Source organism: Pseudoflavonifractor sp. An184, assembly GCF_002160305.1.
GTDB classification, from domain to species: Bacteria; Bacillota; Clostridia; order Oscillospirales; family Oscillospiraceae; genus Lawsonibacter; species Lawsonibacter pullicola.
In genome coordinates this window covers 1-53,056 of sequence record NZ_NFKI01000023.1, presented here as the reverse complement: position 1 = coordinate 53,056, position 53,056 = coordinate 1, and the positions used below count along the sequence as shown (strand labels likewise).

The 53,056-nt window shown below is 56.8% G+C and carries 53 protein-coding genes; 39 read left to right on the top strand and 14 right to left on the bottom strand.

Annotated elements, in window-relative coordinates; all coding sequences use genetic code 11:
* The 8 genes from B5F19_RS09290 to B5F19_RS09255 form a co-directional block, all read left to right on the top strand.
* Nucleotides 1-1,549 (top strand): ParB/RepB/Spo0J family partition protein (locus B5F19_RS09290; RefSeq protein ID WP_087289839.1); only part of this gene is annotated, 1,549 nt, incomplete at its 5' end.
* A gap of 5 nt (nt 1,550-1,554) precedes the next feature.
* The gene (locus B5F19_RS09285; protein WP_140394202.1) at nt 1,555-1,845 is read left to right on the top strand and encodes a hypothetical protein; all 291 of its coding nucleotides are present in this window, start codon (nt 1,555-1,557) and stop codon (nt 1,843-1,845) included.
* A gap of 106 nt (nt 1,846-1,951) precedes the next feature.
* Nucleotides 1,952-2,869, top strand: a complete 918-nt coding sequence (locus B5F19_RS09280) for an ArdC-like ssDNA-binding domain-containing protein (RefSeq protein WP_242972768.1) — start codon at nt 1,952-1,954, stop codon at nt 2,867-2,869.
* Nucleotides 2,870-2,951: 82 nt separating this feature from the next.
* The gene (locus B5F19_RS09275; protein WP_087289833.1) at nt 2,952-4,004 is read left to right on the top strand and encodes a hypothetical protein; all 1,053 of its coding nucleotides are present in this window, start codon (nt 2,952-2,954) and stop codon (nt 4,002-4,004) included.
* A gap of 69 nt (nt 4,005-4,073) precedes the next feature.
* Nucleotides 4,074-4,538, top strand: a complete 465-nt coding sequence (locus B5F19_RS09270) for a hypothetical protein (RefSeq protein WP_343219426.1) — start codon at nt 4,074-4,076, stop codon at nt 4,536-4,538.
* A 12-nt stretch (nt 4,539-4,550) separates the two neighbouring features.
* Complete coding sequence (locus B5F19_RS09265) at nt 4,551-4,955, top strand: LPD28 domain-containing protein (protein WP_087289829.1); 405 nt, start codon at nt 4,551-4,553, stop codon at nt 4,953-4,955.
* Nucleotides 4,952-5,548 (top strand): hypothetical protein, encoded by a 597-nt coding sequence (locus B5F19_RS09260; RefSeq protein ID WP_087289826.1) that lies wholly within the window; start codon nt 4,952-4,954, stop codon nt 5,546-5,548. The genes B5F19_RS09265 and B5F19_RS09260 overlap by 4 nt, the downstream gene beginning before the upstream one ends.
* Before the next feature lie 9 nt (nt 5,549-5,557).
* Complete coding sequence (locus tag B5F19_RS09255; RefSeq protein WP_087289824.1) at nt 5,558-6,424, top strand: hypothetical protein; 867 nt, start codon at nt 5,558-5,560, stop codon at nt 6,422-6,424.
* Between the two features lie 96 nt (nt 6,425-6,520).
* Here B5F19_RS09255 and B5F19_RS17150 read toward each other — a convergent pair whose 3' ends face one another.
* The gene (locus B5F19_RS17150) at nt 6,521-7,315 is read right to left on the bottom strand and encodes an SLATT domain-containing protein (RefSeq protein ID WP_140394201.1); all 795 of its coding nucleotides are present in this window, start codon (nt 7,313-7,315) and stop codon (nt 6,521-6,523) included.
* A 174-nt stretch (nt 7,316-7,489) separates the two neighbouring features.
* On the opposite strand from B5F19_RS17150, the gene mobC reads away from it, so the two are divergent.
* The 13 genes from mobC (at nt 7,490) to B5F19_RS09185 (ending at nt 24,374) form a co-directional block, all read left to right on the top strand.
* Nucleotides 7,490-7,708, top strand: coding sequence for a plasmid mobilization relaxosome protein MobC (mobC, locus tag B5F19_RS09250; protein WP_242972767.1), 219 nt, complete (start codon nt 7,490-7,492; stop codon nt 7,706-7,708).
* A complete protein-coding gene (locus tag B5F19_RS09245; protein ID WP_087289820.1) occupies nt 7,708-9,090 on the top strand; it encodes a relaxase/mobilization nuclease domain-containing protein in 1,383 nt (460 codons plus the stop codon). Before mobC ends, B5F19_RS09245 begins: the two co-directional genes overlap by 1 nt.
* A 19-nt stretch (nt 9,091-9,109) precedes the next feature.
* The gene (locus B5F19_RS09240; RefSeq protein ID WP_087289817.1) at nt 9,110-9,703 is read left to right on the top strand and encodes a PcfB family protein; all 594 of its coding nucleotides are present in this window, start codon (nt 9,110-9,112) and stop codon (nt 9,701-9,703) included.
* A gap of 24 nt (nt 9,704-9,727) precedes the next feature.
* Nucleotides 9,728-10,594, top strand: coding sequence for a hypothetical protein (locus B5F19_RS09235; RefSeq protein ID WP_087289814.1), 867 nt, complete (start codon nt 9,728-9,730; stop codon nt 10,592-10,594).
* Nucleotides 10,595-10,986: 392 nt separating this feature from the next.
* Nucleotides 10,987-11,781, top strand: coding sequence for a Fic family protein (locus tag B5F19_RS09230; protein WP_087289813.1), 795 nt, complete (start codon nt 10,987-10,989; stop codon nt 11,779-11,781).
* Nucleotides 11,782-11,882: 101 nt separating this feature from the next.
* Nucleotides 11,883-12,290 carry a DUF3846 domain-containing protein gene (locus tag B5F19_RS09225; RefSeq protein ID WP_087289812.1) on the top strand — a complete coding sequence of 136 codons (408 nt, stop codon included), beginning with the start codon at nt 11,883-11,885 and terminating at the stop codon, nt 12,288-12,290.
* Nucleotides 12,291-12,395: 105 nt separating this feature from the next.
* Nucleotides 12,396-13,298 (top strand): hypothetical protein, encoded by a 903-nt coding sequence (locus tag B5F19_RS09220; protein ID WP_087289811.1) that lies wholly within the window; start codon nt 12,396-12,398, stop codon nt 13,296-13,298.
* Nucleotides 13,295-14,062 carry a class D sortase gene (locus B5F19_RS09215; protein ID WP_087289810.1) on the top strand — a complete coding sequence of 256 codons (768 nt, stop codon included), beginning with the start codon at nt 13,295-13,297 and terminating at the stop codon, nt 14,060-14,062. The genes B5F19_RS09220 and B5F19_RS09215 overlap by 4 nt, the downstream gene beginning before the upstream one ends.
* Before the next feature lie 17 nt (nt 14,063-14,079).
* Nucleotides 14,080-20,205, top strand: coding sequence for a SpaA isopeptide-forming pilin-related protein (locus tag B5F19_RS09210; RefSeq protein ID WP_242972766.1), 6,126 nt, complete (start codon nt 14,080-14,082; stop codon nt 20,203-20,205).
* Nucleotides 20,206-20,280: 75 nt separating this feature from the next.
* On the top strand, nt 20,281-21,198 hold the full coding sequence (locus B5F19_RS09205) for a pentapeptide repeat-containing protein (RefSeq protein WP_087289809.1): 918 nt from the start codon (nt 20,281-20,283) through the stop codon (nt 21,196-21,198).
* A gap of 12 nt (nt 21,199-21,210) precedes the next feature.
* Nucleotides 21,211-22,947 carry a type IV secretory system conjugative DNA transfer family protein gene (locus B5F19_RS09200; RefSeq protein WP_087289808.1) on the top strand — a complete coding sequence of 579 codons (1,737 nt, stop codon included), beginning with the start codon at nt 21,211-21,213 and terminating at the stop codon, nt 22,945-22,947.
* Nucleotides 22,948-22,960: 13 nt separating this feature from the next.
* Nucleotides 22,961-23,311, top strand: coding sequence for a TrbC/VirB2 family protein (locus B5F19_RS09195; protein ID WP_087289807.1), 351 nt, complete (start codon nt 22,961-22,963; stop codon nt 23,309-23,311).
* Nucleotides 23,312-23,534: 223 nt separating this feature from the next.
* Nucleotides 23,535-24,374 (top strand): hypothetical protein, encoded by an 840-nt coding sequence (locus B5F19_RS09185; protein WP_087289805.1) that lies wholly within the window; start codon nt 23,535-23,537, stop codon nt 24,372-24,374.
* An 87-nt stretch (nt 24,375-24,461) separates the two neighbouring features.
* On the opposite strand, the gene B5F19_RS09180 is transcribed toward B5F19_RS09185, so the two are convergent.
* Nucleotides 24,462-24,848: a hypothetical protein gene (locus B5F19_RS09180; protein WP_087289804.1), complete on the bottom strand. Its 387-nt coding sequence runs from the start codon at nt 24,846-24,848 to the stop codon at nt 24,462-24,464.
* 109 nt (nt 24,849-24,957) lie between these two features.
* Between B5F19_RS09180 and B5F19_RS09175 the strand changes: the two genes are divergently transcribed.
* The 3 genes from B5F19_RS09175 (at nt 24,958) to B5F19_RS09165 (ending at nt 30,040) form a co-directional block, all read left to right on the top strand.
* Nucleotides 24,958-25,314: a PrgI family protein gene (locus tag B5F19_RS09175; protein ID WP_087289803.1), complete on the top strand. Its 357-nt coding sequence runs from the start codon at nt 24,958-24,960 to the stop codon at nt 25,312-25,314.
* 320 nt (nt 25,315-25,634) lie between these two features.
* Nucleotides 25,635-27,953, top strand: a complete 2,319-nt coding sequence (locus B5F19_RS09170; RefSeq protein ID WP_087289802.1) for a DUF87 domain-containing protein — start codon at nt 25,635-25,637, stop codon at nt 27,951-27,953.
* Nucleotides 27,954-28,732: 779 nt separating this feature from the next.
* On the top strand, nt 28,733-30,040 hold the full coding sequence (locus B5F19_RS09165) for an NlpC/P60 family protein (RefSeq protein ID WP_087289844.1): 1,308 nt from the start codon (nt 28,733-28,735) through the stop codon (nt 30,038-30,040).
* Between the two features lie 627 nt (nt 30,041-30,667).
* Here the strand turns inward: B5F19_RS09165 and B5F19_RS17145 are convergent.
* Genes B5F19_RS17145 through B5F19_RS17135 form a run of 3 tightly spaced genes read right to left on the bottom strand, consistent with a single transcriptional unit; the run spans nt 30,668 to nt 32,613 of the window.
* Complete coding sequence (locus B5F19_RS17145) at nt 30,668-30,985, bottom strand: hypothetical protein (protein ID WP_140394200.1); 318 nt, start codon at nt 30,983-30,985, stop codon at nt 30,668-30,670.
* A gap of 15 nt (nt 30,986-31,000) precedes the next feature.
* The gene (locus tag B5F19_RS17140; protein ID WP_140394199.1) at nt 31,001-31,480 is read right to left on the bottom strand and encodes a hypothetical protein; all 480 of its coding nucleotides are present in this window, start codon (nt 31,478-31,480) and stop codon (nt 31,001-31,003) included.
* A gap of 47 nt (nt 31,481-31,527) precedes the next feature.
* Nucleotides 31,528-32,613, bottom strand: coding sequence for a hypothetical protein (locus tag B5F19_RS17135; protein ID WP_140394198.1), 1,086 nt, complete (start codon nt 32,611-32,613; stop codon nt 31,528-31,530).
* Nucleotides 32,614-33,122: 509 nt separating this feature from the next.
* On the opposite strand from B5F19_RS17135, the gene B5F19_RS09160 reads away from it, so the two are divergent.
* From B5F19_RS09160 to B5F19_RS09130, 7 genes are all read left to right on the top strand, one after another.
* Nucleotides 33,123-33,461 (top strand): helix-turn-helix transcriptional regulator, encoded by a 339-nt coding sequence (locus tag B5F19_RS09160; RefSeq protein ID WP_087289801.1) that lies wholly within the window; start codon nt 33,123-33,125, stop codon nt 33,459-33,461.
* Between the two features lie 23 nt (nt 33,462-33,484).
* The gene (locus tag B5F19_RS09155; RefSeq protein WP_087289800.1) at nt 33,485-33,958 is read left to right on the top strand and encodes an RNA polymerase sigma factor; all 474 of its coding nucleotides are present in this window, start codon (nt 33,485-33,487) and stop codon (nt 33,956-33,958) included.
* A gap of 99 nt (nt 33,959-34,057) precedes the next feature.
* The gene (locus tag B5F19_RS09150; protein WP_087289799.1) at nt 34,058-34,999 is read left to right on the top strand and encodes a DUF4367 domain-containing protein; all 942 of its coding nucleotides are present in this window, start codon (nt 34,058-34,060) and stop codon (nt 34,997-34,999) included.
* Nucleotides 34,989-35,396, top strand: a complete 408-nt coding sequence (locus B5F19_RS09145) for a hypothetical protein (protein ID WP_140394197.1) — start codon at nt 34,989-34,991, stop codon at nt 35,394-35,396. The genes B5F19_RS09150 and B5F19_RS09145 overlap by 11 nt, the downstream gene beginning before the upstream one ends.
* 252 nt (nt 35,397-35,648) lie before the next feature.
* Nucleotides 35,649-36,065 carry a sporulation initiation factor Spo0A C-terminal domain-containing protein gene (locus B5F19_RS09140; protein ID WP_242972765.1) on the top strand — a complete coding sequence of 139 codons (417 nt, stop codon included), beginning with the start codon at nt 35,649-35,651 and terminating at the stop codon, nt 36,063-36,065.
* Between the two features lie 875 nt (nt 36,066-36,940).
* Complete coding sequence (locus tag B5F19_RS09135; protein ID WP_087289797.1) at nt 36,941-38,449, top strand: recombinase family protein; 1,509 nt, start codon at nt 36,941-36,943, stop codon at nt 38,447-38,449.
* 12 nt (nt 38,450-38,461) lie between these two features.
* The gene (locus B5F19_RS09130; protein ID WP_242972764.1) at nt 38,462-38,863 is read left to right on the top strand and encodes a hypothetical protein; all 402 of its coding nucleotides are present in this window, start codon (nt 38,462-38,464) and stop codon (nt 38,861-38,863) included.
* Nucleotides 38,864-38,902: 39 nt separating this feature from the next.
* Here B5F19_RS09130 and cls read toward each other — a convergent pair whose 3' ends face one another.
* A complete protein-coding gene (gene cls / locus B5F19_RS09125) occupies nt 38,903-40,429 on the bottom strand; it encodes a cardiolipin synthase (RefSeq protein ID WP_087289796.1) in 1,527 nt (508 codons plus the stop codon).
* A gap of 42 nt (nt 40,430-40,471) precedes the next feature.
* On the bottom strand, nt 40,472-40,930 hold the full coding sequence (locus B5F19_RS09120) for a YfcE family phosphodiesterase (protein WP_087289795.1): 459 nt from the start codon (nt 40,928-40,930) through the stop codon (nt 40,472-40,474).
* A 65-nt stretch (nt 40,931-40,995) separates the two neighbouring features.
* Here B5F19_RS09120 and B5F19_RS09115 point away from each other — a divergent pair, with 65 nt between their 5' ends.
* From B5F19_RS09115 to B5F19_RS09105, 3 genes are read left to right on the top strand one after another with little or no spacing between them, the layout of a single operon-like run.
* Complete coding sequence (locus tag B5F19_RS09115) at nt 40,996-41,274, top strand: hypothetical protein (protein WP_242972763.1); 279 nt, start codon at nt 40,996-40,998, stop codon at nt 41,272-41,274.
* Nucleotides 41,275-41,303: 29 nt separating this feature from the next.
* Nucleotides 41,304-41,747, top strand: coding sequence for a hypothetical protein (locus tag B5F19_RS09110; protein WP_087289794.1), 444 nt, complete (start codon nt 41,304-41,306; stop codon nt 41,745-41,747).
* Nucleotides 41,740-42,108, top strand: coding sequence for a hypothetical protein (locus tag B5F19_RS09105; protein WP_087289793.1), 369 nt, complete (start codon nt 41,740-41,742; stop codon nt 42,106-42,108). Before B5F19_RS09110 ends, B5F19_RS09105 begins: the two co-directional genes overlap by 8 nt.
* Nucleotides 42,109-42,524: 416 nt before the next feature.
* Here the strand turns inward: B5F19_RS09105 and B5F19_RS09100 are convergent, their stop codons facing one another.
* Genes B5F19_RS09100 through trpS form a run of 4 tightly spaced genes read right to left on the bottom strand, consistent with a single transcriptional unit; the run spans nt 42,525 to nt 46,707 of the window.
* A complete protein-coding gene (locus B5F19_RS09100) occupies nt 42,525-43,286 on the bottom strand; it encodes a hypothetical protein (protein WP_087289792.1) in 762 nt (253 codons plus the stop codon).
* 35 nt (nt 43,287-43,321) lie between these two features.
* The gene (wecB, locus tag B5F19_RS09095) at nt 43,322-44,470 is read right to left on the bottom strand and encodes a UDP-N-acetylglucosamine 2-epimerase (non-hydrolyzing) (protein WP_087289791.1); all 1,149 of its coding nucleotides are present in this window, start codon (nt 44,468-44,470) and stop codon (nt 43,322-43,324) included.
* Complete coding sequence (locus tag B5F19_RS09090) at nt 44,467-45,639, bottom strand: MraY family glycosyltransferase (protein WP_087289790.1); 1,173 nt, start codon at nt 45,637-45,639, stop codon at nt 44,467-44,469. The genes wecB and B5F19_RS09090 overlap by 4 nt, the downstream gene beginning before the upstream one ends.
* Before the next feature lie 54 nt (nt 45,640-45,693).
* The gene (trpS, locus tag B5F19_RS09085) at nt 45,694-46,707 is read right to left on the bottom strand and encodes a tryptophan--tRNA ligase (protein ID WP_343219425.1); all 1,014 of its coding nucleotides are present in this window, start codon (nt 46,705-46,707) and stop codon (nt 45,694-45,696) included.
* 306 nt (nt 46,708-47,013) lie between these two features.
* Here trpS and B5F19_RS09080 point away from each other — a divergent pair, with 306 nt between their 5' ends.
* Nucleotides 47,014-47,841 (top strand): carbon-nitrogen hydrolase family protein, encoded by an 828-nt coding sequence (locus B5F19_RS09080; protein WP_087289788.1) that lies wholly within the window; start codon nt 47,014-47,016, stop codon nt 47,839-47,841.
* Between the two features lie 6 nt (nt 47,842-47,847).
* Here the strand turns inward: B5F19_RS09080 and B5F19_RS09075 are convergent, their stop codons facing one another.
* Nucleotides 47,848-48,444 (bottom strand): hypothetical protein, encoded by a 597-nt coding sequence (locus tag B5F19_RS09075; protein ID WP_087289787.1) that lies wholly within the window; start codon nt 48,442-48,444, stop codon nt 47,848-47,850.
* Between the two features lie 207 nt (nt 48,445-48,651).
* Between B5F19_RS09075 and gltX the strand changes: the two genes are divergently transcribed.
* The 3 genes from gltX to B5F19_RS09060 all read left to right on the top strand — a co-directional run bounded on the left by gltX (nt 48,652) and on the right by B5F19_RS09060 (nt 51,123).
* A complete protein-coding gene (gene gltX / locus B5F19_RS09070; protein ID WP_087289786.1) occupies nt 48,652-50,142 on the top strand; it encodes a glutamate--tRNA ligase in 1,491 nt (496 codons plus the stop codon).
* A gap of 113 nt (nt 50,143-50,255) precedes the next feature.
* Nucleotides 50,256-50,834: a flavodoxin family protein gene (locus B5F19_RS09065; protein WP_087289785.1), complete on the top strand. Its 579-nt coding sequence runs from the start codon at nt 50,256-50,258 to the stop codon at nt 50,832-50,834.
* 64 nt (nt 50,835-50,898) lie between these two features.
* A complete protein-coding gene (locus B5F19_RS09060) occupies nt 50,899-51,123 on the top strand; it encodes a hypothetical protein (RefSeq protein ID WP_087289784.1) in 225 nt (74 codons plus the stop codon).
* Between the two features lie 287 nt (nt 51,124-51,410).
* Here the strand turns inward: B5F19_RS09060 and B5F19_RS18200 are convergent, their stop codons facing one another.
* Complete coding sequence (locus B5F19_RS18200; RefSeq protein WP_255378401.1) at nt 51,411-51,533, bottom strand: hypothetical protein; 123 nt, start codon at nt 51,531-51,533, stop codon at nt 51,411-51,413.
* Between B5F19_RS18200 and B5F19_RS09055 the strand changes: the two genes are divergently transcribed.
* Nucleotides 51,532-51,984, top strand: coding sequence for a superoxide dismutase family protein (locus tag B5F19_RS09055; protein WP_162612552.1), 453 nt, complete (start codon nt 51,532-51,534; stop codon nt 51,982-51,984). The genes B5F19_RS18200 and B5F19_RS09055 overlap by 2 nt on opposite strands.
* Before the next feature lie 43 nt (nt 51,985-52,027).
* Here B5F19_RS09055 and B5F19_RS09050 read toward each other — a convergent pair whose 3' ends face one another.
* Nucleotides 52,028-52,750, bottom strand: a complete 723-nt coding sequence (locus B5F19_RS09050) for a hypothetical protein (RefSeq protein ID WP_087289782.1) — start codon at nt 52,748-52,750, stop codon at nt 52,028-52,030.
* Nucleotides 52,751-53,056 lie beyond the last annotated feature (306 nt).

The window sequence follows — 53,056 nt, the reverse complement described above, 5'->3', positions numbered from 1 at the left end:
CCCCGCAGACCCCCCCGCCAAGCCTACCAGCGAGAAGAAGGGACAGGAGAAGCCCAAGGCTCCCGTGGACACCTCTGCCAAGCCTGCCGATGGGAAGAAATCTCCTGTGTCTGATCCCAGTAAACCCAAGGATGAAAAGGAGCAGGAGGCGTCCAAAGTCACCGCAGATACTCCAGCCAATCCAAAGGAGCAGGAGTCACGATCCCCCGATCTGCGTTTCGTCGCCCTCTCCAAAATCATACCTTTGCCCGGCACCTACGTCAAGGATGAGCCCCGCAAGGATTACAGCGGTCTGATCGCAGATATTAAGAAAAACGGCCTGCAAAAGCCCATCATTCTCCGCAAGAGTGAGAAAGAGGGAGAGTTCCAACTGGTAGACGGCTTCCACCGCTGCAAGGCGCTGGAACAGGCAGGAATGCTGGAGGTCCGGGCGGATGTGTACGAAATGACCTTAGCTCAGGCAAGCGAATACCGCAGGGGGCACCGGGATAAGCCGCTCATGCCGGTCCCCGGCAAGCTGGTCCCCTATCCCCCAGAGGAGCCAGCCAAGGCAGACAAGGCCCCGGAGCCACCTGCTGGGAAGGAGTTGGAGGATGAGGAACTGCCCAAAGACCTGAAAATCCCCCTGACTAAGGAAGGACAGCCGGAGACGGTCACGACCATGAAGGTGGCGAATATCCGGCCTTTTGAGGGGCACCCCTTCGCGGTCCGTGACAACAAGGATATGTGGGACCTGGTGGACAGCATCAAGAAATTCGGTGTGCTGGAGCCGGTCATGGTCATCCCCCATAAGGACGGTGGCTATGAGATGGTCTCCGGCCACCGCCGTATGCGCGCCTGCCAGTTGGCCGGGATCGAGGATATTCCTGTTATCGTCCGCAATCTGGACCGGGACGAGGCCATCATTTCCATGGTGGACTCCAACCTCAAGCGGGAGGAGATCAGCCCCATGGAGAAGGCCCGCGCCTACCAGATGAAAACCGACGCCATGAAACGGAAGATGGGCCGCCGCACCAAGGAGGAGATCGCGCAGGACGAGGCTATGGGAATCAAGCGTATGAACGCCGACGAGGAGCTGGCCCAACAGGTGGGCGAGAGCCCCGCCACCATCCAACGGTACAAAACTTTGAATAAACTGGTCCCAGAACTCCAGGACATGGTGGACGAGGGAAAAATTCCTGTCAATACCGGCGCGGATATTGCACAAATGAAGCCTGCGGAGCAGAAAGTGCTGGCAGATGCTATCCAGAAGGAGGCCAAGGTGCCCTCCGGCACCAAGGCTAAGGAGCTGAAGGCAGAGAGCAAGGCCGGTAAGCTGACCACCGAGAAGATCGAGCAGGCGGTAGCCCCCACCAAGCGGGAGGAGATGCCACCGCTAAAGGTCACAATGCTGGAGGAGGACCTGCGGCCCTTCTTTCCTGATAAGCGCACCACTATCCCGGACGTGAAGCAGGGTATTCTGGAGGGGCTGAAACTGCGTCAGATCGCCCTGGAACGCCAAAAAGCCAAGGCCGTGACGGCCAAAAAGGCTGATACGCCGGTGAGGTGAACAGAATGAGCGGAAAACGAATGTGCCAGAGCTATGAGATCATCGACAGCCGCCGGGTGGGCGACACGAAGGTAGTGCTGGGTTACAGCCCCACAGCGGCCTCTCCTTACGTCACCTGGAAGTGCTACACCCACGACAATTTCCAGGGGTACAACTTTGGGCGTTACTTCGGAGACGAACAGGCCGCCCGGAAGAATATGAAGCAGCGGGTGGATGAACTTAGGGAGGAGCTTCCGCCCGGACACCTGGACTGGAGGCCCCGGCATCACAGGAAAGACCCCGGCATGGAGCGGTAACGTACCATGTCAGGGTCTTTTTATATTCAAATGTTCCCTCAATTTGAGGGAACTTTCCAGGGAGGTGTGAGAAATCGACTTTCAAGAGCGCATGGAGTGTGTGCGCGTGCTAACGGATCAACTGGAGGCCGGTATCACTGACCTGTTCCAGAGCCGCCAGTACGCCGCCTATCTGTGGTCTCTTTCCAAACTGCACCACTACAGTTACGGCAATATTTTTCTTATCAAGCTCCAGTGTCCGCACGCCTCCATGGTGGCGGGTTATGGAGACTGGAAACGGAAATTCGGCCGCCATGTCAAGGCGGGCGAGACCGGCATCACCATTCTGGCCCCCTGTCCCTACTGGACGCGGGAAGAGGTGGAGGAGACCGGACCGGACGGACAGACCACCAGGGAGCAGAAATGGGTGAAAAAAACTGGTTTCACCACGGCTACGGTGTTTGATGTCAGCCAGACGGAGGGACGGGAGCTCCCCAGCCTGGGCGTGGAGACCCTGACAGGCACCGTAGAGGGCTATGAAAAACTGCTGTCCGCCTTAACATCCATCTCCCCCGTCCCCATCACTGAGGGGCCCCTGCCGCCAGGTGTCCATGGGGCATATCACCACGCGGAGCAGAGGATCACCCTCAGCCCTGGCATGAGCCAGGCCCAGACCGTCAAAACGCTGGTCCATGAGATTGCCCACGCAAAACTGCACGCGCTCCCGGTGGAGGGCGGGATCATTGTGGGAGCCCATAAGAAGGAACGGCGTACCCGTGAGGTGGAAGCGGAGAGTGTGGCCTATACCGTCTGCCAATACTTAGGACTGGACACCGGAGACTACTCCTTCGGCTATATTGCCGGGTGGAGCAGCGGCAAAGAACAAAAGGAGCTGCGGTCCTCCCTGGAGTGTATTCGCAATACTGCCGCTGAACTAATCGACGGCATTGAGCGCCAGTGTCTGGAGCTGCCACCGCCAGAACCCGTCTTTCAGCGTCGGCGGAAACAGACTTCCAAACGAACGACGAAGCCGCAAACCCGCTGATTTACTGTATCCGGCCATAGCGGCACAGCCCTTGGAGAGGGGCTTTCATTACTACTACACTATAATATGAGGATGATTTGCAATGTATCGCTGTTTTTATCGAACCTTACGCAGCATATTAACGCTGGTTCTGATTCTCGCCTTGAATGTCCCAGCCTTTGCGGCGGCCAACTCCGTTGGGAATCAGGAAGAGTCCAGAGAGTGCGAGTCCGTTACATATCCGCAGGAAACCTCCATCGAACTGTATTCCTCCGAGCAGTTCATCACAGCCAGACAGTGGGCTGCCATGCTGTGCGAAGCGTATCCCTCTGAAGAAGCCGGCGAGGAGCTTCCTTGTCTGACAGAGGCGTTTCGCCGGGGCTGGTTGTCCGTCAGCATGATGACAGCACCAGATCTCTATATGTGCCGGGGGGCGCTGTACCAGAGCGCTTTCGCGGCCGCTGGGCTGTCCCTTTATGACTACTCCCTCTATCCGGGGGGTGAGTCCCTCTCTGTCTACGATAACTGCTTGCGGGTAGGGGCAGAGCTGGGGTTATGCCCGCCCAATGCGGAACCGCTGGAACTGGTGACTGGGGAGGAGAGCGCCGCGCTCCTTCGCATGCTCCTGACCCAAGAATTAGAAGTAGAGGCGCCTCCCATGCTTGACGAACTGCCAATTCAAAATGATGCGGGCGTCAATATGAATGACTATTTGTTGAAGCTCCGCCAGGTACCCGGGCCGGTTTTGCAGGCATTTGAGGATATGGGATGGATTTATACAGTTAACTTCCCATACTTAGCTCAGTTAAGCGAACAGAGCGGAGCAAACTGCACCGGAGCGACAGATTACAGCGCGAAACGAATCTATGTGTCCGAGGCCGGACCGACCCTCCACGAATTCGGGCATTTTTTAGACTATATTTTGCAACGCCCCTCGGAAAGTGAGAATCTGTTTGAGCGGGAAGCATCTGCGGCATCGGCATTTCTAAGGGAGTACGCTTTAACGAATTCCAGAGAGTATTTTGCAGAATACTTTGCCTACTACCTAACCCATTCCGACCACGAGGAAAAAGTGGAGCAGATGAGACAGCTTACGCCAGAGACATTTGCATACTTCTCCGCCCTGTCGGAAGCAGGCTGGAATATCCAAGCCTGATTTAGCGGTGTGGCCAAGCTGTCCTTAGCTTGAAGGAAGACACACAAAACTATTTAGCCAAAGGAGTGGATCAAAATAGAACAGCAGGAACTTTACCGCTATTACTCCACCCAGCGGCCCGTGGACATAGGGACTTACCCCAAGGACCCGGATAACCCCCTGGCGGGCTTTCTTAATTACGATGAGCGGATCAGCGTGGAGCACGGCGCGTTCCGGGCCTGGGGGGAGGTCATCTACCGCTCCCCCCTTACCCCGGATCAAATGGATCAGTATGAACTGCGGCCCTCCAGGGATAACCCGGATGTGCGCCGGACAATGACGGAACAGGCACAGGTGGTCGGACGGTGGGAGGACCGAAACGGCATCCGCACGAACCGGAGGTTGACCCGGTGTATCGGTATCGGCGCGTATGTCTGCGGAGACCGTGTGACACCGGAGGAACTGGCCAAACGGTATCGGCTGGCTGAGGATATCCCTTTTATTTCCCGCCGGGGACCTCGGCCCAAAAAGTCCCCTCAAATTGAGGGGAGATAACAGGAGGAAGTTATGAATCACATCAACGCAAGCACAGAACGGTTTGAAGCTGTGGAAATCCTAACCGTACCCGGTTTATTTACTTCCCAACGGGTGGACCGCACTACGCTCCCCCCGTGGATGCACCTCTATGAAATGCAGACCGACCCCAACGATTGGAGCCAGCCCTGCCTTCTGGGGCGGCATATTACAGTGGAGCACTTCGGCACCGTGCTTACTGCCAGCCCTCTGCCCCTGCCGCCCAGCGGCTATCTGGAGCTGGCCCCCGGCGACTTTGACGAGCGGCAAGGGGCGGAACGTCTGACAGCAGCGGAATTTGAGGCCAAGTACCTGGACCCGAACTACCAGCCATCCCCGGCTATGCGCCCGGAACAGCGGCGGCACAGCCGGGCAAGGGCGGTGCAGATGGCACGATGAAAGAGACAAATGTGAAATTGTTTCCTGTTTTGGACAGACTGTGCGGCCGGGCTACCCCCTCCACTCCCGCAAGTTTCCGCCCGGACCTCTGGATGCTCCGGGCGGCTGTGTTGGAGTACGAGATGGAGGAACGGACCTTTTACTGGATTCCCCGTTCCGACGGAGGGCTGTGTGTCCGGGAACGGGACGTGTTCCTCCGCGGCTCCCACGGACACTGGGTATGGACCGGCCAACAACCGGAGGCCGGAGAGGCGGCATACTGTATCATTCTCAAAGGCAAGGACCGGGACAGTCCCACAGGGGATATACGCTCCTTCGATTTCTCGGCGCACCTCCGTCGCCTGGAACACACGGCGATGGAGGTCAAGGCTGTGGAACTGGTCTTTTACTCCGGGCGGCGGTTTTCTATGGAGCCGGAGCGGTACAGGGCGGCCATGGAGGACCTGTTTTGGGAGTATGGAACGCTCCGGCACATCCGCTATCTGCCCGAAAATGAGGAAGCCTTGGTCCGCACAATTATGACGGAGCATCGTTATCAAAAGGGCTGGACACCGAAAAAGAACCGGGCGTTACCCGGCGGCCCGGTTAGATAGGGGGCGGCTATGGCATATACGCATATCACTCCCGGATGGGAGATCGAAGTATCTGCCCATTACTATTCAGATAAAAAGTTGGACCGTGTTGCGGAACTGATCCAACTGCCGCGGGAGGAATTGACTACTCTGGAGGAGGCCAGCGTGGCCCAGGAAAAAGCCATTTTCTCCAAGTTTTCCAACATAGAGGCCGAGTGGAAGAAGCAGGCAGCGGAGACTGTAGCTATCCGCAAGGCCAGAGAGTATCTGCGGGCCTTGCCGGTGGAGCATACGTCCAACCAGTGGAAGGTCAATCAATTTGGCTGGAACGTATTGAGCAACATGGTCTATAAAATGTCGTATCGCGTGTCCGAAAATAAAAAGCTGGATGGAACTCTTATCAACTGCGCTTTATCCTGGGATATTCATTATAATACGCTCCAACATCCCACCCCCGACTATACCGGCGACGGCTGGAAGATTGCCGGGCAGAGTGACAAGCGGTTTGCCACAAAAGAGGAGATGGAGCGTTACCTGCAAGGCCGGATTAAAGCCTACGCCCACCTATTTACAGAGATCTCTCCACCCATCCCCAAAGGGCAGGAGGGCCGCTTCTCCGTCAACGGCATCCTTCTCCCAGGCTATACTGTGGAGGCATCCCTGGAAGAACGGATGGAGGAAATGATCTCCTTTTTGGAGGACGATGCGGCCCTGCTGGAGGAGACGCTGTCCTCCAGCCATCAAGACACACCACAAGAGGAGGAACCAACTATGGCACAGAAGCTACATACCACACCCTTGAATCAGCACCGAAACCGGGAGATCGTTCAAAAGCCGGAGACCGCCCGGAAAGGTCCCAAGAAACCGACCCGGAGAAAAACGGCCCCGACCCGGTGACAGCGGCGCTTGCGCCGCTGTCCGCGCCAGCATGGCATTTGGTAGCACAAATGCCGCTGGTCAGGGGCGGAGCCCCTGAAACCCCATATTTCTGTACTACATGGGTAAAAATGCATTTATAAATCTACGCACTACATTTAAAATAGGACCTGCGCTTGCAATAAAAATTACAATAGGCGTTGCATATAAAACTGCATGCCACAACTTTAACAGCATTACATGAAATGATTGTTGTCTAGGATTGTTTTCAGAGATATATCCTATAAGATCATTTATTTCAGCACTTGCATTTTTGCTATCTATTGCAACTCCGTTGCAATACCGTCCTGTCTTTGGATTAATGTCATACTTTTTACAAAGATGGAGAATGGTATAATAAAAATCTAAATCATCGCGAATTTCTGTAGCACTAACAAGATCATCATATTCTTTTTTTAAACTATCGAGTTTTTCACATGCGTCTTTTTTACTAGACTCGCAAGATACACACTGCTCACATTCTTGGTTTTCTCCACATGAGGGCGATAGCGGATCGTCATCTGCTAAATTTGGCAAACTTCCGACTTCACGCTTTAACCGCTTTACTTCATTGAGTGCATGCTGAATAGAAGAAATGCGTCCTGAGTATTCAGCGTGGCTGTTAACAACAGAATACACCAATACAATTACTGAAAGGATGATACTACTATATGATGACCATGTTTCATCAAATATTTCAGGATAGAATTGTACAGACAACGAGTATATTATCAAAGCTAAACTATAGTAAATTAAGATAAAATCAGCTCGTTTCTTATCACGGGATAACCTTTTCAGTTGATTAGCATAATTGGATTGAGTAACATCCATTATTCGGTAATATTTATCTTTATTATATGGCGGAACGCTCATTGAAACATCTCTCCCTGTCTAATTTTATTTCAAGTTTACACCCATTTTTTACAATTTTCAACATTGATGTTAAGAAAAATAATTATGCGTACTCGTAATTACCATATTAGTGTTTGGCTTAATGCCCAAGAATTAGAACACCTGAAAAAACAATCCCAAGCATCTGGTCTAGGTATGGACCCTTTTATCCGTCAACTCATCATGGGTGTTCAGCTTCGTCCCCGCCCCCCTGATACCTACGCCGCCCTGCTCCGGGAACTGAACGCCATTGGCAATAACGTGAATCAACTGGTATTTCAGGCCAACGCCAGAGGAGAGGCCACCCAGGAGGAAATCCATGAGGCCGCTCTTTTGGTACGGGAAGCAGTCCGGCTGGTGCGGGATACCCTGTAATGGCCTATACTAAGATTTTAGTCATCCACAACCGCCTGGACAAGTGCGTGGGCTACACACAGGACCCGGAAAAGACCTCCCTGGAAGCCGCTATCGACTACGCCCTGGACCGGGCAAAGACGGAGCGTATCTGTTATGAGACAGCCATCAACTGCTCCCGAGACCGGGTGTATCAGGATATGCTGGACACCAAGCGGCGGTGGGGCAAGGAGGACCGGAAACGAAAAGGATACCATATCATTCAATCCTTTGCGCCTGGAGAAGTGACGCCGGATCAGGCCCACGCTGTGGGCGTGGAATTTGCCCAACGCCTTTTAGGGGACCGCTATGAAGCCGTCGTTTCCACCCATTTGAACAAGGCCCATCTTCATTCCCATATCGTGTTCAACTCCGTATCTTTTGTGGACGGAGCCATGTACCGAGACCAGCTGAAGGACTACTATGAGGGTATCCGGGGCACATCGGATGCTATCTGCCGGGAGCATGGCCTGTCCGTCATAGAACCAGGCGAGCCCCTGAAAGGTGCGCCGGTGAGCCGTGCGGAGTGGGAGGCCCAACGCAGAGGGAAACCTACCGTCCGTGGGCTGATTCGTCGAGATGTGGACGAGGCCATCCGGCGATCCTACACCTACAAGTCATTTTTGGGACAGCTCCAGCAAATGGGGTATCAGGTCAAGTCCGGTCCCAGCATAAAGCATGCCGCCGTCCTGCCTCCGGGTGGGAAGCGCTATTTTCGTCTGGACAGTCTGGGCGAGGGATACACGGAGGCGGACATTCAGGCCCGCCTTGCCGCCATCCGCTCCGGCGAGGCCCCGCCGCCAGCTCCAGCTATCGCCGTAGCTGTGTTTCACCTTCTGGAGCCGGGGCGGCACTATCGGGTGCGGGGGCCCCTGCCCCACCGCCGCCGGAAGTTCACAGGCTTCCAACTCTTATATTTGAAGTATCTCTATCTGCTCAACCCACCGCCCAAGCGCCGCCCGAGAAACCGGGCGGCGTTTTCCATGCGGGAGGAATTGCTGAAGCTGGAACGCTACCAAGAGCAATTCCGGTATCTCCGCCAGAACCGCCTTGAAACGGCTAACCAGCTTTCCATGCAGTATGACGCCATCCAGGCAAAGATGGACGCTCTTACAGAGCGGCGGAAGAAATTATACCAGCGAAAACGGAGGGGGGACGTAGGAGTCCAAACGGGGATTGCGCAAATCACCACACAACTGCGGATACTGCGCCGGGACCTGAAGCTGTGCGCCCGCATTGAGAGCGATATTCCAAAGGTCCGGGCAGCGGTAGAGGCTCGAAACCCAACTTCTCGGGACCGACCGCTCTATCATCAAACCGCCTCTCGTAGATCGAACCCGACAGAGGAGCAACCCAATCTTTAACTTTAAGAGGTGAAATCAAATGGACAACAGCGGCGAAGTAGCCGATCTAATGGTAAAAGAAAGCATTCAAATCACTGAGGCCGCCATCAAAATGCTGGCCGGAGGCAGCAAAAATCTGGCTGCTTTTCTGCTGGCACTCTCCCGAGACGATAAGAAGCTGTACGGCAAAACCAACATGAAGAAGCTGCTGAAAATGGACCGGGGGCTGGCCGTTTTTCATATTCGGGAGGAGGACTTGGACGACTTTCGAGAGTACGCCAAGAAACAGGTGCTGTTTGCCGCCGTCAAAGACATCCGTTCCTCCAACGGCATTGTCAGCCTTGTGACAAACAGTGACTATGTGCCCCTGGTCAACCGCTATCTGGAGCTCCGGGGCTATCCGGCTCCCGTTCAGGAACAGGAGGCCAGCACGACAAAAAAAGCCGTCCGCCGCGTTCCGCCAGAGCCCTCCTCACTACAGCGCGGGAATGGCTGGACAGTCAGGCAGAGAACGGATATGGAGACGATTACTGATAAGCCATCTGTCCGGGCGAGGCTGGCTGGCCTCCGGGCCGCGTCGGAGAGTATGAGGGAGGGCAGCCCCAGACAAAGATCCCCACAGCAGACCAAGTAAACATCACAGCAGGAGGAATTGAAAATGGCCAATTTGGAAGAAATCATTGCGGAAAAGACTCAGCAGGATACCCAGTGGCGGGAGCAGCGCCAGGCGGACCGGGAAAATATCGTCGCCATGCAGGACGCTGGAATCGTAGAGATCACCAGCAATCCGGAGATGTATGTGAAGTACCTGGATATGCAGGGGGACAACCCCGCATACAGCGTGGGCAATATCGCTCTGGTTATGTTCCAGGACCCGGAGGCCACTGTGTTTGGGACGCCGGAGCGCTGGAAAACCCTTAACCGCAGCGTCATGGACCTGGAGCGAGGAAAGGGCGTAAAAATCTTTGCCCGAAACACTCTGGGCCGGGGATACCGGCTCACGGACGCTTACGATATTCGCCAGACTGCGGGACGGGACATGAAGAAAATCCAGCTTCAGGAGGACACCAAGGAAATGAGTATCGCCCTTCGTACGATTCTTAACTACTCCGTTGTCCCAGTGACCACCGACCACGAACTGCCTGTGGCGGCCTATTACGACAGCAAAAACATGGAACTGGCCGTCAACCCGTCCTTCTCGGACAGTGAAGCGTTTTCCGCCATTGCCGCAGAAGTAGCACATTCCCGCATCCACGCCAAGGGGGTAAACACGGCCTACTCGCGCCAAGAGGTCGATTTGGATGCTCAAAGCATTTCCTACATCCTCTGCCGGAGGTATGGTGTGAAATGCGCCACCCCGGACCTTTCCCGTCTGGCAGACCTGTATGACGGCTGGGAAGCTCCGGACCGAAGATATGCTCTGGACCAGATTCAGAACATGAGCAAGCAGTTTGGCGGTACCATTGAGCGGGACATCACTCCCCAGCAGAGAGGCCGCATTCCGCCGCAACGACATATGAGATAAGACCAGAGGCCGGGAGTGTTTCCCCTTAGAGGAGGGTAATCCACCAGCCGTTCCCTGTCAAGGCCGCAAAAATTGCTTCGCAATTTTTGCGCGAGCCGCCCAGTCTGCGAACTGGGCGGGCCTTGACTGGGACCGTCCGGCGGATTGTTCTGTCTCCAAGGGGAGAACACCCCCAAAGCCGCCTGACGGCGGCTTTGCCTCACTGGGAGGCGGGGGCTTTCCGGAAGGCGGCGCGGGGGGAACGCTCCCGCCGCTGTACAATTATGCAGCGGCCCGTAAAACGGCCCTCAATTTGAGGGACATTTTCACACCAGGTTTCCCATTGTTTGTCTTTCGGCGGCGTGTTATAATAAATTATCCTTTTCATTTCTTTTTTACAGGCAGGTGAGCTTATGACTGAAAAAGCTCTTTTAGACCGCATTGACGCTTACGCGCAGGTCATCCGAGAGCACCGCCCTCTGACCCCAAATGAGGTGAAGGAACTGGACGCCTATTTCCGCATTGGCACCACCTACACCTCCAACGCACTGGAGGGCAACTCCCTGACTCTCTCTGAGACCAAGGTGCTTCTGGAGGATGGGATCACCATAGGCGGTAAACCCATCCGGGACTGCTACGAAGCCACGGGGCACGCCAGGGCCTACGACTATATGCTGGAAATCGCCAGAGGAGGGCCGCTGCAATTCCGGGAGGAAGATATTCTCCGCCTTCACGCCCTGTTCTACGGCGGTATCGATCCGGACCATGCCGGGCGCTACCGGGAGGACCAGGTATTTATCACCGGCACGGAGTATATCCCACCCACGGCGGATGAGGTGCCCGGCCTTATGGCCGAACTGGTGGAGGATCTGAACCAACGGAAAAACGACACACATCCGGTCCTGCTGGCCGCCTATGCCCACCGGCGGCTGGTGGACATCCATCCGTTTCAGGACGGCAACGGACGTACCGCCCGGCTCCTGATGAATCTGATCCTAGTGAATAAGGGCTACTGTGTCGTCTCCATCCCGCCTGTCCTGCGTCACGATTATATCACTGCCCTCCAGCAGGCCCAGCGGAGCCGCAATCCTAGCGACGCGGCCTTTTTCCAGCTGATTTGTCAATGCGAGCTGGAGGCCCAAAAAGATTACTGCCGAATGTTTCGCATCAAGCTCCCAGAGCAAAGCAGGAACAACCCCACGCGATAATTTCATCCATTGAATGCGCTGCTTCCCAAATATTTTGGGAGGCAGCTTTTTTTGTAAAAACTTCCCTCAATTTGAGGGACATTTAGAAAGGACTGGCGTATTTGAATGTTTTAGTGGTAGAACCCGGCTATGCCCCATACGAGAAGGAAATCAATGGACTTCAAGAAATGCAGGAAGTAGTCGGCGGCTTGATCCAGGCCATCTATCCCTTCCAGGAGCCGGTGGCAGTGGTCTGCAATGATGAGGGACTTCTCCTCGGTCTGCCTTTCAATCGCAGTATGGACGGCGGGTATGGCGGCGTGTGCGGCACCTTCTTTATCTGTGGCCTGGGGGAGGAGAATTTTTGCTCTCTGACTTCGGAACAGATTCAGACTTACAAGGAAAGATTCTCCCGTGCGGAGCTTCTGATTGGAGTAAACGGCAATGAACCTATCACCCTAAAGGTCACGCCGCGGATCAAAAATGGACCATCCAAACAGCGGGAGCCCCCTGAGCCTTTTGTAAGATAATCTTTCTTTCAAGATGGTGAAATACAGTTGTCTCTCTGCCAGGAAATGTTCCTCAATTTGAGGGGAGTTTCCGGGCTATTTTATTTAAGGAGGAGATGATCCCACATGAAAAAACGAGTTGCACCCATCATTGCGGTGGTGATAGTTGTCTATACCATGGCCTGCCCGGCCCTGGCCGCCGAGGCGTCTCCATCCGCCGCGCCCGCTGTCCTGTACCCTACGGAGGTGCTGGAGTACACGGCGGGAGACCTGGATGAACTTCGCATCAGCAAAACCTACGAACTCTCTCCGCTGGATGACCCGGCGCAGATCCCCACAGAGGATTTTGAACGCTCTGGCCTCCACTATACCTTATTGGATATTATCAAGGAGGACCAGACGGAGACGGACAGCAAGTATTACACAGAGACCGTGACCTTGGACAGCGACAGCAAGGATATGGAGAAGATCATGCCCCTGCTGGCCGCTACCTGTGAGGCCACCACGGAGGACGGCTATACTGGCGTCCTTACCCTGGACACGGCCAGCATCCAAGTGGAGGCGTCTGACTATGGCACATCCACGCGGAACGTCTCCGCCACCCGCAGCTACCCCAACCTCTCCGAGGCAGATGTGTCCCTGGTGCCAAAGTCCATCCAGGACAGCGGGCGCACCCTCACTTTGGCAGATGTGGATTGGCAGGAGGCCGGGGGATTTTATAACGCCACCGCCACCTATACCGGCACTGCCACCAGCCAGTATGCTACCGGCTACACCGTCACAGCAGACTACACCGGGGAAGTGACCAAGACCACCAGCGGCATTGTCCGCTACACCGCCGTCTTTGGCCTGACGGAGGAGCAGGAGAAAAACACGGAGATCCCCCAGCCAGACATGGCAGGCGGATTTGACTGGCGCTGGCTGCTGATCCTGCCCGCCGGGGCGGGAACTGTGGGCCTGGTGGTCCTGGGCCGGTTCCTGCTTCAAAAGTATAAGTCGAAAAAGGAGTGGAAGGAGTACAACAAATGAAATGGAAAGCCCTTTGCCTGACGGCCGTTTTGCTGGCGGCGGCCTGCATTACCCCCGTTGGGGCCCTGGAGTACACCATGGATGCTCCAGACGATTACCTGTTCGCCCGGCCCACCAGCGACGATACCATCTATGAGTGGGAGGACCCCAACGTGGACCGGAGCAAGAACGTGGCCCTGGTCCCACCCGGTTTCGGCACGCCTACCAGCTATCTGCCCGGCTCCGGAACAGCCCTGACCCCCAATCTGGTGCCCGGTGCTCTGGACGGCGGCGGTCTGGTCTCCCAAGTAGGGGTCGTTACCTATCCTACCGTAGATACGGGCTCCGGATGGACCGGAACCACCTCCACAGGATGGACGGACGTGACCAGCGACCTCTACTACTCCGGCGGTTACCTGGGCACGCTGAAAATCCCCTCTATTGATTTGTCCGTGAAGGTGTACCAGGGCACCGACAGCTCTACCCTGATGAAAGGTGCTGGGCACTTCAAAGATACCAGTATATGGGATGGAAATGTGTGTATCGCCGGACACAACCGGGGCGTCCGGGATGACTTTGGTGACCTGCACACTTTGGACCCAGGGGATACCATTACCTGGACCACCAAGCTGGGGACGCGGACTTATGAGGTAGTGTCGGTGGAAAAGGTGCTGGAGACCGACACCAGCGGCATTGCCGCCACCACGGACAACCGCCTGACTCTGTTCACCTGCGTCCGGGACCAGCGTGCCTACCGCTGGCAGGTGCAGGCGGTAGAAGTCTGAAAGGAGGAAGAATTTACATGTTGAAACACCTGAAACACCACTGGAAACGGACGGTCTCCGGTCTCATGGCCCTGGTCATGGCGGCGGGGATGCTGCCAGTCAACGGTTTAGCGGCAGAGGTGCCCGAGCCTGCGGCAAAAACGCAGGCAGAAGCGGCCTATGCCCCCACGGGAAACTTTGAACTGGCCCCGGCCGGAACCACCGCCTGGAACGGCGGGGAGGAGCCCATGACTGTCTACTCCAGCCAGGCTGGGACCACCCAGGAGGCAGAGATCCCAGCCGGAGAGCCCTTTGCCCTGCTGGAAGATGGAGACAGCCGCCTGAAGATCGGTTATTCCGAGGGCGGCTGGACCGGCGGCACTCTGGAGGACACCGGCTGGGTGGACAAGGACGGCATCCTGGTCAACCTGCCCGACCTGATCCCCAGCATCGCCTATGTCCGGGAGGACGCGGAGAAAATATTTAACTCCCGTCTGACCCGATTTGAGTATGTCATCCCCTGTCCCTACGGGGAGGCGGAACGCCTGGCCCAGCTCCAGGAGGAGGCTATGGAAGGCGGAGAGACCCTACTGGTTCGCATGGAGGGTCAGACTGTGACCGTCAGCCGGGCCACAGGCGACCCCGCCAGCTTGAAAACATACAGCCTGGACGGGGAGACCTACCGAAAATATGAAAAGTGGACGGAGAGCGCTCCGGCGGACAGCGGCATTTCCGCCTACCAGGTGCCCTATGAAATTTCTACGGTTTACAGTGCGGACCCAAGCTTCACACTGGGGATGTTCGCACCCCAGACTTCCAAGCCCAACCGTGCTCCGTCCAATGTCACACCCACCGGAGACGTGGGCGCTTACAACCCCGGCAGCCCCGGCGGACAGAAGCCCCACACCTCCAACGTGGCCTGGGCCATCGACCCGGAGCGGACATTTTTGCGCTTCACCCTGGTGGAATTTCCGGGCGGCGTGGTCACCGACCTGAATACCATGGACTGGAATACCTGGCATGTGGTGGGCACGCCCCTGAACGTAGTATGGAGCAACGGCTGGTCCGCGGACCAGTGCCGCAGCGACGTCACCTGGTACAACTCCAGCGCTATGCACTATAACGCCATGGGCGCCAACGCTCCCCAGCTTATGGCCGGTTCCTCGGTGAGCAATGGCGTTTACTCCTATGACGCCACGGTAGGTTACAACCAGCGGTGGGTAACCACCGCCGATGAGTTCCAGTCGGAAACCGGAATTACCAACGAGCAGAAGGAGCAGATGTTCCACCTGAACTCCGATTCCTGGTCCACTGGCTGGCTCAACGGGGACTATACCTCCATGTGGGGCACCGACGCCCAGTCCGTCACCCCCGGAAACCTGTATCAGGTGTATGAGGCCAACGACGCCTTCCTGTATCTCCTGGGCCGCCTGACCGAGACTGACAACCACTCCGGCGGCTCCAACCCCGGCTGGAGTGAAGATGAGGCCATGGAGAAGTGGTCTGAATATGTCAAGGACAAGGACGGCAATCTGCGGACCAAGTACCGGATCATTGTGGAGACCGGCATGATCCTCCGGGACCCGGACGGCGGCCGCCGGGCCTATACTCTGCGGGACATGATGGCCTACTCTCTCTACAACAACGAGGCGTCCCAGCAGTATAACCTGATCTGGGACCAGTCCTCCACCACCGTCAACATGGCCCAGTGGATGCGCCAGGCCAAGGAGCAGTTCCTGGAGTATCCTCTGGACGAGAATGGCACCCCCACCGGGGAGGAACTGGTTTCCACCAACGGCTTTGCCGAGTGCGACAGCTATGTGGATACCATTCAGTATGCCCGCCCCATCCGAGATACAATTTTCTCCGAGCAGCGGAGTTTTGGACTCCATATTTTTAGCCCTTTTAACTTTGAGCATGACACGCCGGATGAGCCGGACCCTGATCCCGACCCGGCCCCGGAACCTGAACCTGAACCCGACCCAGGCCCCGGCACCAGCATCAAAATCACCAAGCTGGAGGAAGGGACGACCCTGGGCCTGGAGGGGGCCGTGTTCAAAATCACTGCTCCGGACGGCTCCACTGTGGGCAGTACCTATACCACTGGCTCGGACGGAACGGTGACTGTCCAGCTGAACCAGACCGGCCACTTCACCGTGGAGGAGCTCACCCCGCCGAAATGGTACTTGAAAGGGGAAAACAGCACCCAGCACGTCAATGTGACAGCGGGGCAGATGGCCGAGCTGACCTTCACCAACAAGCCATACGGCAATCTTCGGGTGGAGAAGTACAGCGACACCGGCGAGCTGCTGGAGGGTGTAACCATCCAAATCAAGAATCTGGAGACTGGGGAGACCCAGTCCGGCCAGACTGGGCCGGACGGCTCCATTGAGTTTACGGAACTGGCCCCCGGCGGCTACGAGGTGCGGGAGATCTCCGGCATCCCCGGCTGGCAGGCCGATGTGGAGACGGTAAAGACCGCCACGGTGGTATCCGGCGAGACTTCTACAGCCTATTTTATCAACCAGGAGCTGCCCGGCCTGCGGATCACCAAGTATGACCGGACGAGCAAGGAACTGTTAAGTGACATTATATTCAGTATCTGGAGAGACGGCGAGTACCTGGGCGATTATGAGACGGACAGCTCAGGTGAAATCCTGCTCACCGACTGTCAGCCGGGTACTTACCGGGTGGAGGAGAAGCAGAGCGACGATGCTCACATTACCATCACAACACCCCAAGAGTTGGAGCTGAAGGCTGGGGATGGCATCAAGGAGCTGGTTTTCTTTAACGACCTGAAGCCGGGAATCCATTTGACGAAGGTGGACAGCGCCGACCTCTCCAAACCAATCGCCAACGCCCGTTTCCGGATTGAAGCGGTGGACGGCTCCTGGGGCCCCGAGGAATATACGACCTCGGAGGATGGGACCATTGACCTCAGCAAGCTCCCTGTGGGTGCTTATGTGGTGACAGAACTGGAGTGTCCGGGCTATGTGATTGATGACGCCCAGCGGATCATCCACCTGGACCCCAACGAAAATGCGGAATTTGTGTTCACCAACAGCAAGCTGCCCTCCCTCACCCTCACCAAGACCAGCTCGGACGGCACCCCCCTGGCGGGCGTCACCTTTCGCCTGGCCAAGGTGGAGGACGGTGGACACTACCTGGACCGCACCACTGGGCCGGACGGGACCATCACCTGGGAGGGGCTGGAGCCCGGCTCCTATTCCCTGGTGGAAACCGCCACGGTGTCGGATCACATTTTGGACGCCCGGGAGCACCACATCCAGCTTTTCCCCGGCAGGGACAGCACCATTGACCTGGAAAATGACCGCCGGCCCAATTTGACGGTAGTGAAACGGGACGCCGACAGCGGCGCTCCGATTGCAGATACCGTCTTTCTTGTGGAAGCGGCAGACGGACACAGCGTGGACGAGATCAAGACTGGGCCGGATGGAAAGGCCGTTTTGGAGAATTTACTACCCGGCGTGTACGAAATCTCCGAAAAGTCGGTGCCGTCCCCTTATTTGATGGACGCGGAGCCCCAGCTCGTCACCCTCTATCCCAACCGGGACCACACCGCCTATTTTGAAAATCATAAGGCGCCCACCATCGAGATCATCAAGGAAAATTCTATCACCCATGAGCGGCTAAGCAATGTTCGTTTCCAAGTCTGGTATGCCAGCAACGACACGGAGACCGGCGAATACAACGACTTGGGCGTGTTCACGACAGACGAGAACGGCCGCATTGAACTGACCGGTCCGGACAACGGCCTGCGGGACGGCTGGTTCCGGGTGAAGGAACTGGAACCGCCCGCCGGATTCTCCATCAAGGACAGCGACACCCAGGAGGCGTTCGTGCAGGCCGGGAAGGGCCATACATTTCTGTTTGAAAATACCCCCCTGTCGGCGTTGGTGGTGTATAAACGGGACAGTGTGACGGGGGCTGCCCTTCCCAACTGCCGTTTCCAGCTCAGCTACCTAGGCGGCAGCACCTCCGGCACCGGCGGCACGGTCATCGGGACCTATGTGACTTCGGAGAACGGCTCCTTCACCGTCACCGGCCTCAAAGCGGGCTATTACATTTGCGAGGAGTTGGAGAGCGACGGGGCTCACGTTATCGACAGCGCGCCTCAGTCCTTCTACATCTCCGGCGAGGACCAGGACATTGTAACCCTCTATTTTGGCAACGCGCCCAAGGGGGCCGTTTTAGTCAAGAAGGTGTCGGCCAGCGATAACAGCCCCCTGAGCGATGTGGAGTTTTTTGTGACCACGGCGGACGGGGCCGTGGTGGGCGACGCCAACGGCAAGTTTGTGACGGACTCCGCCGGTTCTTTCCTGGTGGAAGGCGTGGAGCCGGGCACCACGCTGGTCATCAAAGAGACCAGGGCAAAGCCCGGCTACCTGCTGGACAATACCCCCCAGACTGTTCAGGTGAAAGAGGGCCAGACCGTCACGGTGGAGTTCCGCAACCAGCCCTTGGGTAATCTGGTGATTGAGAAGTGGGGGCGGAATGGCACGAGCACCGTCCCGCTGGAGGGCGTCAAATTCGAGGTCAAATACGCCAACGGACAGTATGTGGACGCCGCCGGAGGCACACTGTCCTCCAATGGCCTCTATTACACCGATTCCACAGGGAAGATCACCCTGTCCGGGCTCACCGGCACCGTCATCGTGACGGAACTGGAGAGCGTGGAGGGCTATACCATCGACCCGGACAGCCAGAGCCAGACCGTCACCATCAACCCCAACGACACCCAGACGCTCCGTTTTTATAACGATGCCGTGGGCGGTGCAGAGTTGACAAAGGTGAGCGAGGCGGACAAGTCTGAGACGATTCCGGACGTTACCTTTGAAATTCGCCGGGTGTCGGATGACGCCCTGGTGGACACCGTGACCACCGGGCGAAACGGTAAGGTCTATATTTCTCTTGAGGCCGGCAATTACTACGCCGTGGAGACCGACTGCCCGGACACATTCCGGCTGGACCCCACGCCCGTCTACTTTACCGTGGAGAAAAACAGGACCACCCCCCTCACCGTGACCAACGCGCCCATCTCCGGTATTCTGCTCCACAAAATTTCCACCGCGGACGGTGATGGTATCCCCGGCGTGTCCTTCATCCTGCACGACAGCAGCCACAACCCCATCGACCAGCAGACCACCGATGACCGGGGTTACGCCTGGTTCGAGGGCCTGACGGAGAGCGGCAGATACTATCTGCGCGAACTGGAAAACGAGGGCTATATCCCGGACACCCAACTCCGAACTGTTTATGTCAAGGCTGGGGAGACCACGCTGGTGGAGTGGGAAAATACCCCCATCACCGGGCAAATCCAGATCATCAAGCGGTCCGCTGACTATAACCCCACCACCGGCCTGCCTGCGGGCACCCTCCTGGAGGGGGCCGTGTTTGAAATCTACGACAAGGCCGGGAACGCGGTGGACACCATTCGTTCCGACAGCCGGGGTCTGGCCGTGTCCAAGCAGCTCCCCCTCTCCCGCTATACTATCCGGGAGGTCAAGAGCCCGGACCACTACGGCGTCAATGAAGAGGTTCTGACGGCCTACTTGGAGTACGAGGGCCAGATCCTCCGCTTTGAGGTAACAAACAAGAGCCTGTCCACCGGCGTGTCCATCTCCAAAACAGGGCCCAAGGAGGTTGTCAGCGGCCAGCCGGTGCGCTACACCTTCTCCGGGATCGCTAACACCTCCAACGTCCGCCTTGACAGTTTTTACTGGCGCGATACCCTGCCCGCCCAGGTCCGGCTGGAGCAGGTGGTGACGGGCACCTACAACTTCCCCGGCACCTATAAGATCGTCTACAAGGTCAACGGGACCGGGGACTACCGCACGCTGGCGGATAACCTCTCCACCAGCCAGAACTACACTTTGGCCGCATCCTCCGTGGCCCTGGGCCTTGCCGCCAATGAGCGCGTGACTGAGATCATGTTCGTATTCGGCCAGGCCCCAGCTGGTTTTGCCCAAGTGGAGGCCCCCGTGGTCCACTGTACCGCCATCAATGGCCTGGCAGCAGGAAGTTCCTTTGTCAATGTGGCCGATGTGGGCGGCGTCTACAACGGCCAGTGGGTTCAGGCAGTAACTCGTTGGGTCACAACGGTGTACGGCAAGCCGGAGCCCCTTCCCAGAACAGGCTATTAAACTAAAATCCCGAAGCGTCGAAACTTCCCTCAACTTGAGGGGAGTTTCGGCGCTCCCTTTTGGAAGGAGAAACGTATGCCAGACTATCAAGCCGTTTTAAGCGGCCATGAGATCAGCAGGAAAATCGTTGACCTGTTGGAGGTCGTTTACCCCATCCAATACAACGGGCACAGACGGGCCCGCTATCTGCGGAATATCAACGACCATATCCAAGGCCGGAACGATTTACCCCTGGAGCCAATGCTGGAATGGACTGCAAGGGTGGAAAACGGAGCCTATGCCGAAAAGGTGGAGGCACTCCGTCAATCCATCCAAGCCTTTCAGACACAAAAGGCCCTGCTCACCCAGGCGTATGACAAGGGCCCCTCTGAGGACCGCTTTCCCTACAAGACCTTCGATGCCGGCCCTGGACAGTCCCTCAAAATCGTAGATCAAACGATTTATGACCAGGCGGCCCAGGCCGGGTTTCCCATCGGCTTTTTCCGGGACGCCTATTTTGACCATGTGACTCTCTACTGCATGCCGGACGGGGCCCTCTGCGCGGATTCTATCTTCCGGTCCTGCAAGTTCAACGTCTGCCGCCTAGTGGAAGTAGATGTACGGGACGCCAGCCTGTACGACTGTGAATTTCATTCCTGCCTGCTCCGTAACGTCCAGTTTCCCAATTCCTTTCTCTCCTGCACCCATTTTCGGGACTGCGACCTGCAATCTCTCTCCCTGACCAATACCCACCTGCGCCGGTGCAATATAATAGACTGCACCGTGAAGCGGCTGGACTTCCTGGGGGCCGCCCTGGACGGGTGCTCCTTCGGCCGGATCATCCGCGGGACTGACAGCACTGTGCTCCATCTGGACACCGCCGCCATCACCCAGAGCGGAGCCACGGCGGAGGAGTGCGCCCGAAATCGGGTGGCTATCTTTCAAGCTCTAGGGGTACAGGCCCCGGAACATCACCCGGCCAAGCGTAGACAGCCGCCCATGCCGGGACGGTGAGGAGGTAGCTCCATGCACAAGAACAACACCGCGAGCCCGGTCCTGTGGGCGGTACTCGCCCTGCCGGTCCTCTATCTGGCGGCGCTCCTGGCTTCCGGCTATGAGGAGGGCATGACCGTTTTTGATCTGATGGGTCGTTTCAGTGAATTGCTGGGACGGCCCTTTGCCATCCATTGGACAGAGTACACCCTGAAATTTATGCTGGCGGCCCTGCTGGTGTATGGCTTCACCGTGGTCCTGTACCTCTCCACCAGAGAAAACCGGAGGCCCGGTGAGGAACACGGCTCCGCCAAATGGGGCAACCCGAAGCAGCTCAACGCCAAGTACCGGGATAAGGACCCCTTCCAGAACACCATCCTGACCCAAAATGTCCGCATGGGGCTCAATGGGAAGATTCACCGGCGCAACCTCCTGCAAATTGTCATCGGCGGCTCCGGCGCGGGCAAGACCCGCTTTTTTGTCAAGCCGAACCTTATGCAGGCAAATTGCAGCTTCCTGGTCACGGACCCCAAGGGGGAGACCATGCGGGCCGTGGCCCCACTGCTTCTGGAACGGGGCTATGTTATCAAGGTCTTTGACCTGATCGACACAGGCCGCTCCGACGCATTTAATCCCTTTCCCTATCTGAAGGACGATAAGGACGCTATGAAGCTGGTGAATAATCTCATTAAAAATACCACGCCCAAAAACGCCTCCAACAGCGACCCCTTCTGGGAGAAGTCCGAAATTGCCCTGGACACCGCCCTGATCCTCTACCTGCTCCATGAGGCTCCGCCAGAGGAGCAGAACTTTGAGATGGTCATGTATATGATCGAAAACGGCGGGGCCAGGGAGGACGACGATGATTTTCAGTCCCCCTTGGATATGCTCTTTGAAGCCCTGGAGGAAGAGGAACCGGACCACGTGGCCGTGCGGGAGTATAAAATTTTTAAGCAGGCGGCCGGCAAGACGGCCAAGTCCATCCTGATCTCCGCCGCTGTCCGGCTCTCAGCCTTCATCCTGCCTCAGATCACCCGTATCACCTCACAGGACGATATGGAACTGGGGCTCATGGGGGAGCGCAAGCAGGCCGTGTTTGCTATTATCCCAGACAATGACGGCACATTTAACTATTTAGTAGGCATGCTCTACACCTGTGCCTTTCAGGCCCTATACTATCAGGCCGACAAGGTACACCAAGGAGCCTTGCCCGTCCCTGTCCGTCTGATGATGGACGAGTTCTGCAATGTCTCCCTGCCGGATGACTTTGGAAAACTCCAAGCCACTATGCGTTCCCGAAATATCATGTCCACCATCGTGCTCCAAAATATCTCCGCCCTCAAGGCCCTGTTCAAAGATGATTGGGAGGGGCTTTTGGGCAACGCCGACACGCTGGTGTATCTCGGCGGGAACGAGCAATCCACCCATAAATATATTTCCGAGCTTCTGGGCAAGGAGACCCTGGACACCCGCAACCGCAGCGTGTCCAGAGGGTCCCACGGCTCCAGCTCCGTCAGCTATCAGCAGACTGGCCGGGAGCTGATGACCCCCGACGAGGTGCGGACCCTGGACAATGACTATGCCCTGCTGTTTATCCGGGGTGAGCGGCCCGTCATGGACAAAAAGTACGACATTCTGAAACATCCAAACATCAAGCTGACGGAGGACGGCGGAGCCGCGCCCTACGTCCACCGCCCCGGCCTGACTTATGCCCAGGCTGACCTGTCCATGCCGTTTGAGAGCCTGGACTATATTGAAATCTTGGAATGAGAGGTTGATTTTTATGTTGAACAAGAAGAATACCCAGTTGGAGACCATGTGCCAGCGGCGGACCAGAACGGCCCGCCGTTTCTATTTCTCCGCTGTGCTCATGCTGGCCTTATGCACCGCCTTGGCCTGTCCGGCCCTGGCTGCCGACACCGACCCCCTTACCATTGTCAACAATCTCAGCGACTTCATTTTTTCCTGTATCAAGGCCATCGGTGTGATCGTGCTGGGCTGGGGCATCGTCCAGCTGGGCATGTCCATCCAGTCCCATGACGCCTCCCAGCGCACCCAGGGAATCCTCTGCGTGTTCGGCGGCCTGCTGATCGCTTTTTCCAAGGAAATTTTGTCCGCTATCGGCGTGGTGTGACCTGCCATGCGGAAGTGCAACAAAATTATTTTCTGTGACAGGACGCAGTTTGGAGCCAGGAAAATCATCGTCCAGATGCCGAATGACCAGTTCCATATACGCTCCTATTTTGACTGTTTCAGGCGTGAGGCGATCCACAAGGTCCGGGAGACAGGCTTTGACAAGAAGATGGGGTTGCAATTCGATCAGCCACTCCCTCAGAAGAAACGGAGGGATTCCTGCCATGAGCGATAATTGGGTGGTACAGGCTCTGCAATCGGCGTTTGGTATCTGGAACGACAAGTTGACCGAGATATGGTCCCTGATTACCACCACGCCCCAAGAGTTCCATGGCGGTGATATTTGGAACGCCATCGTCGGGATCAACGAAGGCCTGAAGGCAATCGGCTATGGCCTGTTGGTTCTCTTCTTCGCTATGGGTGTGTTTCAATCTGCGGCCAGCTTCCGGGACTTGCAGCGGCCAGAATATGCCCTTCGGCTTTTTATCCGCTTTATTGCCGCCAAGGTGGCAGTCAGCTCTGCCATGGAGATTATGACCACAATTTTCTCGATTTGCGGCGGCGTGGTCCAGTCCGTAATGGACGGCGTGGGCGGAATGGCTACCGCCGGAGTCAGCGTGCCACAGGACATGGTGGATGCCATTGAGAACGTGGGCTTCCTGGCCAGCATCCCCCTATGGTTGGTAGCCATGTTGGGAAACCTGTTCATCACCATCTTATCCTTCATCCTGATTATGACGGTTTACGGGCGATTCTTCCGCTTGTATATTTACACTGCACTGGCTCCCATCTCTCTGGCGGCTTTTGCTGGGGAGGGAACCAGCTTCGCCGGCAAGCAGTTCATCAAGTCCTATATCGGCGTGTGTATGGAGGGGGCTGTGATCGTTCTGGCCTGCCTCATTTTCTCCGCCTTCATGTCCAGCGGTTCCCCGGTCCTGGACACCACCCTGACCCCTGTGGTCATGGCCTGGCAGTACATCGGGGAGACCATCTTCAACATGCTGGTCCTGGTGGGCCTGGTCAAGGGTGCGGAACGGATTGTAAAGGAGTTGTTTGGCCTGTGAATATGAAAGAGCATGGCTCAATCTAATGCCGATACAAAAAACTCCCCTCAAATTGAGGGGAGTTTCCGCAAGAGCAAGAGAAAGCGACTATTCATCTCTTGCTTGTTGATTGATTTTAATGTGGGGCATACCGTCTTTGACTTCAAAGCTGATCTGGTCCGTCCGGTAGCCCATAGCCTCTGCCCACCGGCTCTGTTCCACGATGGACTGCATGATGCGCTTTTCCTCCAGATGTTCGATCAGTTTGGGCCCCACCCAACGGAAAACTGTTATCAGCACCAATCCGGCCAGAATCGCCCGGTATAGGAGCTGGTGCGCCGCCACCCATTCAGGAAAGATCAGGTTCGCGCAGGCCAGGTAGATCAATACGGGCATGAGCTTTAGCTTCACCAGAATACAGAACACCAGCTGGATCAGAAACAGGGCAAGGAAGAAGAAAAACATCTGCTGTGCCAGCGTCAAATTCAGGAACATAGTAGAAACCTCCTTTATTTGTTTTGAAATGTGCGGTTTTCCCTATCAATATTATCTCATATTCCAAAAAACGTGTCAAAAAATCCAAATTTTGAGGTGACGGAAATATATGGAGATCAAGATTCCAAAGGAAGTCCACCAGCACCGGGAGACCATCTTTTTCGGACTGTCCACCCGCCAGTTTCTGTGCTCCGTCCTGGCAGTTGGCGCGGCGGTAGGCGTCTATTTTGCCCTCAAAGGCATCGTGGGCCAGGAGACCGCCAGCTGGCTGTGCATCCTGGCTGCGGCCCCCGTGGCCGTGACCGGCTTTTTCCGCTACAACGGCCTGACCTTTGAGCGGTTTGCCTGGGCCTTCTTCAAGTCCCAAGTCCTGTGCGCCGGTCCCCGTGTGTACCGGGCGGAAAATCTCTACCTCCAGGCCATGCCGGAGCAGAAGAAGGTGTGGGAGGCAGGGAAACGGACCTGAATCCAACGATTCGGCAGCTTTTTTTGACTGCGAGCATCCGGTCATAACGTAGCGGTGCTCCATAAAGCAGTCAGCGGCGAAAACTTCCCTCAATTTGAGGGGAGTTTCCACCGCTTTTCCGTTTCAGCTTAAATTGATTATGTTTCCGCGGAAAGGGGAGTGATATGCGGCGGATTGAAACGCCGGGGATCACGGCCTCTCTCTGCCAAAATCGAAGGAGGCTCCTATGACAAGACGATCTCTGCATCTTCCCCAAACCCCGGCAGCTGCCCAGTGGCTTCCGCCTGGCTCCGCCCCGGCCGGAGAGGAGGTGACCCGCTGTGCGTAAGACCCTCGCCGCGGCAAACCGGAGTGAACGGACCGGGTTTAAGATACCCCGGAGCGTTCAGCAGTCTATCCCCATCCAGCGTGTCTACCGGGACGGGATCTGGCAGGTCAACGGCAAGTACAGCCAGACCTGGCGCTTTTCCGACATTAACTACTCCCTGGCCTCCTATGAGGATCAGCGGGACATGTTTACGGCCTACTGTGGTGTTCTCAACAGCCTGCCCACCGACGCCGTGACCAAAATCACCATCCACAACCGCCGCCTCAACAGCTCCGACTTCCAGCACAGTGTCCTGATGCGGGAGTGCGGGGATGATCTGGACAAGTACCGCCGGGAATATAACCGGGTGCTCACGGAGAAGGCGGCGGCCAGCAACAACCTCATTCAGGACAAGTACATCACGGTCTCCGTGGCCCGCAAAAGTGCGGAGGAAGCCCGGGCCTTCTTCCACCGGGTAGATGCGGACCTGTCCAAGAATCTGGGACGCTTGGACAGCGGGGCCAAAATTCTGGACACCTATGAGCGGCTGAGAATCTTCCATGACTTTTTCCGGCCCGGGGAGGAGCAGTTCTATAAGTTCGATCTGGACGGAACCATGCGCCTGGGCCATAGCTTCAAAGACTACATCGCGCCGGATGGGATGAAGTTCCTCTCCGACCACTTCGAGCTGGGCGGCAAGGTAGGCCGGGTGCTGTTTATGCGGGGGTATTCCAGCTACATCAAGGATGACATGATAACCGGCATGGCCGACTTCCCCCGGACATTGGTGCTGTCCATTGACCTGCTCCCTGTCCCCACCGACGAGGCCGTGCGGGATGTGCAGTCCCAGATCATGGGGATCGAGAGCGACATTACCCGGTGGCAGCAGCGCCAAAATGCCAGGAACAACTTCACCGCCACGGTTCCCTATGAGCTGGAACAGCAGAGGGCGGAGACCAAGGAATTTCTGGATGACCTGAGCACCAGGGACCAGCGCATGGTCTATGCCAATGTGACCCTGCTCCACATGGCCGACACCCTGGACCAGCTGAACGCCGACACGGAGACCCTGCTCTCCAAGTCCCTATGTGACTTCTCCATCCTCCGCTATCAGCAGGAGGATGGATTGAACACCGCCCTGCCCTATGGCCTGCGGTCCATCGACGTGACCCGCACTCTGACCACTGAGGCCGCCGCCTCCCTGATGCCCTTCCGCGTCCAGGAGATTCAGGACATGGGGGGCATTTACTGCGGGATCAACGCCGTATCGAAAAATCTGCTGATCTGCAACCGCAAAAACCTCCTGAACCCTCACGGCTTCATTTTGGGGGTCTCCGGCTCCGGCAAGTCCTTTACCATGAAGGAGTTTATCACCTTCATCGCCCTGGCTACCCGGGACGATATTATCATCATCGATGCGGAACGGGAGTACGGGGAAACGTCCCGGGCCCTCCACGGGACTGTGCTGGAGCTCTCGCCCAACAGCCCCCACCACATCAACCCCCTGGAGATTGCCAGGGGCTACGGGATGGGGGAAAATCCCGTGGCTATGAAGTCCGAGCTGCTTATGAGCATCTGTGAACAGCAGATGGGCGAGGGCCAGCTGGGGGCCTTCCACAAATCCATCATCGACCGCTGCACCGCCAGCGTGTACCACGAGTTTATCAAGAGCGGCGGCAAGACCCGGCAGCCTACCCTCTTCGACTGGAGAAATGAGGTCAAGCGCCAGCCGGAACGGGAGGCCCAGGAGCTGGCCCTGGCCTCCGAGCTGTTCGTGGAGGGCTCCCTGAATATGTTCGCCCATGAGACCAATGTGGACATGGACAACCGGCTCATTGTCTTTGACCTCTACGAGATGGGGGAGCAGCTAAAGCCCACCGCTCTCAACGTGACCATGGAGACCATTCAAAACCGGGTGGCTACCAACCGCCTGGCGGGAAAATATACTTGGATCTTCGTGGACGAGGTGTATCTGTTCTTCAAATATTACTATTCCGCCCAATTCCTCTATAAGGCGTGGAAGCGGTTCCGTAAGTATGGCGCGGCGCTGACCGCCGCCACCCAGAACGTGGAGGAGTGCCTGCGCTCTGAGACTGCCCGGCTCATGTTCGCTAACAGTGAGTTTCTGGTGCTGCTGAATCAGGCCGCCACGGACCGAGCGGAGCTGGCCAAGCTGCTGAACATTTCCGAAAATCAAATGGGGTATGTTACCAACGTGGAAGCCGGACACGGCCTGCTCCGGGTGGCCGGCTCCATTGTTCCCTTTGCCAATGAGTTTCCCCGGACCGGGGAGCTGTACCAGCTTTGGAACACTACTCCCACAGACAAGTAAACCATGTCGAAACTCCCCTCAATTTGAGGGGAGTTTTGGCGCAATAAGGAGGAACTATGCCGGAAATCAAGGAAAAGCCCAAGGTAAGCAGGCCGAAGGGCAGACGCAAGAACACCGGCCCGCCGAAGCAGGCGGGCCGGTTGATGAAAGAGAAGTTTATAAAAGAACTGGACCGGCGGAAGGTACAGGAAGCTGGGGACAGCTCCTATGCCGTGGATCAGGTAGAGCAGGCCGGGTATCGCGGAGCGGATGAATTTGTCCAGTCCCTCCAATCAGGCGGCCGGAAACGGCCCCGCCCAAAGGCGCAGGCTCCCAAGACCGCCGACAGCACAGGGGAGGCGGAGACCGGCGGTGTCCAGGTGGACCAGGGGCCTCCACCACGGCAACAGCTAGCCAACCCGCCAAAGGAGCGGAGTATGATGGAGAGAGAATCTTCTTTCCAGGCTGGAACAGCCCCCAGGGAACGAAGCCGGGGCGGCCAGGAGGCGGTCCCCATCCGGGAGCGCCCCCGTATTGCTGCAAAAGAACGTGAGAGAAATAAAGCCCTCCAAGGACAGACGCACCTAAGTGGCTTGCCGCCGAAAACATCTTCCACAGAGGCGGATCGGGAGCCAAGCCGCAGGTCGAAGCCCGCTGCCCATCATGTCGAGGCCCACCATAGCGAGGGGCATCAGCCCGCTTCGGGAGTCTGGAAGGCAAGGGAGGATATTCGCCGTTCCAACATGGGCGGGACGAAGCCCAAGACCGGAGCCCCAGGCGTAAAGGAGCGTGCTGCACCTATGCCGGGAGGCAAGCCGCCTCTGGGGCCCAAGGTCCAGGGAGCCGGGACAACTGCACGACGGCGGCGATTTATTCAAGCGTTTCCAAAGCCTGCCCAGGCCACCCGACAGTCGGCCCAGCGCCGCCTGGCCCAGCAGGCAGCCCGTACCGCAAAGGGAGCCGCCGAGCTGGGCCGGAGGGTGACAGCGACAGCAGTCCGGGCCGTGACCTCTGTGGTGGGGAGCTTAGTCGGACTCGTGGGCGGCGGCGTTGTTTTGGTCGTTCTCATTTGCGTGGTGCTGATCGCCGCCATCGCCAGTTCCCCCTTTGGGATATTCTTTACCAATGAGCCCAGCGCCCCGGAGGCCGTTTCCGTTTCACAGGCGGTTTCCGCAGTCAATGTGGAATACAACGCCAAGCTGGAGGCGTTGCAGGCGGGGGACTACGACGATATTGTGATCCACGGCAAGGGGCCGGACTGGGCTGAGGTCCTGGCCGTGTTCGCTGTCCATACCGCCGGAAAAGACGAAGGCATGGACGTTGTGACCTTGGACCAGAACCGGGTGAACCGCTTGAAAGCCGTATTTTGGGACATGACGGAGATCACATCTAAAGTGGAGACCATAGACCATCCAGGCGAGGATGACGGCGAGGGTTGGACAGAATCCATCCTGCACATCACCATTACGCCCAAGACAGCCGATGATATGCGGACCGTCTATGCCTTTACCCAGGATCAGAACAGCGCCTTGACGGAGCTTCTGTCCGACCGGGCGGCCCTGGCCTCCCTGATTGGCAGCCTCACCATTACCAGCACCGATGTGCTGGATGTGCTCCATGCTCTGCCTGCGGACCTGGACCAGGCCAGGCGGGAAGCCGTGGAGACCGCGCTCTCTTTGGTGGGAAAAGTGAATTATTTTTGGGGCGGAAAATCCCTGGTGATTGGCTGGGACAGCCGCTGGGGGCAGCTTACCCAGGTGTGGGCGGACGGAAGCTCCACAACCGGGACCTACCGGCCCTACGGCCTGGACTGCTCGGGATTTATGGACTGGATCTTCTACAACATCACCGGCGGCGAGTATATCCTTGGCCGGGGCGGAGGCGCCAGCGCCCAGCACTCCTACTGCGCTCCCGTATCTCAGGCGGAGGCCCAGCCCGGCGATCTGGCCTTCTACCCGGATGATTCCCATGTGGGCATTGTGGTGGGCCGGAGGGAGGACGGGAAACTACTGGTCTGTCACTGTTCCAGCGGTCAGAACAACGTGGTGGTGACGGAGTTCGCCGCCAGTGGGTTTACTAACCTGGGCAGGCCGGATATTTTTCGATGAAGGGCAAAAAACTTCCCTTAAACTGAAGGCAAGTTAATAGCCCCCCACACTGACCAAGAGCAATGTGGGGGCTGCCGCTGTTGCTTTTTTGATAACGGTGCTATCGTACTGGCATTCTTTCAGGAGATCTTTGAATCGAAGATTAAGATTTTCCCAATTGAAACAACTGATATTGGATGAAAAGATAACGAATCAGTCCTAATACAGCTATATATAATAACAAGATGCATACAGTTGTTAAATTTTCTTGACGTCTATATGCACTTTTTCGACTACTAACGTCCTGCCTCAGCCTTGGACTACAAAAGGGTCTGTTGCAAAATGCAGTTTTCAGACCCGGAAATAAAATTTGTGCTTTAAAAAAGTTAGCGAAAACCGCTAGTTCGACGGTTCTCGCTAACTTTTCCTTTGGCCTGATTTTTCAAAATTCTATTTTGCAACAGGCCCTTTTGATAAATATTTTTTAAAGTCTACTTTCTCTTGACAGGTGCAAGTGTATTTAGGCCCTCAGCTTGTCTGCGGTAGGATAAAGGCTCTGTTGACACTACCGACAAAAAGAGTGGCGAATCTACTAAGATTGGATCCACCACTCTTACTGCATATATTCTAACTTAGACTAAGGTCTATTTAAGAGGTGGATTTTACACCAATAGGGAAAAATGCAACTAACAGATGCCAAAAGCCTAAAAAAGGGCCAATAGATATGCTTGCTCCATCAATAAACCAAAAAGGGATAGGTAATGATAATGGAATCAATAAAATCCACCCGATCTGAGCATATGAGAGAATTCCTTGCCAGTTTAGCAACAATAAGGACAAGAAGAGTGCAAGCAATCCGAGTCCATAGAAATTAGAAATGCTCTTTCCTGTCTTTAAAAATACATATACTAGGGAGGTTATTAACACCATTAGGTAGTAAATTTGACTGATGACTTTTTGTTCCATACTTATATCCCCAGTTTACATTGAAAAAGTTAACACAAAGTCCGCAATAAATTTTTTATTTGGATAATCTAAGTTAGTAATTTTGAGTCGATAATCTCGCATCATATATAGGGGTAAACGAAATTCAGCTACGTCATCATATGTTAATATTTTTGAGAGACCCATCGGTTCATATTGAGAATCCTTTTGATCAAACGATTTAGATTCCCATTCGACCATTACTCTTGCGTCATTGTACTCAGGAATACACCAGATGAAATTAAGTTTTACAAGACAACTGTCAAGGGAGTTATCCGGAGAAAATATAAAGTATGCAAAATTTGAATCTCCTAGATCCATATCAAATTCATATGTATAATTCTTGCGTTGTTGTACCGCTGACACAGGTAATACATGGCGTTCCTGAACTGCATTGGAATCGATTGCGTAGCTTGGAACACAGAAAAGAGAAAACAGCATACAAAACGAAATTATTATACTAAAAAATCGTTTCATCTCTATGCCTCCTCACATAAAAATTTTATTACAGTTTATAGAACTATTTACGGTTTTAAAATACCACAGTCCTCCAAACGCCATGTCTGAGGATGTAAAAATTCAGGCTGTAAATTTGTTGCTTCTAAATCAATACTATTCGTGGTGCTAGGGCTTACTGCTTCAACGGAATATACATCGGTATTTTGTTTGAGTTCTTCAATCTGATGATTATCTGCATAGGCGTATGCAGCAGTAATTCCTACAATAGAAAAAGCATTTTCTTTGGCCAAATCTGTCACAGTTGTTTGGAACTGCTCTAGTGCCTTATTTGTATAGATGAAAACAGTGATTCTGTCTCCGCTTGAATCAAATCCTCTTAACTGCACTGCGACAGGATCAATTGAGGTTTCTTGTGTATAGGATGTAAACGTTTCAAAAGGAACATATTCTCTAAACGTTACAGTTATAGGTGTAGATACCTCCTGTGATACATCAATATTTATAGAATTAGTATTTTGAAGTACTGTAGACAAAGTAGAGTTGGTTACAGATGCATTATATGGTACATCGGCATTTAGATATTTATAGTCTACCACATTATAGTCTATCACGCCTTTTTTACTCAACTCCGCTTTTGCTCCAAAACAGCCCATGCTTTCAGAGGTGCGATGATCATCCCATACTACCTGCATGTAGTATTCTTTCCCAGCTTTGATGGTTTTACCAAGTGCTGTCACTTCCGCCTCTTCATTATATTTGTGATGAAGAATATCATCATCTTCAACGTCAAATTTCGGATCCGGTAAATTCGTAACAATGGCGCTTACTGTAGGTGCGGAGAAATTTCCTTCTGCTGGTGCATCAAAGAAATCTCTTATCTCTACACCAGGATACAAATTCTCTGGCCAGTAGACTTCATCAAAATATTTAACTGTTTTATCCCCGTATGTAAAAGACAATTTTGTAGTTGCTGTTTTCTTTGAAGAAGAATATGTAGCAGTCAAAGAACCTGTTTTAGGCCAAAAGGTCATATATTTACCATTTTCACCATACCCAGACTCTCCTTTAGCAAAGTCTGTTGCAGAGGCTACACTGACCACTGATGCACACATTAGGCAAGTAGCGATTACAGTTTTGAATGCTCTCTTCATATTGACCGTACCCTTTCTCATTAGAATCCGATAAGCTTACATAAGATCTCCAATATATTTAAATTGATATTGCCAAACGTTCTACTGCATCGAATTCACCTCCTTAAAATAACACCTACTTAATCTGTTGTTTATTTCATAAGACAGCAATTTTAAAAAATGCAACGGGTCTCTCAGTCTATTTTTCAACATTTACGTTATATAAATAATTTCTCTTTGCTGAATTGCAACATTTCAACCTTCTTCCTCTAACATTTTATAGTTGTGATTACAGTTGCTTTGGTTATCAATATATTGGATTCCCCTCCTTGCTTCATTTAAACTTGTTTATTTTGCTTATCTATTTTTTATATGTCTGCAAAAATTAGTTTTGTTGCAGCACTTTTTAAATATATTTATAAAGGCTAAAATGCCCGTATAATCCATTACCAAATTTACTAGACTACGGTACCATATCTATAAAAGATGATCCTGCCCGTTTCTTTCATGTTTGGGGGATGTATGGTATAATGGATTTAGATTATCAGGAGATCGGCCGGAATATCCGACGCTTTCGTCAGGCAAAAGGCTTGAAGCAGAAGGAACTGGCCGAACTGATTCAGGTTTCCGACCAGCACGTTAGTCACATTGAAAATGCCCACACCCAGGTCAGCTTACCGACACTGGTTGCGATTGCCAATGCGCTTCAAACAGATTGCAATACTCTGTTGGGCGCTACACTGACAGAGGCCAGGCAGAGTATTTTGCACCAACAGCTGCTGGAGCTCACAGCGGATATGGATACGAAGAAATTGGACCTCACGGTCCAGTTTTGTTCCATGCTGTCTGCATTTGACCTGGAAAGATAGAGAGAATCGAGGTGAGACCTGTTTTGGGACAAGCCAATGACCGCTTTCAAAAATTGTACGAAGATCTGCATGATAAAATGCTGCGTGTGGCATACCGCATGGTCGGCAGTGTAGAGACATCGGAGGATTTGGTGCAAAACGCCTTCCTCTTAGCGCTTTTTCAAGAAAGTGAGCTGATGCGGCATCCAAACCCGGAGGGATGGCTCATGCGGGTTCTTCAAAACCTGGCGCTGAATGAGCGACGGCGGCTCAAAAGCCATCCCGAAACTTCGCTGGATTCTTTGCTCGACCTGGCCGGGGAGACTCCAGCCAATGCTTTGGAAGACATGCTGCCCAAACAATTATCAAAAGCGGATCGTGAGATTCTGATATGGCGGTTTGAGCAGAATATGGACTATGATGAAATTGCAGAACGTCTTGGAATTTCAGAAACTGGATGCCGAAGCAGGGTATCCCGTGCAGTGAAGCGTTGCCGGGAGCTTTTACAACAGACATAGACATACTTAAAATCGAATTCAAAAAAATTTTATTTAGCTGCAACAAATCCCCCCGCTTGTGACATATAGCAAACGGAAGGGGAAGAAAGGGGGGCAATTATGGAATCTCCTTTGAACCATCATTCCAATCAAACGGGCAAGCCGGATTGTCTTGATATATCGCCGGAGCGGTTAAAAAAGATGTCTCCTTCTGAACTGGAGCAGGCGATGGAAGATGCACTGTCTATTATGACAGAGGAGGACTATGATCCTGCTGTTATTGATGCGTATCTTAACGCATTGGACGATCAAGTGCCGATGCCTATGTATCCAGATGCAAAAACTTCTTACACAGACTTCCAGCAGAAGGTGCGTTCTTTGTCAGGTGATCCGTCTGTGCAAGGCATGCAGAAGCGGAGGCATGTGCGCCTCCACCGCATACCCCGTGTAGGGTTGGTTGCAGCGCTGACAGTTGCCTGTTTGTTTGGAAGTATGGTAGCGGCACAAGCCGCCGGCGTAGATGTATTTGGGGCATTAGCCCGCTGGACCGAAAGTGCATTCAGTTTTGGCCCGATTCAATCGGGACAGGGAGTTGAAACGCAATCGGCAGCGGGGCAGGAAATGAATATCTCCAGTAATCCATCAGAACTTCCAATCGAATATCAGGAGCTTTGGAACGAGCTGAAGGTCTTAGGGATAAATAGCCTGATGTTCCCTACATACATTCCAGACGGCTTTCAGGTTGAGGAAACCGACTTGTATCTTCAACCGGAGTTTAATATGCTTGATTTTTACGTATGGTATAAAAATGGAAACGATAATATCACACTAAACATTTTATACAGCGAAGAAACAAGCGGAATGTATGAAAAGGACCAGCAAGATGTGGAGCTGTATGAGTCCAAAGGGAGTGAGTATTATATTTTTTCCAACAACGGAGAAAATGTAGCGGCATGGTATAAAGATGACTTGGAGTATTCATTGTCAACAACAATTTCAGTGCCTGAACTGAAAACTATTTTAGATTCTATGTATTCAGGGGTGACCAAAAATGAGATATAAAAGAGTCATTTCGCTTTTTTGTGCTGTTATCTGCATGATGTCTGTGGTTGTCTCAGCTTCCGCCAGAGCCAGCGATCAAATTAGAAGTTATGTGATGCAGGCTAAATCGGACGATGGAAATATTTATGTTAATTTTTCCGTTGCTGGAAAAGATGGCATGGACCTAATCGGCTGTGAGAGCATTTATATCTATGATAGAAGCAGCGGAGATTTAGTCGAGAGTTTTGATGAAAACGATACTGGTATGAGCAGGAGCAACACGGCTAAATACTCCAATATGATTACAGCAGATTGTGAAGTTGGAACCCCTTATAGAGTCGAGGTCACCATCTTTGCGGAAGACAGCGCAGGCCGGGATACCAGGTCGCAGACGTTCTATGTGACGGGTCAAGCCTAAACCATCTAACCAGCAACAGGGCGGTTCAAGCCGCCCTGTTTTTTTGTGCCCAAACCAAGGGCAAGAAATCTATTTCGGCAGGATACGTTTGCCTACTGCTCCTGCGGCGTCGACAACTGCCCCGGGTATACCCTCCCACAAAGAGCTGACGAACTGGTATGATGAAGGCTGTCAAAGGTACCTTTTGATAACTTTTTGATAATTGTCCTGCCCAGACTTCTCCTTTACAAAAACTGTGAAAGGGCGAAAAGTATGTACGTTTATTTCTTTGTTCCCGATCAGGGCTGTGTTCGAGCAAAGTTTCCGATGGATGCGGAACAGCTGCTTCGGCACCTTGGGGCTACTGGGCGGTTGGTGGGCTTCCAATACGCAGCCTACATGATCGACCGTGTTGTCAGAGAGCCAAACGATATCCAACTGATTACCAAACGGCTCTACCCGGAGACGGCCCGGCGATTTCACACCTCTGCGTCCGCGGTGGAACGTGCTGTGCGGACCTTGGTTCGTGTAATTTGGCAGAAAGAGGATCACAGCTTTTTCAACGAGGTTGTAGGGGTTCCGCTGACGCATTCCCCCAGTGTCAGTGATTTTATCGACATGTCCGCTGCTTTTTTAAGAAGACTCAACGCCCAGGAGAACACGGATGAGAGCGCATATCCATCCAAATAGCAAAAACGTCCCTCAAATTGAGGGACGTTTCGACACCGCCGCCAACCGGCACAGGTGTATTGGATACGATATGCCTGTGCGGGCTGGCGACAGTCCGGTAATTGAATAGGTCCACTGGGTACGTCCGATATGCGTCCGAGAGGAAAGCCGTGTGGGAATGAGCAGGCCATGACCCCGCTTTGAGAAAGGAGGGATAGGGAGAGCAGCCGTCCGCGCACAAACAGGCCGTGGCGGGCCTGGAGGCGATGACCCGCATATCGGGGAGATACGATTGTCCAGTCTCAGTCCGAGCGTTGAAGTGGTCCGCCGGGCCATGAGCCGTCGCAGGCAAAGAGGGCAACCTGTGAGAACCGCAGGGGGTGAAATTCCCGTGTTAGGCGTGCCAGCGCCGCCCAGTGTGTTCCTGAAATCTGTTCCAATTCATTATCACGATACCAAGAGCCGCGCCTGCGTGAGGGAGCGGTTTTTGTCGTTTCATAGCTGCTGTTTCCGTGTTACGTGCCGATCAAATAATATGGGAATCGCGCAAAGCAAGAAAATGAGTTTAAAGTATAAAGAGAGAAGGATGAGAATATGGTTACAACAAGATTTACATACGATCAAACTATTTGTGGAGTGAAGGGAGGCATTCGATGCAAAAAAACAAGCAGCCCATTACATATTCCTTCATAAATCCGAATCGCGCAAAAGAGGTTGAATGCGCGATTCAAAAAATCATTGTTGCAAAACTTCTTTTACAAATAGATGGAGCATAACGGACAGAATGCAGACCAAACCCAACCTATAAGCAAAGGAAAGCAGAAAATTTCCTTTGCTGTTCTTTTTATGTTATAATATAAGTGATATAGGTTGGTTGGTGAAAGGAGCAGCCAACAATGAGAATTGCGGCTTATTGCCGGGTATCAACCGACAAGGAAGAGCAGCTTGACAGCTTGGAGAATCAGAAGGAATTTTTTTCTGAATATGCAGAGAAACATGGACATACGCTGATTCGGCTATATGCGGATGAGGGAATCAGCGGGACGAGCTTAAAAAAACGCAACGAGTTTCTCCGGCTGATTAAAGACGCAAGGCTTGGGCTTTTTGAGTCCGTGGTAGTAAAGGATATTTCGCGTTTTGCCCGAAACACAGTAGATTTTTTACAGAGCATTCGAGAGCTGAAAGTGCTGGGAGTCAATATCATATTTATTACGGCCAATATGCAGAGCCTCGGGGAATCAGAATTTGTACTAACTATTTTCGGAGCTATGGCTCAGGAGGAAAGTGCAAATCTTTCTAAACGTGTAAAATTCGGAAAGAAAATCAATGCACAAAAAGGACGGGTCCCCCAGCGAATCTTTGGATATGACCGCATTGATAATTTTACACTGAAAATCAACTACCATGAGGCTCAGGTTGTGCGGGAAATCTATAGATTGTATCTGGAAGAAGGACTTGGCTGCCGCACAATCAGTTTACAGTTGAATCGTGAGCAGCGAAAAACCAAATATGACTGTGAATGGAACCCACGGGCGGTACGGCGTGTTCTGACTAACTCCATTTATTGTGGTCACTACGTCAATCATAAATATGAGATCGCAGACTATTTAACCGGAAAACAAGTACGCATATCACCCGAAGAATACTTCCACCATGAAAGGCCAGAATGGGCCATTGTTTCTCCGGAAGTTTTTGCACAGGCACAATCACAGATGAACCAGCGCAGAACACAGTATGACAGTGGGGAACCATTTAAGGGTGCCAGGTATAGCTCAAAACATCTCTTCAGCACGCTAATCAAATGTGAGCATTGTGGGCGGTCATTCTGCCGGAAGCATTATACATATGTGAATACCCGTGTGTATTGGAAATGCACCACAAATGACCAGTATACCGCCGAACGATGCGATAACACAGTAAAGCTGGAGGAGGCTGATCTGCTGTCTGAGCTCCGGATGTACTTTGCTTCTCTCATTCAAGACAAGGAAAAATTTATGGCTGAGATTCTCGCCACGATGGAGAAGCAGCTGCCCACTCAGCAAATTCCGGATGAAACACATAGAATTGAGCAGAGGCAGAAGGAATTGTTGCTCAAAAAGAACCGTTATCAGGAAATGTATGCCAACGACATTATATCAATGGAAGAACTAAAGACTCAGATCACAAAGATCACAGAGGAGCTTCAATCCCTAAACTGTGAATTAGAGCGGTGGGCGCGGTCTTTGGAGGCCAGGAAGCATGCAGACAGTTTTTTGAAGCAATATGTTCAGGAGATCGAGCGCTTTTTGCATCTGGAAACTATGACCAATATGGATTTGCGCAAAATCATTGACCACATCAGCGTCAACAAGGACGGAAATGTGCGCATAATCCTCAAAAAACTCGAAAATATGGACACATTTTAGGCATTTACCTACTTGGTGCAGGTGGAAGAGTCGGTGGACCCCATCATCCTCAGCATGAAGCTGGTGGATGTGTGCGAGTGCCGCCCCTGCGACTGCTGCTGCGAGATCCCCCCCTCCATCTGCGCCTGTTTCCCGGAGGAACTGGTGATGGGGGGCGACGTACACCGCTTGTACGTCACTCTGGGTCAGTTCTCCATCATCCGCATGGAGCGGGACACCCAGCTGCTCATCCCCGCCTACGACTACTGCCTGCCGGAGAAGGAGTGCGCCTGCCAGGGCGCCGAGTGCGGCGAGGACCCCTGCGAGATATTCCGCAAGGTGCAGTTCCCGGTCAGCGAGTTCTTCCCCCCAAACAGTGTAAGCCCCAAGGGGGCCACCAGCTATCAGGAGGCCCGCGGCTGCTGCTGCTCGTAAATAAATTGGGAGACGGCTCAGGCCGTCTCCCATCTCTGTTTACATGAGGGGCGCGAAAATGCGTAAAATGTTCCGGTAGAGCTGAATGATAGGATTAAAGTACTTCCGCTGGCGCAGGGAGATGCGCTGGCACACCCGCAGGGTCTCCTCGAAGTCCCGGCGGATGTCCTGGATGCAGGGTGCCTCGCACAGCCACACGCCGTCCTCAAAGTGGAGGAACAGGCTGCGGTAGTCCAGATTCACCGTCCCCACCGTGGCGAAGCGGTCGTCCACCACGAAGTTCTTGGCGTGAATGAAGCCGGGGGTGTACTCGTAGATGCGCACCCCCGCCTCCAGCAGGGGCGGGTAGTGGGCCCGGGTGACCTCGAACACATACCGCTTGTCCGGGATGTGGGGGGTGATGATCCGCACATCCACCCCGGACTTGGCCGCGTTGCACAGGGCGGTGTTGGTGGCCACGTCGATGACCAGATAGGGGGTGGTGATATAGATATACTTCCGGGCTTTGCCGATCATGTTCAGATAGACCGCCTGGCCCACCGCCTCCCGGTCCAGGGGGGTGTCGGTGTAGGGCTGGACATAGCCGGTCCAGGGGCGGGCGGGGGCGGGCTCCGGGCGGAAGTGGTGGAACTCCTCCTCCCAGCCGCAGCAGTGGTCCCACATGGTGAGGAACATCACCGCCATGGACCAAACCGCGTCCCCCTCCAGCAGGATGGCGCTGTCCTTCCAGTGGCCGAAGCGCTCCCGCCGGTTGATATACTCGTCAGCCAGGTTGATGCCTCCGGTGAAGCCCACCTTTCCGTCGATGATCAGGAATTTCCGGTGGTCCCGGTTGTTGAAGCGCAGGGACATCACCGGCACAAAGCGGTTGAACACCCGGCACTGGATGCCCCGGGCGGCCATCTGCTCGTTATAGTCCCGGGGGAGGGTGAACATGCAGCCCATGTCGTCGTAGATGAGGCGCACCTCCACCCCCTGGGCGGCCTTCTCCTCCAGGATCTCCAGCACGCTGTCCCAGAAGACGCCGGGCTGGATGATGAAATACTCCAGGAAGATATACCGCTCCGCCTTCCGCAGCTCCTCCAGCATCCGGGGAAAGACCAGATCTCCCACTGGAAAATACTCGGTCTCCGTGTTGGTGTATGCGGGGCAGTGGGCGAAGTCCTCCAGGTACCGGGCCTGGCCGGCGGCGTCCTCCCCCAGGGTGAGCAGGTCGTCCGCCTTGAAGTCCTCCCGCAGGTTCTCCTCCGACTGCTCGGCAATGCGCTTCATCCGGCGGCTGGTGCGCTGAGGGATCTGTCCGCCGCCCACCAGCAGATAGAAGATGCCTCCGAACACGGGGAAGGGGAGCACCAGCAGCAGCCAGGCGATCTTATAGGCGGGCTCCATGCGGCTCCCCACGATCAGCAGGGCGGCCGCCACGCTCAGAAAGATAAAAAACCAGTACAGGCCGGTGGTGTGCTCCGAAAAGAAGCCCACCATCAGCATCAGCGCCACCACCTGCGCGATCAGGGACAGGCCCACAAATACCGAACGATGAAACAGGATATACAGCAGTTTCTTCACTGCCCACTCACCTTCTTTCCACGCTGCGCCGGGGTTTCGGGATCAGATCAGCTTGGTCAGGGCACAGAAAATACTGTCCCCCTCCAGGAGGATGGTCCCATAGCTGGTGCGGCTGGCCCCGGGGTTCATCACCCACAGGCCGTCCTCCAGCTGCTGGCAGTAGGCCCTGTGGGTGTGGCCGAAGAGGAGAATGTCCACGCCGGACTTCCGGGCCTCCGCAATGGCCAGGTCATAGCCCCCCTTCACCCTCCACAGGTGGCCGTGGGACAGCAGGATGTTCTTCCCCTGGAGGGTGATCCGCTTGATGGCGGGGGCGGTGGTCCAGCCGTCGCAGTTGCCGGGGACCATGCAGATGGGGAGCGTCTGGAAGCGCCAGGACAGCTCCTCCGCGTCGCCCATCAGGTCGCCCAGATGGATGACCTGGTCGGGCTTCTCCTCCTCGATGGCCTGGACCATGCCGGAGAGGAAGCGGTGGGAGTCGGAAAAAACAAGGATCTTCATATTGTCACCTTACCTGTCCCGCCGCATATACTGAAACGGAACATTAGAATAGGAGTGAATGGGATATGCAGGGTCAACATTCCAAACAGCCCGCCGCCTCCCAAATGGGGGAGGCCCTGGGCAGGCACCGACAGGCCATTGCCCACCTGGCCCAGTCCGGGGACGCTCAGAAGCTGGTCTCCATGCTGAAGCAGACCGGCGGGGTCCAGCAGGCGGCTCAGGCCGCCGCACAGGGGGACGCCTCCCAGCTGATGGGCATGATGAATCAGCTGATGAGCACCAAGGAGGGGGCGGCGCTGGTGGAGCGCCTGCGCCGGCAGGCGGAGGAGTCCGGGCTGTCCTGATGGAAGAGCGCCGGAGAGGGGGATCGGATATGGGCGAGCTGGAGGAAAAACTGAATACCATCCTGGGGGACCCGGCGGCCATGGGCCAGATCATGGCCCTGGCCCAGTCCCTGGGCAAGTCCGATCCGCCCCCCTCTCAGGAAATTCAAGAAGAGCCGTCCGAAGAGGAGCCCGGCTGGGAGCGGGCCGGGACGGCTCCCGACTCCCCCGCCCCATCGGAGGCCGGGGGCGAAAATCCTCTGGCCGCCCTCTCCTCCCTGGACCCCAGGCTGCTCCAGATGGGGATGCGGCTGTGGCAGGAGTACCAGGGGGGCGACGAGCGCACCACCGATCTGCTCCAGGCCCTGCGCCCCTTTCTGCGGAAGGAGCGGCAGGCCAGGCTGGACCGGGCGGTACAGCTGGCCAAACTGTCCCATGTGATCCGGGTGGCCCTCCAGGTCCTGGGTGAGAAGGGAGAGGACCGCCATGTATAATCGTTATATCCCCAACGGCGCGTCCTATACCCGCATTCCGGTGGAAGAAGCCAGGGAAGCTCCAGGCGGCCCATCCCAGTCAAAGAGCCCTCGTCAGGAGGGTCCCCAGCACGCCGGCCGCCGTCCCGAGCCGGGCGGGCCCGCAGGTTTCTCCCTCCCCTCCTTCCTCACGGGAGAAGGGGGTTCCGGGGGGCTGGGCGGCCTGCTGAAGGCCCTGAAGCTGGAGGACCTGGACAGCGGGGACCTACTGCTCCTGCTCATCGTCCTGCTCCTGCTGTGGGAGGGAGACGACCTGGAGCTGGTCATTGCCCTTGGGCTGGTGCTCATCCTGGGCCTGGGGGACAAGGAAATGGAGCCGTAGGGCGTGACCACTGGGCACGCCGCCGTACAAAAACCGGAACGGCGCGCCGGGTCGTCGCGCCCTGCAAAAAACGGCGGAACTGGATTATGGGACGGCGGGGGCAAGCCCCCGCCCCAGGCTGTCGAAAAAGTCCAAGGACTTTCCCGACAGCCGGCAAAAATGCCGTTACTTTCCCGCCGCGCAGCGGCGGAAAAGTCCTCGCTGCGCTCGCTGAACGCCTTGTCGTACAAGGCATTCAGGGCATTTGATCCCACTCGAGGCGGGCTGCCGCCCCCTCGAGCTCCCCCGCTAAAACTCGGGCTGATTCGTCTTAACAGAGGTTTTCGGCAAACTGCGGCGGGGGCAAGCCCCCGCCCTACGGTATTCTGCCAACCTGGTAGGGCGGGGGCTTGCCCCCGCCGGATTCATACCTCGCATCAGGAGAGGGTGTGGAGCACCTGTCCGTCGGGCAGGGCGAAGGAGGCGGTGGCCGGGCAGGGGGTCTGAACCTGGCCGTAGGCGGTCATGCGGTAGACCAGTGTGCCGTCCACCTCCCGCTCGGCGGCGACGAGCAGGCCGTTGTCCGCGCTGATCCAGTAGCGCTCCAGGGCGCCGTCCTCCCCCTGCACCTCTACAAAGACGCTGGGGAAGGTCCCCTTGAGCTCATAGCCGGTTCCGGTAATGGACGCCGCGTCCAGCTCCAGCACCGTCTCATAGGTGGGGATGTGCTGACTGAGATCGGCGGAGCGCTCATCCGCGGGGAAAGAGTTCCAGGAGGACGACCCCTCGTACCAGTAGTAGGCGGTCTCCGTCCCCACTAGGTCGTGGCGCACCGCCCCCGAGGCCAGGGTCTGACGGATGTGAGACCAGCCGGCGTCCTCCCAGTACTGGACCGTGGAGGAGTAGGAGCCCCCCGACCACAGGGTCTCCACCGTCAGTTCCCGGTAGTAGCTGTCTGGACGGGAGAGGGTGGCCACCACGCTCTGCACCGTCTCCGGAGTGACGGCCACCTGCCAGTACTGGTCCCCCTCCTGACCGCCGGAGCCGCCGGAAGAGGAACTCCCCGCCCCGTCCACGTCTGCCAGGGTGATGGAGGGAATCTGGACAAAGAACAAACTGCGGCCAAAGCTGGCGAAGATGGCCACCACGATCAGACAGGTGATGGCCAGGGCGATGGCCAGACGCTTTCTTGAGTCCAAATTCTCACCTCCTTATGTGGGACTTGCCCGGACGATCACCCCTGAAATTCCTCCGGGGGTGTCTGGCGCAGTCCGAAGCGCCACTCGATGGCGTCGGCGATGCGGCGGCAGGCCCGGCCGTCCCCGTAGGGGTTGACCGCGTGGGCCATGGCGGCGTAGGCGCTCTCGCTGGTGAGCAGCTCGCTGGCCAGGGAGAAGATGGTCTCCTCCTCCACGCCGGCCAGCTTGACGGTACCCGCCTGGACGGCCTCGGGCCGCTCGGTCTCCCGACGCAGGACCAGCACCGGCTTGCCCAAAGCGGGGGCCTCCTCCTGAAGTCCGCCGGAGTCGGTCATCACCAGGTGGCAGCGGGCCATCAGGTTGTGCATCTCGTCCACCGCCAGCGGGGCGATGAGGTGGATGCGGGGGTGGCCGTCCAGATACTTGTGGGCGGCCTCCTGGACCACCGGGGACAGGTGGACGGGGTAGACCAGCTCCGTGTCGGGGAAGGCGTCGGCGATGCGGCGCAGGGCGGTCATGATGTTGGTCATGGGCTGACCGTAGTTTTCCCGGCGGTGGCAGGTGACCAGGATCACCCGGCGGTTCTGGTAGTCCAGGCGGTTCAGGACCTCCTCCTGGAAGGTGTAGTCACGCTTCACCGTGGTTTGCAGGGCGTCGATCACCGTGTTCCCGGTGAGGAACACCCCCTTGGTGATGTTCTCCCGGGCCAGGTTGTCCCGGTTGGTGACGGTGGGGCAGAAGTGCAGGTCGGCGATGGCCCCCACCATCTTCCGGTTCATCTCCTCGGGGAAGGGGGACCACTTGTCATAGGTGCGCAGGCCGGCCTCCACATGGCCCACCGGGATCTGGTGGTAGAAGGCGGACAGGGCTCCGGCAAAGGTGGTGGAGGTGTCCCCGTGGACCAGCACCAGGTCGGGCCTGGCCTCGTCCAGCACGCCGTCCATGCCCAGCAGGCACTTGGAGGTGATGGTGGACAGGGTCTGCCTCGGCTCCATAATGTTCAGGTCGTAGTCGGGCTTGAGATGGAAAATCTCCAGCACCGAGTCCAGCATCTCCCGGTGCTGGGCGGTGACGCAGCACAGGGCCCGGATGTTCTCCCGCCGGGAGAGCTCCAGGGCCAGGGGGGCCATTTTGATGGCCTCCGGCCGGGTGCCGAAGATGGTCATAACCGTAACAGGCTTCATTTGTCGGATCGCTCCTCTTCTCCGAAGAAATAGTCGCTTCCCGCCACATCAGAGGGCGGATTGTGCAGCTTCCGGGGCTTGGCCCCCCCGCGCCCCTGGGGCGGCCGGGCGCCGTCCTGGTCCCTGTGGTTCATCCGGTCCAGGTACAGCTTGGCGGCCATCCCGCCGGCCACGCACAGGGCCAGCAGCACCACCATGGCCCGGACCACGTTGGTGGTGGTGAGCACCACGGCGGACAGGCCCAGGATGGCGCTGATGACGTAGAGCACCGCCACCGCCTGCTTCTGGTTGAAGCCCATGTCGATAAGCCGGTGGTGGATGTGGCCCCGGTCGGGGGACATGGGGCTCTGGCCGTGGGATACCCGGCGCAGAATGGCAAAGCAGGTGTCAAAGATGGGCAGGCCCAGCATCAGGAAGGGCACCGCGAAGGAGATAATGGCGTAGGACTTGAACAGCCCCTCAATGGACACGGTGGCCAGGATAAACCCCAAAAAGGTGGAGCCCGTGTCCCCCATGAAGATCTTGGCCGGATTCAGGTTATAGGGCAGAAAGCCGATGCACCCGCCGGCCAGGGCGGCCATGAGCAGAGCCACGTCAGGCTCGGCCACCGTCAGGGCGATGACCAGCATGGTCATGGAGCTGATGGTGGACACCCCGCAGGCCAGACCGTCCAGGCCGTCGATCAGGTTGACCGCGTTGGTGATGCCCACGATCCAGAACACCGAGATGGGGATGGACAGGAAGCCCAGATCCCAGTAGGGGTTGCTGCTGAAGATATTGGGGTTGGACAGCACCTCGATCTGATTGCCCATGAGCACGGCCACCGCGGCCGCGGCGATCTGCACCAGCAGCTTGGGCAGGGCGGGCAGGGCATAGATGTCGTCGAAGATGCCCAAAATGACGATGACCACCGCCCCCAGCAGCATCCCCCGCAGGGGGGCGTCCAGAGGGACAAAGATCAGGGCGCTGAGGATAAAGCCGAAAAAGATGGCCAGTCCCCCCATCCGGGGGATGGGGTGGTTGTGCATCCGGCGGCTGTCCCGGGGGATATCCACCGCCCCTACCCGGAAGGCCAGGGTGCGCACCACCGGGGTGGTGATAAAGGCCACGATGGCGGCGGTGAGCAGGGCGGCCGCCACCGCGCCGATGACAGAGATCTGTACAGGCATAGAAGTTCCTCTTTGTATTTTCTTTATTTTCCCCCGAAGGTGGAAAATAAAATCTTACCGGGCCACGAAGCCCACCTTTTTATAGACCTTCCGCAGGGTCTTGTTGGCCACATAGGAGGCCTTCTCCGCCCCGGCCTTGTAGACGCTCTCCAGATAGGCCTTGTCCTTCAGGATGCGGCCGGCCTCCTCCCGGATGGGGCGCAGGGTCTCCACCACGGCCTCGCCCACAGCGGGCTTGAAGGCGCCGTAGCCCTGGCCGTCGAACTCGGCCTCGATCTCCGCAAAGGTCTTGCCGGTGACGGCGGAGTAGATGGCCATGAGGTTGGACACGCCGGGCTTCTCCTCCGGGGCATAGCGGACGCACTTCTCCGTGTCGCTGTCGGTGACCGCCCGCTTGAACTTGCGCAGGATGTCCTCCGGCTTCTCCATCAGATAGATGGAGCCGTTGGGGTCCTTGTCCGACTTGGACATCTTGCTGGCGGGGTCGCTCAGGGACATGACCCGGGCCCCCACCTTGGGGATGTAGGGCTCGGGCACCTTGAACACATCGCCGTAGATGTGGTTGAACCGCTCGGCCACGTTCCGGGTGAGCTCCACGTGCTGCTTCTGGTCGTTGCCCACAGGGACATAGTCCGGCTGATAGAGCAGGATGTCCGCCGCCATGAGGGCGGGGTAGGTGAACAGGCCGCCGTTGATGTTGTCGGCATTTTTCGCCGACTTGTCCTTGAACTGGGTCATGCGGCTGAGCTCGCCGAACATGGTGTAGCAGTTGAGCACCCAGCCCAGCTCCGCGTGGGCGGGGACATGGGACTGGATGAACAGGGTGTTCTTCTCCGGGTCCAGGCCGCAGGCGATATACTGGGCCAGCTGCTCCAGGGTGCGGCGGCGCAGGGCGGCGGGGTCCTGCCGCACGGTGATGGAGTGCATGTCCGCCATAAAATAGTAGTTGTCAAACTCGTCCGTGCGCTCCACCCAGTTCTTGATGGCCCCCAGATAGGAGCCCAGGGTCAGGTCCCCGCTGGGCTGGATGCCGGAGAGCATGACTTTTTTCTTCTCTGTTTCCACAATCCACACAACCTTTTCAGGAAATTTCCAAATGGACGTACGGGCCGCTCCGCGGCCTCCCGGCTCTCCCGGGACAGCCGGGAGCCGGCAGGGCCGAAGCGCCGGAGCCGGCGGAAAATCTGCCGGCACTCATACTGATACAGCATAGCACAAAACTTCTCCGAAGGCAATGTGCGCGCCGGGAATTTCATGGTTTCGTTACATTTTCCGCCCGGTTTTTTCTCTTTCATTGGCGTCTCTTGACATTCCCCGCCGCTGCGCTATGATGGAGGGGAACCATCCGATTTCATTTGACAAGGAGGAGATCCTATGAGACGGTTTTCCATCGCGGTCATTCAGATGGCCTCCGGACAGGACCCGGAGGAGAATCTTCAGGCCCTGTCCGCCTTCGTCCGGGAGGCGGCCCGGCGGGGGGCAAGCGCGGCCGCCCTGCCCGAGAGCGTCTCCTACCGGGGGGTGGAGATGGAGCGGTACGCCGAGGAGGTGCCCGGCGGCCCCACCTTCCAGCGTCTGTCCGCCCTGGCCCGGGAGACCGGGATGTGGCTCCACGGGGGCAGCATCTACGAAAAAAATCCCCAGGGCGACCGGCCCTATAACTGCACCATGGTGATCCGGCCCGACGGGACCCTGGCGGCCAAATACCGCAAGCTCCACCCCTTTGATGTGACCGTCCCCGGGGGCGGCCAAATGCGGGAGTCCAGCCAGATCTGCCCTGGGGACGCCATCGTCACTGTGGACGCGGGGGAGCTGGGCACCTGGGGGCTGTCCGTGTGCTATGACCTGCGCTTCGGGGAGCTCTACCGCATCATGGCCCTGGAGGGGGCCCAGGTGCTGTTCGTCCCCGCCAACTTCACCCTGAACACGGGTAAGGACCACTGGGAGGTCCTCCTCCGGGCCCGGGCCATCGAAAACGGCTGCTATGTGGTGGCCCCGGAGCAGTTCGGCCCCGGGCCGGAGTTCCCCGCCTACGGCCGCTCCATGGTGGTGGACCCCTGGGGCAACGTGGTGGCCCAGGCCCCCGACCGCCCCGGCGTCATCCTGGCGGACATCGACCTGGACTATGTGGAGGAGATCCGCCGGAAGGTGGGGACCCTGTCCAACCGCCGCGCCGACCGGTACCGCCTGGAGCGGGTGTGAGGGAACTCACCCGCCGCTCCGGGACAGATCCAGTCCCCGCTCCCCCACCTGGACGCTCCCGTCCTTCAGGGAGATGTAGGGGGAGAAGGAGACCGTCTCCCCCTGATAAGCCAGCTCCACCGTCACGTCCGAAAAGATATCGCTGATGTTGCACTGGATCAGGAAGGGCTCACAGGCTGGGTCCTCATAGACCAGGGCGGGCTGGCCGGTCTGGATGTCGTTTTTGTACAGGGCCAGGGACATGTCCGGGTACCGGGGGATGATGAGATAGTATTCCCCGGGGGAAAAGTAGTGGATGGGCAGGTCCCCGCTGTCCAGATAGCGCTGGGTGTAGTAGGACAGGTCCTCCATCTCCTCAAAGCCCAGATAGGCCGCGGCGTAGAGCTGGTCCCCGGTGAAGGGGATGGAGTCCCGCCCGCTGGAAAGCTCAGGTTCGGGGTCCTCCTCCAGGGGGACAGAGTTCTCCCCCTCCGTGTTCGGCAGCTCCTCCTGGGCGGACGAGCCCTCCTGGGGCGTGGAAGATGCGCTCCCTCCCGGGGCCGGAGCCCCGCAGCCGGACAGCAGGGTCCCCAGAACTGCCAGCAGAAAAACCATGCGTTTCATCATCAAAAACTCCTTTCAAACGGCGCGGTCCCTCTGCCGGTGTAGACGTACAGAGCTGGGAAAGGTTCCCCACAGGGGCGCGCTTGGGGTTTCTCTTGCAAAACAGGGGAAAATCCCCTATAATCAGTATACCTGAATCTGAGTGAAATTGGAAATTGGGAATCTCCTGATTCCGGCGCTCAAACCATAGACGTGGAGGGAAAAGACATGGCATTGGACATGAAGTATTTCGAGGAGATGGAGGCCAAGATCCCCAAGGGGAAGGTCCGCACCCGGTTCGCCCCCTCTCCCACCGGCTATATGCACGTGGGCAACCTGCGCACCGCCCTGTACACCTGGCTCATCGCCCGGCACAACCAGGGCACCTTCATCCTGCGCATTGAGGACACCGACCAGACCCGTCAGGTGGAGGGCGCCACCGAGGTGATCTACCGCACCCTGGCTGAGTGCGGCCTGGACCACGACGAGGGTCCCGACGTGGGCGGCCCCGTGGCCCCCTATATCCAGACCGAGCGGCGGGACACCTATGGAAAGTATGCCCGCCTGCTGGTGGAGAAGGGCCACGCCTACTACTGCTTCTGCGAAAAAACCGAGTCGGAGGAGGACGCCGGCGAGTTTGACCGCCCCGACGACCCCTGCCGCACCCTGGACCCCCAGGAGGCCCAGGCCCGGGTGGACGCCGGCGAGCCCTACGTGATCCGCCAAAAAATTCCCCACGAGGGGACCACCACCTTCCACGACGCCATCTTCGGGGACATCACCGTGGAGAACAAGACCCTGGACGACCAGGTGCTCATCAAGCGGGACGGCCTGCCCACCTACAACTTCGCCAACGTGGTGGACGACCACCTGATGGGCATTACCCACGTGGTCCGGGGCAGCGAGTACCTGTCCTCCGCCCCCAAGTACGACCTGCTGTACCAGGCCTTCGGCTGGGAGGTGCCCACCTACGTCCACTGCTCCCCCGTCATGCGGGACGCCCACAACAAGATGTCCAAGCGCCACGGGGACCCCTCCTATGAGGATCTGAAGGCCCAGGGCTACCTCACCCAGGCCATCTTGAACTATGTGGCCCTGCTGGGCTGGTCCCCCAAGGGGGAGCTGGCGGAGCAGGAGATCTTCTCCCTGCCCGAGCTGGTGGACGCCTTCGAGCTCTCCGGCGTGTCCAAGTCCCCCGCCATCTTCGACATCGACAAGCTCACCCACTTCAACGCCCTCTATCTGCGCTCCATGGCCCCGGAGGAGTTCGCCAAGGTGGCCGAGCCCTATATCCGCCAGAGCGTCAAAAACCCCGACCTGAACGCGGCGGAGATCGCCGGCCTGCTCCAGGCCCGGTGCGAGAAGCTCACCGACATCCCGGAAAAGGTGGACTTCTTCGACGCGCTGCCCGACTACGACGTGAACCTGTTCGCCAACAAGAAGTCCAAGTCCACCCTGGACTCCTCCAAGGAGATGCTCTCCGCCGCCATCGGCATGCTGGCCAACCTGCCCTCCTGGAGCGAGGCCATGATCCACGACAGCCTGGTGGGGCTGGCCGAGGGCCTGGGCGTGAAGAACGCCCTGCTCATGTGGCCGGTGCGCATCGCCGCCGCCGGCAAGGCGGTCACCCCCGGCGGAGCGGTGGAGATCTGCCACATCCTGGGCCGGGACGAGACCGTCCGGCGGCTGAAGATCGGACTGGAGAAGCTCTCCCAGTAATCCAGTTGATACCAAAAGCCTGCGGGCGGGGGTCAGCCCCCGCCCGTTTTTTACAGGCAGATCCCGCCGCTTGGGCGGTACAATGCCCAATCCACAGAAAAGGAGCGATCTTTATGCGGGTGTGCATTCTCATGGGCAGCCCCCGAAAAAACGGAAACACCAACGCCCTGCGCCTCCCCTTCCAGGACGAGCTGGAACAGCTGGGCCACACGGTGACCGCCCACTGGCTGTACGGCCTGGATATCCGCCCCTGCACCGCCTGCCGCACCTGCCAGCGGGACTGGAGCGGGATGAGCTGCGCCATCCGGGACGACGTGCCCGCCCTGGCGGAGGAGATTTTACACAGCGATCTCCTGGTGCTGGCCACCCCCATCTACTCCTGGTACTGTACGCCCCCCATGAAGGCCCTGCTGGACCGGCTGGTGTACGGCCTGTGCAAGTACTACGGGGAGGAGAAGGGCCCCTCCCTGCTCCGGGGCAGGCGGGCGGCCATCCTCACCACCTGCGGCTACCGCCCCGAAAAGGGGGCCGACCTGTTTGAGGAGGGGGTCCGCCGGTACTGCAAGCACACCGGCATGACCTACGCCGGCATGCTGGCCGAGCGGCACCTGGGCTATGACGTCCCGTTCATGGACGGGGAGAAGGAACAGCGCGCCCGTGCCTTTGCCCGGACATTGAGTGCCGGACTCTGAGGGAAGCGCCCGGGCACCTCCGGCCGCCGTGCCGCATAGCATGGATTGATCGGAGGGATTAAATTTGGAATCCATGGAGACAACTGTCTTTCAGGCTGAGGTTCTGGAGGTCCGGAACTGTCAGCTTCTGGTCTGCGACTGCCGCACCCGGCAGACCGTTCTGGTCCACACCCAGCGGGCCTGCTGCTTCTCCCGGGGCGACTGTGTGGAGATCGAATACAGCGGGGCCATGACCATGAGCCTCCCGCCCCAGGTCAGCGCCCTGCGTATCTCCCGGGTCTGCCGCTGACCAAAAAGCCCTCCGCCAGGAGGGCTTTTTTAGACTGTCGAAAAAGTGGCTTTGCCACTTTTTCGAGCAGGGCTGCACGAAATTTTGTCCTCGATGTCGTCGTCGCAAGCTACGGATCGCTCGCATCCGGGTAAACCCGAATGCTCGTTCCCTCCGCTGCGCCTCCTCTCCCAGAAAACCATAAATGATTTTCTGGGAACCCGGAAATTGTCGGCCAAAATTTCGTGAGGGGTGTTATTTCCGAGGCGCATCCCCCAGGGGACCTTCTCTTGCCCCTTCGGGGCAATTCACCTTGTGTCCTCGGAAATGACGAGATTGAATTTTATTCCGCCGTCTGCGGACGGCGGAACTCCTTGCAGGAGGGCTTTTTTCTTCCCTCCCAATGGATTTTTCAATGAGGTGATTGCCATGCAGAACAACTCCCAAGCCCCCGCCGCCATCGCCCACATCGCCGGAGCGCCGGGCTCCCCCCTCTCCGGGCTGGTCTCCTTCTTTCCCCAGGAGCGGGGCGTCCTGGTCACCGCCCAGATCCACGGCCTCCCCCACGGGGACGGTCCCTGCGCCTCCCGGGTCTTCGGCTTCCACATCCACGAGGGGGACGCCTGCACTCCCCCGGACTTCGAGAGCGCCGGCGGCCACTTGGACCTGGAGGGGTGCGAGCACCCCCGCCACGCCGGGGACCTGCCGCCCCTGTTCGGCTGCGGCGGGGACGCCTATCTCAGCGTCCTCACCGACCGCTTTGCCGTCCCGGACATCCTGGGCCGCTCCGTGGTCATCCACCAGGACCCGGACGACTTCGCCACCCAGCCCTCCGGCCACGCGGGGGCCCGCATCGGCTGCGGCGTCATCCGGGCCTTTTAACACATAGGAGGAGCCGCCGCAGACGGCTCCTCCTGTCTTTTGGTCAGCTCTCGCTCCAGGTCCAGTGCTCCAGGTCTGTGCTGGTACAGAATACATACCGGTTTTCCTCGGAAGTCTCTCCCCGGATCAGCACCGGGAAGCGGACCTCCCCGTCCTGGAACCGGGGGCTGTACGCGTCCATCACGCTCCCCTGGTACTCCTCCGGAACGGGGAGCTCCAGCGGGCTCCAGCTCTCCCCGCCGTCCCGGGTCCAGAAAATCTCCGGGCCGGTGGTCAGAAAGTGCCGGGAACAGACAAAGCCCACCTGATCGTTTAAAAATCCCGCGCCGTATACGTCGGACACCGGGCTGGGATTGCTGGCGGTAAGGGTCCAGCTCTCTCCCCCGCCGCCGGACAGCAGCACCCGGCACTGGCTCATCCCCGCGCTGGGCCCGCTCCAGGTCACCGTCCACTGCGTCCCATCCGGGGCTTTCCCCCAGAGAACCGGGAGGCCGGTGTCGCTGTCCTCCCCCTCCGGGGGCCGGGCTGGGTAGTCCCGCAGGGCGTCGTCCGCCGCCATCACGGCCACGGTCTGTCCCGAGGCGTCTTGAACTTCAAAAGTACCGTCCGCCCGCTCATAGCCCTCCATAGGGTGGATCTCAAACAGGGCCAAGTCCTCCGCTCCGCTGTCCGCCCCACCGGACGGCCCACAGCCCGCCAGGGCAAACGCTGCCGCCCCCAGCAGCAGCCCGGCCGCCAGACGGCGGCCCCAATGTTTCTGTCTCATATCCGTTCGCTTCCCTTCTGCACCCCGCCGCCTGTTCAAATAGGCGGCCCCGGCGCTGTCACATTACGTCAACCACAGGTTACACCGTCCGTCCCGGCCAGTTCTTCTCATTTCTGTGACAAAAGAATTGCAAAATTATCACAAATTCAGGCGTTTCCTCCGCCAGCCCTTTCAAAAACAGGGATGCCCCTGTGGCATCCCTGTTCAAATTTCCAGCATCCCCTTCGCCAGCAGCCAGCCCAGCCCCATGCACCCGGGGAAGGTGCACAGCCAGGCCAGGGCGATGGACCGGGCCACCCCCCAGTC

Bases quoted from the DNA above. Each gene is read 5' to 3' on its own strand.
- B5F19_RS09080 (WP_087289788.1), top strand. From the start codon at position 47,014: ATGAGACGGTTTTCCATCGCGGTCATTCAGATGGCCTCCGGACAGGAC.
- B5F19_RS17150 (WP_140394201.1), bottom strand. From the start codon at position 7,315: ATGAGCGTTCCGCCATATAATAAAGATAAATATTACCGAATAATGGAT.
- B5F19_RS09120 (WP_087289795.1), bottom strand. From the start codon at position 40,930: ATGAAGATCCTTGTTTTTTCCGACTCCCACCGCTTCCTCTCCGGCATG.
- B5F19_RS09135 (WP_087289797.1), top strand. From the start codon at position 36,941: ATGAGAATTGCGGCTTATTGCCGGGTATCAACCGACAAGGAAGAGCAG.
- B5F19_RS09240 (WP_087289817.1), top strand. From the start codon at position 9,110: ATGGACAACAGCGGCGAAGTAGCCGATCTAATGGTAAAAGAAAGCATT.
- mobC (WP_242972767.1), top strand. From the start codon at position 7,490: ATGGACCCTTTTATCCGTCAACTCATCATGGGTGTTCAGCTTCGTCCC.
- B5F19_RS09065 (WP_087289785.1), top strand. From the start codon at position 50,256: ATGCGGGTGTGCATTCTCATGGGCAGCCCCCGAAAAAACGGAAACACC.
- B5F19_RS09215 (WP_087289810.1), top strand. From the start codon at position 13,295: ATGAAATGGAAAGCCCTTTGCCTGACGGCCGTTTTGCTGGCGGCGGCC.
- gltX (WP_087289786.1), top strand. From the start codon at position 48,652: ATGGCATTGGACATGAAGTATTTCGAGGAGATGGAGGCCAAGATCCCC.
- B5F19_RS09220 (WP_087289811.1), top strand. From the start codon at position 12,396: ATGAAAAAACGAGTTGCACCCATCATTGCGGTGGTGATAGTTGTCTAT.
- B5F19_RS09230 (WP_087289813.1), top strand. From the start codon at position 10,987: ATGACTGAAAAAGCTCTTTTAGACCGCATTGACGCTTACGCGCAGGTC.
- B5F19_RS09255 (WP_087289824.1), top strand. From the start codon at position 5,558: ATGGCATATACGCATATCACTCCCGGATGGGAGATCGAAGTATCTGCC.
- B5F19_RS09160 (WP_087289801.1), top strand. From the start codon at position 33,123: ATGGATTTAGATTATCAGGAGATCGGCCGGAATATCCGACGCTTTCGT.
- B5F19_RS09260 (WP_087289826.1), top strand. From the start codon at position 4,952: ATGAAAGAGACAAATGTGAAATTGTTTCCTGTTTTGGACAGACTGTGC.
- B5F19_RS09050 (WP_087289782.1), bottom strand. From the start codon at position 52,750: ATGAGACAGAAACATTGGGGCCGCCGTCTGGCGGCCGGGCTGCTGCTG.
- B5F19_RS09180 (WP_087289804.1), bottom strand. From the start codon at position 24,848: ATGTTCCTGAATTTGACGCTGGCACAGCAGATGTTTTTCTTCTTCCTT.
- B5F19_RS09165 (WP_087289844.1), top strand. From the start codon at position 28,733: ATGCCGGGAGGCAAGCCGCCTCTGGGGCCCAAGGTCCAGGGAGCCGGG.
- B5F19_RS09185 (WP_087289805.1), top strand. From the start codon at position 23,535: ATGAGCGATAATTGGGTGGTACAGGCTCTGCAATCGGCGTTTGGTATC.
- B5F19_RS17135 (WP_140394198.1), bottom strand. From the start codon at position 32,613: ATGAAGAGAGCATTCAAAACTGTAATCGCTACTTGCCTAATGTGTGCA.
- B5F19_RS09265 (WP_087289829.1), top strand. From the start codon at position 4,551: ATGAATCACATCAACGCAAGCACAGAACGGTTTGAAGCTGTGGAAATC.
- B5F19_RS09075 (WP_087289787.1), bottom strand. From the start codon at position 48,444: ATGAAACGCATGGTTTTTCTGCTGGCAGTTCTGGGGACCCTGCTGTCC.
- B5F19_RS09200 (WP_087289808.1), top strand. From the start codon at position 21,211: ATGCACAAGAACAACACCGCGAGCCCGGTCCTGTGGGCGGTACTCGCC.
- B5F19_RS18200 (WP_255378401.1), bottom strand. From the start codon at position 51,533: ATGGCAATCACCTCATTGAAAAATCCATTGGGAGGGAAGAAAAAAGCC.
- B5F19_RS09090 (WP_087289790.1), bottom strand. From the start codon at position 45,639: ATGCCTGTACAGATCTCTGTCATCGGCGCGGTGGCGGCCGCCCTGCTC.
- B5F19_RS09115 (WP_242972763.1), top strand. From the start codon at position 40,996: ATGCAGGGTCAACATTCCAAACAGCCCGCCGCCTCCCAAATGGGGGAG.
- B5F19_RS09205 (WP_087289809.1), top strand. From the start codon at position 20,281: ATGCCAGACTATCAAGCCGTTTTAAGCGGCCATGAGATCAGCAGGAAA.
- B5F19_RS09285 (WP_140394202.1), top strand. From the start codon at position 1,555: ATGAGCGGAAAACGAATGTGCCAGAGCTATGAGATCATCGACAGCCGC.
- wecB (WP_087289791.1), bottom strand. From the start codon at position 44,470: ATGAAGCCTGTTACGGTTATGACCATCTTCGGCACCCGGCCGGAGGCC.
- B5F19_RS09235 (WP_087289814.1), top strand. From the start codon at position 9,728: ATGGCCAATTTGGAAGAAATCATTGCGGAAAAGACTCAGCAGGATACC.
- B5F19_RS09275 (WP_087289833.1), top strand. From the start codon at position 2,952: ATGTATCGCTGTTTTTATCGAACCTTACGCAGCATATTAACGCTGGTT.
- B5F19_RS09245 (WP_087289820.1), top strand. From the start codon at position 7,708: ATGGCCTATACTAAGATTTTAGTCATCCACAACCGCCTGGACAAGTGC.
- B5F19_RS09175 (WP_087289803.1), top strand. From the start codon at position 24,958: ATGGAGATCAAGATTCCAAAGGAAGTCCACCAGCACCGGGAGACCATC.
- B5F19_RS09150 (WP_087289799.1), top strand. From the start codon at position 34,058: ATGGAATCTCCTTTGAACCATCATTCCAATCAAACGGGCAAGCCGGAT.
- B5F19_RS17140 (WP_140394199.1), bottom strand. From the start codon at position 31,480: ATGAAACGATTTTTTAGTATAATAATTTCGTTTTGTATGCTGTTTTCT.
- B5F19_RS09145 (WP_140394197.1), top strand. From the start codon at position 34,989: ATGAGATATAAAAGAGTCATTTCGCTTTTTTGTGCTGTTATCTGCATG.
- B5F19_RS09105 (WP_087289793.1), top strand. From the start codon at position 41,740: ATGTATAATCGTTATATCCCCAACGGCGCGTCCTATACCCGCATTCCG.
- B5F19_RS09055 (WP_162612552.1), top strand. From the start codon at position 51,532: ATGCAGAACAACTCCCAAGCCCCCGCCGCCATCGCCCACATCGCCGGA.
- B5F19_RS09210 (WP_242972766.1), top strand. From the start codon at position 14,080: ATGTTGAAACACCTGAAACACCACTGGAAACGGACGGTCTCCGGTCTC.
- B5F19_RS09110 (WP_087289794.1), top strand. From the start codon at position 41,304: ATGGGCGAGCTGGAGGAAAAACTGAATACCATCCTGGGGGACCCGGCG.
- B5F19_RS09195 (WP_087289807.1), top strand. From the start codon at position 22,961: ATGTTGAACAAGAAGAATACCCAGTTGGAGACCATGTGCCAGCGGCGG.
- B5F19_RS09140 (WP_242972765.1), top strand. From the start codon at position 35,649: ATGTACGTTTATTTCTTTGTTCCCGATCAGGGCTGTGTTCGAGCAAAG.
- B5F19_RS17145 (WP_140394200.1), bottom strand. From the start codon at position 30,985: ATGGAACAAAAAGTCATCAGTCAAATTTACTACCTAATGGTGTTAATA.